The sequence below is a fragment of the Amycolatopsis sp. NPDC114478 genome (assembly GCF_055633805.1).
In genome coordinates, this window is sequence record NZ_JBVKDO010000003.1 from 388,907 (window position 1) to 445,013 (window position 56,107).

Below are 56,107 nucleotides of genomic sequence, written 5' to 3' on the forward strand. Positions count from 1 at the left end.
CTCTTCACACCCTGCTCACCGCCATGCGCAACGTCGGCTGCGGGGATCCGCACCCCATCCTCGCCGGGGGGCTCAGGTATGTCCCTCCGTCAGCGGCAAAGCGCGTCGGACGGGAAGCCTTCGAAGAACTCAGCGAATACGGCTTCACCCAAGGCAACGGCTTCACCCCCGAATTCGAAGACGTTCTGCACCTCATCGACAATCCCGCGCACTCATTCTACGCCTACGCGCGCGATCTCACCGGGCAGATCGGCATCCTCTCCACGCGGAACGTGACCGTTGTCTGCCGGGGTGATCGCGTGACGCTCGGAAGCCACGACACCCATCCCGCCGACGCCCTCGTGGCCCACCTGCCCGCGTACCCGGCGGCGAACATCAAGCCCTTCACCCTGTCCCAAGAGGACTTCAAAGGCCCCCAGGACGTCAGCGACGTCTTCGACGACGCCCCCGCGCGCAGCCGGGAAGCCGAGGAGCTCGACGCCCTCTTCCAACGACCTCACCAAGGCCTCGGGCAGCTCTACGCCAACGACAACGCCGACGGCAAAGCCGACGACAGCACCGTCAGCTACCTCGATCTCGACGAAGGTCGCGTCGGGATCGCGCTCGCCGGTGGCTACATCAGTGTCATGCCCGGGGAGCCGCGGCGGCTCAGCCACAAACTGAAGGCCGCCACCCCCTAGCAAAAGGGAGTGGCGGCCCGGGGTGAAACGAAATCAGGAAGCGAAACCGCCCGCTCCGGCCCAGCCCAGCGCGAACGCCGGGACCAAGCCGAGGATCAGCGTCACCGCCGTGCCGAGGAAGATCGCCGTTCCCGTGCCGAAGCCCGGGACCGACACCGACGGGCCGCCGGCCGCCGGCTCGGAGAAGTACATCAGGACGATCACGCGCAGGTAGAAGAACGCCGCCACCGCGCTGAACACCAGCGCCACGACCACCAAGGGCGCCATTCCGTCCGACAGCGCCGCCGAGAACACCACGAACTTCCCGACGAAACCGGACGTCAATGGGATGCCGGCCAAGGCCAACAGCAAGAACGTGAACACGCCCGCCACCAACGGCGACCGCTTCGCGAGGCCCGCCCACGCGGAGAGGTGCGTTGCCTCGCCTGAGGAATCGCGCACCAGGCTGATCACGCCGAACGCCGCCAACGTCGTGAAGCCGTACGCCAGCAGGTAGAACAGCGTGCTGGACAAGCCATCGCGAGTCATCGCGATCGCGCCCACCAGCAGGAAGCCCGCGTGCGCGATCGACGAGTACGCCACCATGCGCTTGACGTCCGTCTGGGTCAGGCCCAGCACCGCGCCGATCACCATCGAGATGATCGCGACGCCCCAGAGGACTCCGCGCCACTCCCACGAAGTCGAGGAGAACGCCACCGACAGCACCCGGAGGATCCCGCCGAACGCCGCGACCTTCGTGCACGCCGCCATGAACGCCGTCACCGGCGTCGGCGCGCCCTGGTAGACGTCCGGGGTCCACGTGTGGAACGGGCCGACCGAACCCTTGAACAGCAGGCCGACCACCAGCAGACCGAGACCGGCGAACAGCAGCGTGTCCGACCGGTCCGAACCCGCCGCCGCGGCCGCGATGTCGGCCAGCTTCACCGAGTTCGCGTAGCCGTACAGCAGCGCCAGCCCGTACAGGAAGAACGCCGAGGAGAACGCGCCGAGCAGGAAGTACTTGACCGCCGCTTCCTGCGACAGCAGGCGGCGACGCCGCGCGAGGCCGCACATCAGGTACAGCGGCAGCGACAGCACTTCCAGCGCGATGAACATCGTCAGCAGGTCGTTCGACGCGCAGAACGCCATCATGCCGCCGAGCGCGAACAGCGTCAGCGGGAAGACCTCGGTCTGCATCACAGTCGCCGTCTGGGCGCGGTCCTGAACGGTGCCCGGGCGGATGCCGGCCTGCGCGACCAGCGCGCCGCCCGGCTCGACCACGCGGTCGGAGATCAGCAGCACCGCGCCGACGCCCAGAGCGAGCAGCGTGCCCCAGAGGAACAGCGCCGGCTTGTCGATCGAGATCGCCCCGCTGAACGTCTTGACGCCGCCCGCGGGCGCGCTGCCCGTCGCGTACAGGACCAGGCTGACGCCGGCCGCGACGATCGCCGCCAGGCTCAGCCCCACCTGCAGGCTGAAGCGCGACCGCTTCGATGCGAACGCCTCGACCAGCACGCTCACGCACGCCGCGCCGAAGACGATCAGCATCGGCAGGACCGCCGGGTAGTCCACCGACGGCGTCGCGATCGGCGGCTGCGCCTGGGTCAGGAGGATGTCGAGCACGGTTACTTGCCTCCCTGGACCGCGGACAGCGTCTGCTGCACCGTCGGGGTGACTGTGTCGAGCACCGGCTTCGGGTAGAAGCCGAGGACGAGGACCAGCACGACCAGCGGCGCCAAGATCGCGATCTCGCGGCCGTTCAGGTCGGTGATGGCCTTCTTGGCGCCCAGCTCCGGCGCAATGGCCGTGCCCGGCCCGCCGCCGACGCCGATCAGGGCGTCACCGCGGACCGGCCCCTGCATGACGCGCTGGTAGAGCCACAGGACGTACGCCGCGGCGAGGACCATGCCCACCGTGGCGAGGATCGTGTACACCGGCTGGTTCACGAACGCCCCGATGAGCACCAGGAACTCGGAGACGAACGAGTTGGTACCGGGCAAGGACAATGTGGACAGACCCGCGAGCAGGAACAGCCCGGCCAGCAACGGGGTCACCTTGGCCATGCCGCCGTAGTCCGAGATGCGAGACGACCCGCCGCGCGCGATCACCAGGCCGATCACCACGATCAGCATGCCGGTCGCGATGCTGTGGTTCAGCATGTACGTCGCCGAGCCGACCATCGCCTGCTCGTTGAACGCGAAGATGCCGAGCGAGATGAACCCGAAGTGCGCGATGGACACGTAGGCGATGAACCGCTTCATGTCCCGCTGCCCCGCGGCGAGGATCGATCCATAAAGGACGCCGATCACCGAGAGCACCAGCACCAGCGGTGCCAGGGTCTTGCTCGCGTCCGGGAACATCGGCAGGCAGTAGCGCAGGAACCCGAACGTGCCGACCTTGTCCAGCACGCCGACGAGCAGGACGGCGACGCCGATCGGCGCCTCCCCCGCCGCGTCCGGCAGCCAGGTGTGGAACGGCACCAGCGGCGCCTTGATCGCGAAGGCCAGGAAGAACCCGAGGAACAGCCAGATCTGCGTGTGCAGCGGCGCGTCCCGGACGACCGTGACGAGCGTGGCCCAGTCGAACGTGCCGTGGCCGAGCTTGTCCTTCGCGAGCGAGTACGCCCCGATCGCCGACGCCAGCATGATCAGGCCGCCGAGGAACGAGTAGAGGAAGAACTTCACCGCCGCGTACTGCCGGTTCGCGCCGCCGTAGCCGCCGATGAGGAAGTACATCGGGATCAGCATGATCTCGAACAGCACGTAGAACAGGAAGACGTCGGTCGCGGCGAACACGCCGATCGTGAGCGCTTCCTGCAGCAGAATCAGCGAAAGGAACCCGCCCGCGCTGCGGCCCGGCGGCAGCTTGTCCAGCGTGCCGAGGCCGCCGACGACGATCGGCACCAGCAGCGCGATCACCGCGATCATGATCAGCGAGATGCCGTCGGTGCCGAACGCGATGTGGACGCCGAAGCTGGGGATCCAGTCGAAGCTCGACGTCTGCTGCAGCCGCGCACCGGAAGGCGAGTAGCTGAGCCAGAACGGGATCACGAGCAGGAACTCGAGGATCGAGAACCCCAGCGCGGCCAGCACCGCGGCGCGGTCGTTCCCCTTGAGGAACGCCAGCACCAGGGAGCCGGCCAGCGGCACCAGGATGAGGATGAGCAACCAGGTCATCAGGAGAACCTCACCAGCAGGAGAGCCGCCAGAAGCAGGAACGTGCCGCCCAGCATCGACAGCGCGTAGGACCGGACGAACCCGGTCTGCAGCCGCCTCAGCCGGCCGGAGCCGCCGCCGAGGCCGGCGGCCAGGCCGTTGACCGCGCCGTCGACGCCGCGGTTGTCGACGTACACCAGCGCCCGCGAGAGCCAGGTGCCCGGGCGGGCGACCAGCGTCTCGTTGAGGGCGTTGCCGTAGAGGTCCTTGCGCGCCGCGCGGGTGATGAACGAGACCCGCTGCGGCTGCTCGACCGGCACGTCACGCCGGAAGATCAGGTACGCGATCACCACGCCCAGCAGGGAGAACACGATCGCGGCGACGGAGATCACCCACGCGTCGAACGGCGCGTTGTGCGCTTCCTCCAGCGCGCCGACCGACGGGGTCAGCCAGTGGGCGAAGCGGTCGCCGAGGGCGAAGAACGCACCGGCGCCGACCGAGCCGACCGCCAGCACCGCCATCGGGACCCACATGATCGCCTTGGACTCGTGCGGGTGGAAGTCGCGGCCGTCGGTGCTCTTGATGTCCTTCCAGCGCTCCTTGCCGAAGAACGTCATCACCATCAGGCGCGTCATGTAGAACGCGGTGAGCCCGGCGCCCAGCAGCGCGGCGCCGCCCATCACCCAGCCGCGCCAGCCGCCCTGGCCGAACGCCGCTTCGATGATCGCGTCCTTGGTGAAGAAGCCCGACAGCGGCGGGATGCCGATCAGGGCCAGGTAGCCGAGGCCGAAGGTGATGAAGGTGATCGGCATGTGCTTGCGCAGGCCACCGAACTTCCGCATGTCGACCTCGTCGTTCATGCCGTGCATGACCGACCCGGCCCCGAGGAAGAGCCCGGCCTTGAAGAAGCCGTGCGCGACCAGGTGCATGATGCCGAGCGCGTACGCGATGGGCCCGAGGCCGACGGCCAGCATCATGTAGCCGATCTGGCTGACCGTCGAGTACGCGAGGACCTTCTTGATGTCGTCGTACGCGCAGCCGATGATGCACCCGAGCAGCAGCGTCACCGTGCCGACCAGCGTGACGATCAGGCGGCCGTCCGCGGTGGCGTTGAAGATGTCCTTCGAGCGGGCCACCAGGTAGACACCGGCCGTGACCATCGTTGCCGCGTGGATCAGGGCCGAGACCGGGGTCGGGCCCTCCATCGCGTCGGGAAGCCAGGCCTGCAGCGGGAACTGGCCGGACTTACCGCAGGCGCCGAGCAGGAGCAGGATCGCCATCGCGGTGATCGCGCCCGGCGAGAACTTGCCGTCGGCGACCGCCTGGAAGACCTGCGCGTAGCCGGTCGAGCCCGCGTACTTGAACATGATGAAGATCGCCAGCGCGAGCCCGACGTCGCCGACGCGGTTCATCAGGAACGCCTTCTTCGCCGCGGTCGCGGCGGACGGGCGCCCCTGGTACCAGCCGATGAGCAGGTAGGACGCGAGGCCCACGCCTTCCCAGCCGAGGTACAGCGTCACGAAGCTGTTGCCCAGCACCAGGATCAGCATCGACGCGACGAAGAGGTTGAGGTACGCGAAGAAGCGGTACCGGCCCTCGTCGTCGGCCATGTAGCCGATCGAGTAGTAGTGGATCAGCATGCCGACGCCGGTGATGAGCAGCACGAACGTCAGCGACAGCGCGTCGATCCGCAGCCCGAAGTCCACCTGCAGCTGGCCGACCGGGATCCACGAGTAGACCTTGACGTCGGTCGCCGTGCTCGTGTTCGCGCTGAAGAACAGGATCAGCCCGTAGATGAAAGCCAGGGTGACGGTGGCACAGCCGAGCAGATGCCCCCAGGCCTTCGCGCGCTTGCCCGCCAACAGGAGGATCAGGGCGCCGAGGGCAGGGAAGGCCACCAGCAGCCACGATGATGCGGTCACTCGGTGTCTCCTAGTACTTCAGCAGGTTGGTGTCGTCGACCGAAGCCGAGCGCCGGGTGCGGAAGATGGCCATGATGATCGCCAGGCCGACCACGACCTCGGCGGCCGCGACGACCATGACGAAGAACGCCATGATCTGGCCGTCGAGCCCGCCGTTGATCCGGGCGAAGGTGACCAGCGTCAGGTTCACGGCGTTGAGCATCAGCTCGATGCACATGAACACGACGATCGCGTTGCGCCGCACCAGCACGCCGACCGCGCCGAGCGCGAACAGCAGCGCCGACAGCAGCAGGTAGTACGTGGGGGTCATTCCTTCTCCCCTTCCGAAGCACCTTCCGAGCCGACCAGCGCGTGCGCGTCGGGGTGCGGGGTGTCGTCCGCCACGAGCTTGCGTTCCTTAGCCAGCTCGATCGCCGACGTGGACTCGATGATCGCCGAGAGCGATTCCGGGGCGACCGAGCCGTCCGGCAGCAGCGCCGGCGTCGCCACCGAGTTGGCGGTGGCGAAGACACCCGGGCCGGGCAGCGGCGAGGGCCGGTCGTGCTCGCCGCGGAAGCGGGCGACGACCAGTTCCTTCTGCGTCTGCTTGCCGCCCTTGCCGTGGCGGTCGGTGAAGGCCAGCACCATCGTGCCGACCGCGGCGGTGATGAGCAGCGCCGACGTCAGCTCGAACGGGAACAGGTAGTCGGTGAAGATCAGCCGGCCGAGGCCCTTCGGCCCGCCGCCCGCGGACGTCGTCGAGTCGAGCGGGGTGGCCGGGGTGACGTTGGCCAGCGCCCGGTAGATGCCGGTGGCCAGCAGCGCGGCGAGGCCGATGCCGAGCACCGTCGCGGCGAGCCGCTGGCCGCGCAGGACTTCGACGACCGAGTCGGAGCTCTCCCGGCCGACCAGCATCAGCACGAACAGGAACAGCATCATGATCGCGCCGGTGTAGACGATGATCTGCGTGAAGCCCAGGAACGGCGCCGACTGGATCATGTACAGCGCGCCCAGGCTCAGCATCGTGAGCACCAGCCACAGCGCCGAGTGCACGGCGTTGCGGGAGAAGATCATGCCGAGCGCGCCGAGCAGCGAGAGCGGGCCGAGGATCCAGAACGCGATGGCCTCGCCGGTCGTCACGCCCGCGGCGGCACCCGTGGGCGCCTGGCTCAGGAGAGCGGTGATCACTTGACGCCCTCCCCGCGAGCCAGCTCGGGGCCGTTCACGTAGTAGTCCTGCTCGTTCTCGCCCAGCCGCATCGGGTGCGGCGGCTGCTCCATGCCGGGCAGCAGCGGGGCGAGCAGGTCTTCCTTCGTGTAGATCAACCGCTGGCGGTCGTCGTCGGCCAGCTCGTAGAAGTTGATCATCGTCAGCGACCGCGTCGGGCACGCCTCGATGCAGAGGCCGCAGCCGATGCAGCGCAGATAGTTGATCTGGTAGTCCGCGCCGTACCGCTCGCCCGGCGAGAACCGGGCCTCCTCGGTGTTGTCACCGCCCTCGACGAAGATCGCGTCCGCCGGGCACGCCCACGCGCACAGCTCGCAGCCGACGCACTTCTCGAGGCCGTCCGGGTGGCGGTTCAGCTGGTGCCGGCCGTGGTACCGCGGTGCGGCCGGCGCGCCGGCCTCCGGGTACTCCTCGGTGGCGACCTTCTTGAACATCATCCCGAAGGTGACGCCGAAGCCCTTGACGGGATCAAGAAACCCCATCTTGCGCTCCTTCCTTTGCGGTACCGACGGCCGCCGGCTTGCGGCGGGCCGCCTTCGCCTCGGCCTTGGCCAGGGCCTTCTGACGCGGGGTGGTCTGCGGGACCTTGAGGTCCAGCGGCGGAACCGGGAAACCGCCACCGGTCACCGGCACGGTCTCGCTCTCCTCTTCGCGGCCCGCCGCGCGGACGTAGAAGAACAGGGCGACGACGATGAAGATGGCGACCGCGGCGATGATGATGGACGCGGTGTTCCAGACGATGACCTTCGCGAAGGTCACCATGACGATCCACACCAGGTTCAGCGGGACCAGGACCTTCCAGCCCAGGCGCATGAACTGGTCGTAGCGCAGGCGGGGCAGCGTGCCGCGCAGCCAGATGAACCCGAACAGCAGGATGAACATCTTCGCGAAGAACCACAGCACCGGCCACCAGCCGGTGTTGAGGACGTTGTTCCCGATCAGCGACAGCGGCCACGGGGCCATCCAGCCGCCGAGGAACAGCGTGGTCGCGAACGCCGAGACGATCACCATGTTGACGTACTCGGCGAGGAAGAACATCGCGAACTTCATCGAGCTGTACTCGGTGTGGAAGCCGCCGACCAGCTCCGACTCGGCCTCGGGGAGGTCGAACGGGGCACGGTTGGTCTCGCCGACCATCGAGATCAGGTAGATCACGAAGCTCGGGACCAGGTAGAGGAACCACGCCTTGTGCTGCGCGCCGACGATGTCGGCCAGGTTCAGCGACCCGGCCTGCAGGATCACCGCGACGATCGAGAGCCCCATCGCGATCTCGTAGGAGATCACCTGCGCCGCGCTGCGCATGCCGCCGAGCAGCGGGTACGGCGAGCCGGACGACCAGCCGGCGAGCACGATGCCGTAGACGCCGATCGAGGAGCAGGCCAGGATCACCAGCGCGCTGACCGGCAGGTCGAGCAGCTGCAGCACGGTCCGCTCGCCGAAGATCGACACGACCGGGCCGAACGGGATGGCCGAGAGCGCGATCAGCGACGGCACCACGCACATGACCGGCGCGAGGAAGTACACCTTGCGGTCGGCCGTGTCCGGGATGATCTGTTCCTTGAACGGCAGCTTGATCGCGTCCGCGAGGGACTGCAGGTAGCCGCCCGGGCCGACCCGGTTGGGGCCGGGCCGGTTCTGCATCCGGCCGACCGCCTTGCGCTCCCAGACGATCAGGAAGATCGTCATGATCGGCCCGATCAGCAGGATGACCACGCACTTGAGCAGGATCAGCCACAACGGGTCGTCCGCCAGCAGCGCCGCCCGCGTCGCCGCGTCGGGGACACTCCCGACGGCGGCATCGGTCAGCAGCGGGGTCATTGCCCACCTCCAGCGAGGTTCACGACGGCGCCGTGCCCGGCGCCGAGCGTCTTGAACACGGCGGAGCCGTCGGAGTTGCCCGGCAGCCACACGACGCCGTCGGGCAGGTCCGCGATCTCCACCGGCAGCGTGATCGCGCCGCGTTCGGTGCTCACCTTCACGGTGACGCCCAGCCCTTCCGCGGTCTTCGCGGACAGCCGCGCGACCGGCGTGCGCTGGGTGCCCTTCAGGTGCGGCTCGCCATCCTGCAGGGACCCGTTGTCGATGAGCTGGCGCCAAGTCGACAGGACCGCCTGGCCCGCGCCCGGGGCCGCCGTGGCGCCGCCGTTCGCCGCTTCGACCGGACCCCAGCGCAGCGCCGAGGCCGGGCCGAGCTTCTCGAAGTCGCCGCGGGCGGCGGCCGGCGTCTGCGTGAACAGGTCGGCGTCCATCTCGACGGCGAGGGTGTCGAGCACCCGGCAGTCCGGCAGGGTGCCGGTGCCTTCGATGGTCGTGTCGAACGGGCGGGTGCGGCCCTCCCAGTTGAGGTAGCTGCCGGACTTCTCGTCCGACGCCGCCACCGGGAGCACGACGTCCGCGCGCTCGGTCACCGCGCTGTGGCGGAGCTCGAGGCTGACGACGAAACCGGCGTTGTCCAGCGCGCGCAGCGCGAGGTCCGGGTCCGGCAGGTCGAACGGGTCGACGCCGCCGACGACCAGGCCGCCGAGGTCGCGGGCCGAAGCCGCCTGCAGGATGCCGGTGGTGTCGCGGCCCGGGGTGGCCGGGATCGGGACGCCCCAGGCGTTTTCGACGGCGACGCGGGCGGCGTTGTCGCCGACCCGGCGGCCGCCCGGCAGGAGCGTCGGCACGCAGCCGACCTGCATTGCGCCCCGATCGCCAGCGCGGCGCGGGATCCACGCGAGGCGGACACCGGTGCGCTCGACCAGGTCGTGTAGCGCGGAGAACAGGCCGGGCACCTGGGCGGCGCGCTCGCCGACCAGGACGACCGCGTTCTCGCCGCGCAGGGCCTCGTCGAGGTCCGGCGCGTGCTTGGCGATGCCTTCGACGGCCGCGGCCTCCTGGCCGGGGACGCAGGCGAGCAGCTCGCCGGACGTCTTGCGCACCGACGACGTCGTCCACTGTCCCAAGTGGACGACCCGGGTGCGGTTCTTGCGGGCCGCCTTGCGCAGCCGCAGGAACACGATCGGGGCTTCGTCCTCGGGCTCGAAGGCGACGCACAGGACCGTGCGGGCCCGCTCGATCTCGGCGAAGGTGACGCCGGACTCCGGCGTCACGCCCACGACGTGCGAGGTGAGGAACGCGAGCTCCTCGGCCGAGTGCGGGCGGGCGCGGAAGTCGACGTCGTTGGTCTGCAGGGCGACGCGGGCGAACTTCGAGTACGCGTAGGCGTCCTCGACGGTCAGCCGGCCACCGGGCAGGACGCCGACACCGCCGTTCGAACGGGCCGCGGTGAGGCCCTCGGCGGCGGCACGCAGCGCGTCGGTCCAGGACGCCTCTTCCAGCTCACCGGTCTCGGGGTTGCGGACCAGCGGACGCCGGATGCGGTCCTCGGCGCCGGTGTAGCGGAAGGCGAACCGGCCCTTGTCGCAGATCCACTCTTCGTTGACCTCGGGGTCGTCGCCGGCCAGCTTGCGCTGGACCTTGCCGCGCCGGAAGTCGGTGCGCTCGGCGCAGCCGGACGAGCAGTGCTCGCAGACGCTCGGCGAGGACACCAGGTCGAACGGGCGGGAGCGGAACCGGTAGGCCGCGCTCGTCAGGGCCCCGACCGGGCAGATCTGGATGACGTTGCCGGAGAAGTAGCTCTGGAACGGCTGGCCGGACGTCGTCCGCGACGCCATGTCCAGGACGTCCGCCGTCTCCGCGGTGCCGATCTGCTGGTGGGCGCCGCGTTCGAGGAGCTCGATGAACGGGTCGCCGGCGATCTCGCGGGAGAACCGGGTGCAGCGCTGGCAGAGCACGCAGCGTTCGCGGTCCAGCAGCACCTGCGTCGAGATCGGCAGGGGCTTCGGGAACGTCCGCTTGGTGTCGACGAACCGCGACTCCGCGCGGCCGTGGGCCAGCGCCTGGTTCTGCAGTGGGCACTCGCCGCCCTTGTCGCAGATCGGGCAGTCCAGCGGGTGGTTGATGAGCAGCAGCTCCATCACACCCTGCTGGGCCTTGTCCGCGACCGGCGACGTCAGCTGCGTCTTGACGACCATGCCGTCGGCGACGGTCATCGTGCAGGACGCCTGCGGCTTCGGCATCGGCCGGCCGCCCATCTCGACCTCGACCAGGCACTGGCGGCAGGCGCCGGCCGGGTCGAGGAGCGGGTGGTCGCAGAACCGCGGGATGACCGTGCCGAGGCGTTCGGCCGTGCGGATGAGGAGCTCGCCCTTGGGGGCGATGACCTCTTCGCCGTCGATGACCAGCTTGACGTGGCCCTCGGGGACCGGCGTCGCGGCCGTTTCGGGCTTGTCGGGGGCGATCGTCATGCCTGCGCTCCCACCAGTTCGGGCTTGGTCTGTTCGTGCCGGTTCTTCTCGCACAGCGCGAGGAACTCCTCGCGGAAGTACTTGATGCCGCTCTGGATCGGCGACACCGCGCCGTCGCCGAGGGCGCAGAACGACCGGCCGAGGATGTTGTCGCAGACGTCGAGGAGGGTGTCGATGTCCTCCTCGGTGCCGTGGCCCTCGACCATCCGCTCGAGGATCTGCGCCAGCCAGTACGTGCCTTCGCGGCACGGCGTGCACTTGCCGCAGGACTCGTGCTCGTAGAACTGCGTCCACTTCATCACGGCCCACGGCACCGACACGGTCTCGTTGAAGACCTGGACGGCGGTGGTGCCGAGCATGGAGCCCGCTTCCGCCGCGCCTTCGAAGTCCAGGGGAACGTCGAGGTGCTCGGCGGTGAACATCGGGGTGGACGAGCCGCCCGGGGTCCAGAACTTGAGCGGGATGCCGTCCTTCATGCCGCCCGCCAGCTCGAGGAGCTCGCGCAGCGTGGTGCCGAGCGGGCACTCGTACTGGCCGGGCTTCTCGACGTGGCCGGAGATCGAGTAGATCTTCGGGCCGGGCGACTTCTCGCGGCCCATCTCGCGGAACCAGCTCGAACCGCCGTTGACGATGAACGGCGCGCTCGCGATGGTCTCGACGTTGTTGACCGTGGTCGGCGCGGCGTACAGGCCCGCGGCGGCCGGGAACGGCGGCTTGAGCCGCGGCTGGCCGCGACGGCCTTCCAGCGAGTCGAGCAGCGCGGTCTCTTCACCGCAGATGTACGCGCCCGCGCCCGCGTGAACCGTGATCTTGAGGTCGAAGCCCGAGCCGAGGATGTTCTCGCCCAGGTAGCCCGCCGCTTCGGCTTCGCGCACGGCCGCGTTGAGGCGGCGGATGCAGTGCAGCGCCTCGCCGCGGACGTAGATGAAGCAGTGGTTGGACCGCATCGCGTACGAGGCGATGATGCAGCCCTCGATCAGCGAGTGCGGGTCCGCCATCATCAGCGGGATGTCCTTGCAGGTGCCCGGCTCGCCCTCGTCGGCGTTGATCACCAGGTAGTGCGGCTTGTCGAAGTTCGGCGGCATGAAGGACCACTTGATGCCGGCCGGGAAGCCCGCGCCGCCGCGGCCGCGCAGGCCCGAGTCCTTGACCAGCTGGACGAGCTGCTCCGGCGTCCCGGCCAGTGCCTTGCGGACGGCGGTGTAGCCCTCGAGTGCCTCGTACGTCCCGATCTGCCAGGAGTTCGGGGACAGCCAGCGCTTCGTGAGGACCGGGGTAATGGGATCGGCCATTACTTCTTCTCCACTTCAGGAAGCGGGACATCCTGGGCGACCGGGGCGACCCAGCCGCGGTCCTGGGCGAGCTTCGCGCCCCGCAGCGTCTCGACGGCCTGCGAGGGACCGTCGACGTCCCGGCGGTAGGCCGTCTCGTCCTCCGGGAAGAACCCGGCGAGCTGCAGCTCGGCGCCCTTGAAGCTCGACAGCGGCGCGCCGCGCGTCGGGGCCGGCTTCTTGCCCGCCTGCAGCGCGTCGACCAGCGCGACGGCCTTGTCCTCGGTCTGGTTGTCGAAGTACTCGTAGTTGACCTGGATGACCGGCGCGAGGTCGCAGGCCGCGAGGCACTCGGCGTGCTCGAGGGTGATCGAGCCCGGCTCGTTCGGCGTGCCGGCGGTTTCGTTGTGCCCCAGCGGTTCCGACTCGGATCCGAGGTGCGTCTGGAGCCGCTTGTAGATCGCGTCGCCGCCCATGGCCGCGCACAGCGTGTTGGTGCAGACGCTCACGAGGTGCTCGCCGCACGGCTTGCGCTTGTACATCGTGTAGAACGTCGCGACCGCGCTGACCTCGGCGTCGGACAGGTCGAGCTGCTTCGCGCAGAACGCGATGCCCTCCTGGCTCACGTACCCCTGCACCGACTGCACGAGGTGCAGCATCGGCAGCAGCGCCGAGCGGGACATCGGGTAGCGCGCGATCAGCTCCTGCGCCCTGGCCACGACACCTTCGTCGAAGATGTCTTCGAGCGGCGTGTCTTCGATGATCCCGGCGGCGACCGCGGGGTCGGGCGCGATGGCGATCACGTCGGTGTCCGGGCCGGCCGCCGCGTGCGTCGCGGCAGCGTCGTTGGGGCCCGGCTCGGGAACAGCTGTGCTCATCGGTCCACTCCCCCCATGACGGGGTCGATCGAGGCGATCGCGGCGATCACGTCCGCGACCAGGCCGCCTTCGGCCATTGCGGGCATCGACTGCAGGTTCACGAAGCTCGGTTCGCGCACGTGGACCCGCAGCGGCCGGGTGCCGCCGTCGGAGACCAGGTGCACGCCCAGCTCGCCGCGCGGCGACTCGACGGAGGTGTAGACCTGCCCGGCCGGCACCTTGAAGCCCTCGGTGACCAGCTTGAAGTGGTGGATCAGGGACTCCATCGACTGGCCCATGATCTTCTTGACGTGCTCGAGCGAGTTGCCCATGCCGTCGCTGCCGATGGACAGCTGCGCGGGCCAGGCGACCTTCTTGTCCTCGACCATGACCGGGCCCGGCTCGAGCTTCTCCAGGCACTGCTCGATGATCTTGAGGCTCTCGTGCATCTCGTGGACGCGGATCAGGTAGCGCGACCAGCAGTCGGCGCCGTTGTCGACCGGGACGTCGAAGTCGAACTCGTCGTAGCAGGAGTACGGCTCGGTCTTGCGCAGGTCCCACGGGAGACCGGCCGAGCGCAGCACCGGGCCGGTGACGCCGAGCGCGAGGCACGCGTCGACCGGCAGGTACCCGACACCCTTGAGCCGGTTGCGCCAGATCGGCTGCCCGGTGAAGAGCTTGTCGTACAGCGGAAGGCGTTCCTTCATCGTCTTGACGAACGCCTTGACGACCTCGACGTAGTCGGCCGGCATGTCCTGCGCGAGGCCGCCGGGGCGGATGAACGCGTGGTTCATCCGCAGGCCGGTCAGGTGCTCCAGCAGGTGCAGCACCTCTTCGCGCTCGCGGAAGCCGAGCGTCATCGCGGTGGTGGCGCCGAGCTCCATGCCGCCGGTGGCGATGTAGACCAGGTGCGAGCCGATGCGGTTGATCTCCAGCAGCATCACGCGCAGCAGCTGCGCGCGGCGCGGGGCCTCGATCTGCAGCAGCTTCTCGACGCCGAGGCAGTACGCCATCTCCGTCGACAGCGGGGCCAGGTAGTCCATGCGCGTCACGAACGTGACGCCCTGGGTCCAGGTCCGGTACTCGCAGTTCTTCTCGATGCCGGTGTGGAGGTAGCCGATGACCGACCGCAGCTGCGTGACGGTCTCGCCCTCCATCTCCAGCACGAGCCGGAGCACGCCGTGCGTCGACGGGTGCTGCGGGCCCATGTTGATGACCATGCGCTCGTCGTGCGCGGCGTCGGCGATGACGTCGTCCCAGTCGCCACCGGAGACCGAATAGACGCGGCCTTCGGTGGTGTCACGGGAATCCGCGTAGTTGACGTCGTCGGTGCTGTCGCTGCCGGTCTCGGTGGTCGAGGTTCCCGTGTTGACGTCGGAAAGGTTCTCGGTGCTCACGAGTACGACCTCCGCTGGTCCGGCGGCGGGATCTCCGCGCCCTTGTATTCGACCGGGATCCCGCCGAGCGGGTAGTCCTTGCGCTGGGGGTGGCCGTCCCAGTCGTCCGGCATGAGGATCCGGGTCAGGGCCGGGTGGCCGTCGAAGACGATGCCGAACATGTCCCAGGCCTCGCGCTCCTGCCAGTCGGCGGTCGGGTAGATCCCGACCAGCGACGGCACGTGCGCGTCCTCGACGTCGAGGGTGACCTCGAGGCGGATCCGGCGGCGGTAGGTCAGCGACGTGAAGTGGTAGACCGCGTGCAGCCGCTGCGGGATGTCGACGCCGTAGTCCACACCGGACACCGAGGACAGCAGCTCGAAGCGCAGGCCACCGTCGTCGCGCAGGACCTTCGCGATCTCCGCCAGCTTCTCGCGGTCGACGTAGAAGGTGATCTCGCCGCGGTCGACCGTCGTCTGCAGGATCGACTCGGCGGGGATCTTGTGGTCGGCCAGCGCCGCGTAGAACTCGTCGGCGAACTGGTCGAACCAGCCGCCGTACGGGCGCTCGGCCGGCGCGGGGCTGTAGGCCGGGAGCCGGACGCCGCCGTAGCCGGAGGTGTCGCCGGTGCCGTGGACGCCGAACATGCCCTGGCGTTCGCGGCCGGTGACGACCGGTTCGGCGGGCCGGGTGCCGGTCGGCTCGAGGCCGCCTTCGGCCCGCTCGGCGCTCGACTGCTCTTCGCCGGGTTGGGGGTTCTCAGTCATCGCTCTACTTCTTCGCGTACTTGATCGACGACGCGACGAGCTCGGTGCGCGCCCCGCTGGCGGCGCGGATGGCGGCGCGGCGGGCGTTGATCGGCTCGTCCTGGATCTTGGCGTGCAGCTTGAGGATCGCGTCCAGCAGCATCTCCGGCCGCGGCGGGCAGCCGGGCAGGTACATGTCGACCGGCACGATGTGGTCGACGCCCTGGACCACGGCGTAGTTGTTGAACATGCCGCCGGAGGAAGCGCAGACGCCCATCGCGAGCACCCAGCGCGGCTCGGCCATCTGGTCGTAGATCTGGCGCAGGACCGGGGCCATCTTCTGCGTGACGCGCCCGGCGACGATCATCAGGTCGGCCTGCCGCGGCGTCGCGCTGAAGCGTTCCATGCCGAAGCGGGCGATGTCGTAGCGGGAACCGCCGACCGTCATCATCTCGATCGCGCAGCAGGCGAGGCCGAAGGTCGCGGGCCACAGCGAGTTCTTGCGCGCCCAGTTGACGAGGCCTTCGAGGCTGGCCAGCAGGATGCCGTTGGGGAGTTTCTCTTCGAGGCCCATGGGTCTAGTTCCAATCCAGGCCGCCGCGCCGCCACACGTAGGCGTACGCGAAGCCGACCGTCGCGATGAACAGCAGGATCTCCACCAGGCCGAACGTGCCCAGCGCGTCCGCCTGCACGGCGAACGGGTAGAGGAAGACCATCTCGATGTCGAACAGGATGAACAGCATCGCGGTGATGTAGTACGCGACCGGCATCCGCCCGGCGCCGACGAGCGGCTGCGGGGACGGCTCGATGCCGCACTCGTAGGCGGAGAGCTTGGCCTTGTTGTAGCGGCTGGGTCCGACGAGCGGGCCCAGCAGGACCGACAGCACGGCGAAACCGAGCGCCAGGACGAACAAGATCACGATGGGCAGGTAGGGCTTCAGACTGGGAGCCTCTTGCGCCAGCTGCACCGTGTCCGTTCGGGTCAGCAACGTCAGCACGGGGTCTTCGCCATCCTTTCCGCGCCGATGCGGTTGTGCTTGTGGTGGGGAACCGCTTGGCCTCGTCGGCACCCTAAGGGACCTGGGTCACACCGCCGAGGGTCAGGGTCTCCTTACGGCCCGTGGCGGGGCCGGGCGGGGAGAAACACAGCGCTTGTGAAATAGTTCACAAGCCACTCGTCGCGGATGTGAAGCGATTCACAAAGCATGGGGGGAGTGTAGGACGCGACTCACATTCTTGTCCCTAGGCCCCCGTGTTATAAGGGTGACCTAACTTCCGGCGCCATCGTTGTCACGACGCGATGACGGCCCGCGCGCGACCTGCGCGAAGGCCGGTCAAGATCGCTGGGTGGCCGGACAATCCGGACTTCGCCGTGTGAGCTATCCCACTGGCCGTACGGCCAACTTGCTGGGCCACTCGTGTGTCCGCGCGCGAAAAAGCCCCGGCACGGAAGTCGTGCCGGGGCCTCGGAACCGGGTCAGCGCGGGGTCGGGGTGACCTTCGCCAGCGCCGAGATGAGGCGGTCGACGCCGTCGCCGCCCTTGGCGTCGTAGCAGCCCGACAAGCCCTTGTAGACCAGCGGCAGCAGCTTGTTGATGCGCAGCCCGTACTTCGTGCACGCGTGCATGATCTTCGGCTTGCCGATGATCCGCGCGAAGACGTTGCCCAGCTGGTAGTAGCCGCCCATCAGCTCGCCCACGGCCCGCGGGTACGCCTCCAGCGCCCGCTCCCGCGAAGGCCCTTCGCGCCGCGCAAGCGCCTGCACGACGACCTCCGCGGCGATCTGCGCGGACTCCATCGCCGCCGAGATGCCCTCGCCGTTGAACGGGCTGACCATGCCGCCCGCGTCGCCGAGCAGCAGCAGGCCGTCGCGGTAGTGCGGGGTGCGGTTGAAGCCCATCGGGAGGCCGGCCCCGCCGACCTTGCCGATCGCGTTCTCCTCGCGGTAGCCCCACTCCTCCGGCGTCCCGTCGAGCCACTGGCGCAGCAGCGCGCGGTAGTCGGTGTTCCGGAACGACGCCGACGTCGACAGCATGCCGAGGCCGACGTTGACCGTGCCGTCGCCGAGCGGGAACGCCCAGCCGTAGCCCGGCAGCAGCTTCGGGTCCCGCGGGTCGGAGCGGTCCCACAGCTCGAGGTGGCCCTCGATGAACGGGTCGTCGTGGCGCGGGCTCTTGTAGTACTGGCGCACCGCCACGCCCATCGGGCGCTTCTCGTTCTTCTGGATGCCGACGCTCAGCGCGAGCCGCGCGGACACGCCGTCGCAGGCCAGGACGAGCGGCGCGTAGTACTTCACCGGCGTCCGCTCCGGGCCGACCTTCGCCTCGACGCCGACCACGCGCCCGGTCGCGTTCGTGATCGCGCTGGTGACGGTGGTGCGCTCGTACAGCCGCGCGCCCGCCTTCACCGCGAGCTTCGCGAGCAGGTCGTCGAAGTCGTGGCGGGTGCGGGAAACGCCGTACGGCGGGTAGCTCGTCAAGTCCGGCCAGTCGAGCTCCAGCGTCAGGTCGCCGGTGAGGATCCGCAGGCCGCGGCTGTGCACCCAGCCGGCGTCCTCGCTGGTGTCGATGCCCAGGTCGATGAGCTGCTTGACGCCGCGCGGGGTCAAGCCGTCGCCGCAGACCTTCTCGCGCGGGAACTCGGTCTTCTCCAGCAGCAGCACGTCGACGCCCGCGCGGGCCAGGTAGGTGGCCACGGTGGACCCTGCGGGTCCGGCGCCGACGACGATGACTTCGGCGTCCTGGTCTGCGGTGCGTCGCGTCATGAACGCGAGTTTAGGCAGGCTTTCGCGCGCGGTGGATCGCCACGACGCCGAATGTGAGGTTCAACCACTCGACGTCGGTCCAGCCCGCGCTCGCGATGATCTCGCCGAGCGTGCGCTGGTCGGGCCAGGCCAGCATGGATTCGGCCAGGTAGGAGTAGGCCTCGGGGTTGGACGACGTCCGCTTGCCGACCCAGGTCAGCAGCTTGAGCATGAACCGCCGGTGGATGAACCGGATCGGGGCGAACGGCGGCGTCGAGACCTCGCAGATCACCAGCCGGCCCCCCGGCTTGACCACGCGGGCGATCTCGGTCAGCGCGGCCTTGGTGTCGACGAAGTTGCGCAGCGCGAGGGAGATCGTCACGGCGTCGAAGCTCTCGTCGGCGAACGGCAGGTTGAGCGCGTCGGCCGCAACCATCGGCACGTTCCGGTGCTTGCCGGCGCGGAGCATGCCGAACGAGAAGTCCGCGGCCAGGCACCAAGCGCCGCCGCGGGCGTACTCGACGGTGGACACGCCGGTGCCGGCGGCGAGGTCCAGGACCTTCTCGCCGCGGCGGGCGTCGAGCACGCGAGCGGTGGTGGTGCGCCAGCGCCGGTCGAAGCCGAAGGTCATGAACGAGTTCGCCCGGTCGTACCCGTCCGCGACGCCGTCGAACATCGCGGCGACTTCGTGCGGGTCCTTGTCCAGGCTTGCGCGTGACATGACACGAATCTAGACCGGTCCGCCGGGACGTTCAGCGGAAGGTGGCCAGCATCCCGGCCACCGCCGCGGGCCAGGTGAACTCCTCCGCCCGTGCCCTCGCGGCCGCCCTGCGCAGGTCTTCCGGGCTGTCCAGGAGGTCTGTGACGGCGGTGGCGAACGCGGGCGCGTGGTCGTCGACCGCCGCGCCACACCCCGGACGCACGATCTCCCGCAGCGCCGACGACGCCGACACCACCACCGGCGTCCCGGACGCCAGGGCCTCCAGGGCCGCGAGCCCGAAGGTCTCGTGCGGCCCCGGCGCCAGGGAGACGTCCGCGCTGGCCAGCAGCCGGGCGACGTCGCCGCGGCCGGACAGGAACCCCAGGAACGTCACCGGCAGCCCGCGCGCCCGGCGTTCGAGGGCGCGCCGGCGCGGCCCGTCGCCCGCCACCACCAGCCGGACCTTCGCGCCCGCCTCCGTCAGCTCCGCGACGGTGTCCACGCTGCGTTCCACGTGCTTCTCCGGCGAAAGACGTCCACAGTGGACGATCAGGGCGTCCGCTCCCCCGGCGAGGTCGGTGCGCCACCCGGCGTCGCGCATGGCGGGCCGGAACGTCGCGAGGTCGACGCCGAGCGGCACGCGGCGGACGTTCGGCGCGGCGATCCGGTCGAACTCCGCGCGGGCGAACGCCGTCGTGCAGACGACCGTGTCGTAGCTCGCCGCCATCCGCCGGTTCGCGGCGTCGGCGACGCGGCGCGCGACGGGCTCGGGCAGCAGGAACTGCTCCAGCAGCCGGTCGAGGCGCTCGTGGGAGATGACCGTGCTCGGTACGCCGTGGCGCCGCGCCCAGCCACCCATCCCCCGCAGCGTCAACCGGTCCGACACCTCCAGCCGGTCGGGTTCGAGTCTGCGCAGCACCGCGCGGACGCGGTGCGGGTCGACGGCGCGGTAGCCGCCGGTGCCAGGGATCTTTGGGGCCGGCAGCGAGAACCGGCGCACGCCGGTCGGCAGCACCTCGTCGGCGTAGCGGGTGCCTGGCACCACGAGCGTCACCTCGTGGCCGCTCGCGACGTACCCGGCGCCGAGGTGGTGCAGCGCCGTGCGGAGCCCGCCCGAGCGCGGGCCGTAGAAGTTGGCGAGCTGGACGATGTGCATGTCAGGCCGCGCGGGCGGCCCGGCCCTGCACGGCTTCGTAGTGCCCCAGCAGCTCGTGGCAGACCGCAGGCCAGGTGCGGCCCAGCACGACCTTGCGCGCCTTCTCACCGAGCCTCGCGCGCAACGCGGCGTCGCGGAGGGCGTCGACCTTCTCGACGAGCGCCGGGCCGAAACCCTCGCGGTCGGCCGGCAGCAGGTAGCCGGTGCGGCCGGGCAGCACGAGGTCCTTGGGGCCGCCCGCAGCCGGCGCGAGCACCGGCAAGCCGGACGCCATCGCCTCCTGCACCGCCTGGCAGAACGTCTCGTGCGGGCCGGTGTGGACGAAGACGTCGAAGCTCGCGTACGCCTTCGAGAGCTCGTCGCCGTACTTCGCGCCGAGGAACGCGGCGCCGGGCAGCTGCTCCTTGAGGTTGTCGAGCTCGGGCCCGTCGCCGACGATGACCACGCGGATCCCGGGCACGCCGGCGAGCGCGGCCAGCCGGTCGACCTCCTTTTCCGGCGCCAGCCGCCCGACGAACCCGACGAGCAGCTCGCCGTTCGGGGCCAGCTCGGCCCGCAGCGCCGCGTCGGCGTGGTCCGGGGAGAAGCGCTCGATGTCGACGCCCCGCGCCCAGCGGTGCACGCGCGGGACGCCGTGCAGCTCGAGTTGCTCGACGGAGTCGCTGGACGGGGCGAGGGTCCGGTCGGCCCGCGAGTGCAGCCGCCGCACCCAGCGCCACGCGGCGCGCGCGGCGATGCCGAAGCCGTACGCGGCGGCGAACCCGGCGATGTCGGTCTGGTAGACGGCGATGGACGGCACTCTCAGCCGCCGGGCGGCGGCCAGCCCGCGCGCGCCGACGACGAACGGCGAGGCCAGGTGCACGACGTCCGGGCCGAACGCGGTGAGCGCGTTGAGCACCGTCCGCGTCGGCACGCCGATCGGCAGGGAGTTGACGCCGGGGAAGTCCAGCGCGGGGATCCGCACGACGGGAGCGCCGCGGTAGGAGTCCGGGCCGGGGCCGGGGGCGATGATCAGCACGTCGTGGGCGCGTTCGCGCAGGTGCTCGACGACCCGCAGGACGGAGTTGGTCACGCCGTTCACCTGGGGCAGGAAACTTTCGGTGACTATGGCGACTCGCACGTCTTGGACGATCGCACCCGTTCCTGGCGCACGTGTGACACGGCGGCCAACGCTGCCGGAACAGATCGGCTACGACATGTCATCTCAAGGTCGTGTCCCGGAAACCAGCGGGGCCCAGACTAAGCAGGCATGACCCTCTTGTCCTCCCGGCCGCCGCGGCCCGTCGAGCCCGGCTTGCTGTCGAGGGCGCTCGAAGTGGCCGGACGGCTGGCCAACGACGCCACCGACGTGATCACCGCGACCGCCGGCCGCGGCGCCCACCCGTCCACGCTGGATTCGCCGTTCGACTGGGTCACCGACACCGACCGCATCCTGGAGCGGCACACGCGCCGCGTCCTGACGGCGGAGTTCCCGGGCATCCCGGTGGTCGGCCACGAGTTCGGCGCGGACCACGGCGCGGACGTCGCGGAGTACCGCTGGGTGGTCGACTCGGTCGACGGCACGGCGAACTACGTGGCGGGCGTCCCGTGGTGCGCGTACAGCCTGGCGCTGGTGGACGCGGCAGGACCGGTGGTGGGGGTGGTGGCGGACCCGTACCGGGCCCAGATCTACGCGGCCGCGCGCGGACGAGGGGCCCGCGCGAACGGCAAGCCGGTCCAGCTGGTCGACCGCTGCGTGACGGCGGGTGCGCTGGTCTGCACCGAGTTCGCCCGGCGCGGCCCGTGGCCGGGGATGGGCGGGTTCATCGAGCGAGCCGCGGCGGCGCACGCGGGGGTCCGCGTGCTGGGGTCGGCGGCGTTGTCGATCGCCCAGGTGGCACTGGGCCACGCGGCGGCGGCGGTTTTGCACAGCTACCACGAGTGGGACGTGGCCGGCTCGGTGGCAATGGCCATCGAGGCAGGGGCGGTGGTGCTGGACAAGCACGGGGAGGACACGGCGTTGCCCACGGACGGGTTGCTGGTGGCGGCACCGGGGGTGGCGGACGAGGTCCTGGGCTGGTGGCAGGAGACAGCCCACGCGGGCTGAGTGGGCCGCAGGCCCGCACCTAGCCCTCCCCCGAACCTCGTCCCAGCCGCAGTCAGCACCGGAGACCCGGGGTCAAGGGTGAGCGAAGCTCATCGCGAAGCGACGCCGAAGGCGCCCTTGAGGCCGGGTATCCGGTGTTGAACAATCGAAGACGAGGAGCGGAAACACTCAACCACCACGGCGCGGGGCTAAAAGGCTTGCACCCTCGACGACGATCACCCACCCTCCGCACCCACCGGCTCACCCTCGTCCCCCTCACCGACGACCACCTCGACCTGGAGTACGAACTCGACTCCGACCCCGAGGTCATGCGCTACCTCACCGGCCGGGCCGCCACTCGCGCCGAGGTCGAACGGGCCCACGAACGAAGGATGGACGTCGCCCCGGGGTTCGGCTTCTGGATGGGCTTCGCGGGCCAAGACTTCATCGGCTGGTGGATCCTCCGCCCACCGCACGGCCCCGACCAGCCCGACGTCGAAGGCGAAGCCGAACTCGGCTACCGCCTCCTGCGCCGGCACTGGCGGCGCGGCTACGCGAAGGAAGGCTCACGAGAGCTGATCCGCTACGGCTTCGAGGTACTCGAACTCGACCGCATCTTCGCCCAGACCATGGCGGTCAACACCCCGTCCCGGGCGACGATGACCTCCGCCGGACTCACCTTCGCGAGGGCGTTCACCTCGGCCGCCGACTACGACGACCCCGTGGCAGGCGCCGACCAGGGCGAAGTCGAGTACGAAATCACGCGGGCACAGTGGCTCGCTTGTTCGCCCGGCGGATCCACCACAGCAGCGGCCCCGCCACCAGCCAGGTGAAGAACACGAAGCTCCCCAGCGGCAGCAGCGTCAACGTCGCCGAGCGGCCCGCCACCCGGGCCAGCTCCGGGTCCGGCGCGTCGTACTCGATGCGGACCAGCTGACCCGCCGCCAGCCCATCCGGGTACAGGACGCCGTTCGCCGGGCTGTGGACGATGCCGTCCGGGGTCTCGAAGTGGATGATCGTGCGGTCGAACGCCACCGAGTCCACCGTCGCGTTCGCCGTCCCGAGCTGAGCCTCGATAGCCCCGTCGTTGCGGATCGCGGCGAACAGGAGGCAGACGCACATCACGGTGAGGAGCGAGGCGACGCCGAGGGTGGTCCACCACCCGACGCGCCTCACCCGCTCACCTCTCGTGCTCACGCGGCGAGCGTAGCGGTCTCGCTCAGTGCGTGTGTTCCGCGGCGAGGTTCCGGTGGTTCGCCTGGATCTGGTCGTACGACTGCGGCTTCACAGACGCCGTACGCGCGGTGAAGGCAGCAGCACCGTTCGGGCCCACGGACGGCTTGCCCGCCGTGTACAGCCACGTCTGGAACAGGTCGTGCAGCGGCTTGCCCGAGATCTTCTCCGCCAGCGCGATGAAGTCCAGGATCCGCCCGTTCGAACCGCCCCGCTGCGCCTGCCACGTCTTCAAGATGGTGAAGAACGCGTCGTCGCCGACGGCGGTCCGCAGCGCCTGCAGGGTCAGCGCGCCCCGGTCGTACACGGCGTTGTCGAACTGGTTGTCCGCGCCCGGGTCGGCCGGGACCACCTTCCACAGGGCGCCGTCGGCCGGGTTCGAGTCGTACGTGTACTGCGCCAGCTCGGCGACCGTGCCCTCGCCCTCGTGCTCCGACCAGAGCCACTCGGCGTAGGACGCGAAGCCTTCGTTCAGCCAGATGTCGCTCCAGCGGCCGAGCGAGACGTTGTCGCCGAACCACTGGTGGGCGTTCTCGTGCGCGATCAGCGTCGTGTTCGAGCCCGCGCGGAAGTTTCGGACGCCGTAGGTCGGCCGGGTCTGGTTCTCCAGGGAGAACGTGATGCCGCTGGTGACGACGCCGCCCTCGGCCTCGAACGGGTACGGGCCGAACTGGGTGGCCAGGAACTCGTCGATCTCCGGCGTGCGCTCGACGCTCGCCTTCGCCGCGTACAGCGAGTCGCCGAGGTCGGCGCCGTACGCCGTGATGAACGGCTTGCCGTCCGGCGTCGTCGCCTGGTTCAGCTCGTACTTGCCGACGATGAACGACGTCAGGTACGTGGCCTGCGGCTTCGTGCTGCGCCACTGCCAGCGGGTCCAGCCGGCGCGGCTCTTCGTCGTGCGCACGAGCGACCCGTTGGAGATGGCGACGTTGTCGTCCGGGGCTTCGATCGTGACGTCGTAGGTCGCCTTGTCGGTCGGGTGGTCGTTGGCCGGGAACCACCACGCCGAGCTCTGCGGTTCGTCGATGCCGAGAGCGCCGAAGGCGCCCTTCTTCCAGGCGTTGATGCCGTCCACCTTCTCGGTCGACGGCGTGTCCGAGTACGCGACGACGACGGTCGCGGTCTGGCCCTTGAGCAGCGGCTGCGCCGGGGTGACGACGAGCTCGCCGTTGCCGGTCTGGTTCGCGAACTGGGCGGGGCGGTTGTTCACGCGCACGCTCGACGCCTTCAGCGCGAAGTCGAGGTCGAACCGCGAGAGGTCCTGGGTTGCGGTGAGCAGCAGCGTCGTCGTGCCCGCCAGGACGTCGGTCGCCGGCTGGTAGGTCAGGCGGATGTCGTAGTGGAGCACGTCCGTGCCGCCGTTGCCGGCGTTCGGGTAGTAGGGGTCGCCGACACCGGGGGCGCCCGGCGCGGGGGCCGCGGCGGCGGTGCCGGCGAGCAGCACCGAGACGACGCCGGCCGCGAGCGCACCGAAACCGGTGCGCGTTCTTGCACGCATTCGAATCCCTCCAACGGGTGAGGTTCAGCGCGCTCGAACGTAGCCAGCCGGGGAGCACCCAGGTACCGGCGAAGGAAGGTTCTTACCCCCTGGGACCGGTCCCGGAAACCGCTTGACTCAACCCGCGGAGACGGCCGCCGAGACCGCCGCCCGCAACCGGCCGTGCAGGTCGCGGTGCCGCGAGCGGTCCACCCGCACCTCGACGACCCGCAGGCCCGGCGCCGGGCGCAGGGCCGCGTGGAACTCCGTCAGCGTCTCCGCGACGACGTGCGGGACGCGGTAGCCGGCGCACAACGCGCCCAGGTCGGCGCCGTGCGGGGTGCCGAAGACGCGCTCGAAGCTCGCCGCGTGCTCGGGGGCGCCCTGCTCCAGCAGCGAGAAGATCCCGCCGCCGTCGTCGTTGCACACCACGATCGTCAGGTCGGGACGCTGCTCGGCCGGGCCGGTCAGCAGGCCCGACGCGTCGTGCAGGAACGTCAGGTCGCCCAGCAGCGCGTACGACGGCCCGCGGTGGACGTACGCGGCGCCGATCGCCGTCGAGACCGTCCCGTCGATGCCCGCGACCCCGCGGTTGCGGTGCACCAGGACGTCCGGCCGCAGCCGGCCCGCCAGCGCGACGTCCCGCGTCGGGTTGGACGAGCCCACGACCAGCAGCGAGTCCGGCGGCAGCGCGTCCACCAGCTCCGCCGCCAGGCGCAGCCCGGACGGCCACGGTTCGGCGGCCAGCAGCGACGAAACGGCGTCGGACGCGGCCGCGTCGGCCCGGCGCCAGCTCGCCAGCCACTCCGGGTCGGCCGGCTTGGTCGGCTCGTCGAACCACTGCCCGACCTGGCGGACGTTGTGCGCGGGCGCCGGCCAGTCCGAGTCCGGGCGGACCAGCAGGACCTCGACGGACGGGTCCGAAATCACCTTCTGGATCTGCCGGAACACCGTCGGCCGGCCGAGGCAGAGCACCTGCTCCGGCTTGTGCTTCGCGATGAACTCCTCGACGCCCAGCAGCCACGCGCCGGACGAGATCGCCGTGCCGCCGGACAGGCCCAGGCCGCCGGTCTCCGAGACCACCGGCCAGCCGTGCTGCTCGGCCCACTCGCTGGCCGCCTGGACGCCGGTGTCGCACGCGATGACCAGGCCGTGGCGCGCCGAGGGCACGACGAACGACGGCAGCGCGCCGAAGTCCGGCAGCTCGGTCCAGCGGGAGCCGTCGGGACGGCCGTCGAGGGACTCGTACCACTCGCCGTCGTCGTCGAGGTCGGGCACGAGGGGCTCGCGGAACGGGATGTTCAGGTGCACCGGGCCGCAGCGCCACTCGCCGTAGGCGGCGTTCCACGCCCGGCAGATCTGGCTGCGCCAGTACGAGTTCTGGCCGGCCCGCCGCTCGGCGACGGCCAGCTCGTCGAAGTAGCGGGCGGCGTCGCCGTAGAGCTGGTGCTGGTCGATCACCTGCGAAGCGCCCGCGGCTCTCAGCTCGGGCGGCCGGTCGGCGGTCAGGACGATCAGCGGGACGCCCGCGCGGTCGGCCTCGAGCACCGCGGGGTGGAAGTTCGCGGCCGCCGTGCCGGACGTGCAGAGCACGGCCACCGGGCGGCCGGTGCGCGCGGCGATGCCGAGGGCGAGGAAGCCGGCGCCGCGCTCGTCGATGCGGACGTGGAGCTGCAGCTTCCCGGCCGCCGCGGCGTCATAGAGCGCGATCGACAGCGGCGCGTTGCGGGAGCCCGGGCAGAGGACGACGTGCGAAACGGTGTTGCGGACGAGTTCGTCGACGATGACCCTGGCCTGCGCGGTGGAAGGGTTCACCGGCAGGCCTCGCATCCATCGAGATCAGATGTGTCCACAGGTCCTATTCTCCCAAACGTGGATGACGCCCGAGTTTCCGAGCTGTTCGACCCCGCCGCGTGGACCGAGGTCGAAGGTTTCGCCTTCACCGACATCACCTACCACCGTTCCGCGGAGAGCCGCGGCGGCAAACGCGTGGTGCGCATCGCGTTCGACCGTCCGGAGGTCCGCAACGCCTTCCGCCCGCACACCGTCGACGAGCTCTACCGGGCGCTGGACCACGCCCGGATGAGCTCGGACGTCGGCTGCGTCCTGCTCACCGGCAACGGCCCCTCGCCCAAGGACGGCGGGTGGGCGTTCTGCTCCGGTGGTGACCAGCGTATTCGCGGACGCTCCGGCTATCAGTACGCGAGTGGCGAGACCTCCGACACGGTGGACCCCGCGCGGGCCGGCCGGCTGCACATCCTCGAGGTCCAGCGGCTGATCCGGTTCCTGCCGAAACCGGTGATCGCGGTCGTGCCGGGCTGGGCCGCGGGCGGCGGGCACTCCCTGCACGTCGTGTGCGATCTCACGCTCGCCTCGGCCGAGCACGCGAAGTTCAAGCAGACCGACGCCGACGTCGGCTCGTTCGACGGCGGCTACGGCTCGGCGTACCTGGCGAAGATGGTCGGCCAGAAGTTCGCCCGGGAGATCTTCTTCCTCGGCCGCGAGTACTCCGCCGGGCAGATGCACCACATGGGCGCGGTCAACGCGGTCGTCCCGCACGCCGACCTGGAAAAAGAGGCGCTGACCTGGGCGTGGGAGATCACCCGCAAGTCGCCGACGGCGCAGCGGATGCTCAAGTACGCGTTCAACCTCACCGACGACGGCATGGTCGGCCAGCAGCTGTTCGCAGGCGAGACCACCCGCTTGGCGTACATGCAGGACGAAGCCGTCGAAGGCCGTGACGCGTTCCTCCAGAAGCGCGACCCCGACTTCAAGGACGTCCCCTATTACTACTGAGCTGCGCCCGATCGCCCTCGACGGCTCGCCGTCGAGCCTGACCACGCTGAAGAACGCCGTCGCGGACGCGCTGGGCGGCGGCCCGGCGGTCCTGCCGTTCACCGACCCCGCGCTGCGCGACGCGATGGCCCCCGACGAGCCCGCCGAGCCGGACACCGCCGTGGTCATCGCCACGTCGGGCTCGACCGGCGCGCCCAAGGGCGTGCTGCTGTCGGCCCGCGCGCTGACCGCGTCCGCCGAAGCCACGCACGCCCGCCTCGGCGGCCCCGGACACTGGCTCCTGGCGACGCCGGCGCACTACATCGGCGGGCTGCAGGTGCTGGTCCGGTCGCTGCTGGCGGGCACCGAGCCCGTGTTCCTGACCGGCACCGGCTTCCGGCCGGACGACTTCGCGGCCGCGGCGACGAAGCTCACCGGCGGCCCGCGGTACACGGCGCTGGTGCCGACCCAGCTGGTCCGGCTCCTGGACGACGGCGGCGCCGGGCTGGCCGCGGCGAAGACGTTCGACGCGATCGTGGTGGGCGCGGCGGCGACGTCGGCGGCGCTGCGCGAGCGCGCGGCCGACGCCGGGGTCCGGATCGTGCCCGCGTACGGCATGAGCGAGACGGCCAGCGGCTGCGTCTACGACGGCTTCCCCCTCGACGGCGTCCGCGTCGACGTCGAGGGCGACCGGATCCGCATCGCCGGCGACGTCCTCGCCCACGGCTACCGGCGGCGGCCCGACCTGACGGCGGAGTCCTTCTCGGGCGGCTGGTTCACGACGTCCGACCGTGGGGTTCGTCACGACGACGGCCGGATCGAGGTCCTCGGCCGAGCCGACGACATGATCAACACCGGCGGCGTGAAGGTGTCCGCGAACGCGATCGAACGCGTGCTGGGCGCCCAGCCGGGCGTCCGGGACGCGTGCGTCGTCGGCCTGCCGGACCCGAAGTGGGGCGAGGCCGTCGTGGCCCTGGTGGTCCCGGAGGGTGAACCGCGCGAAGCGGACGAACTGCGTGCCGCGGTTCGAGCCGAACTGGGCGTGGCGGCGACGCCGAAACGCGTCGAATACGCCGCTGAGCTGCCACTTCGCGGTCCGGGCAAGATCGACCGGGCGGCGGTCAAGGCGCGACTTCAGTCGGGTTTGCGCAGCTGAATGGCGGCACTTCGTTGACATGTACGCGGTGCACCCGCTTGGCTACGCACCATGACGCGCTGGATTCGTACCGCTCTGATCGGCACCGCAGTCGCGCTGGGGGTCCTCCTGCCGGCGGGCTCGGCCCTGGCCGACGGCCCCGGAGCCGACCCGAACAGCGGCCAGCTGACCTGGCAGCTGCCGACCACGAACTGACTTCCCGGGGTCTCTCCGGGCACTGATCGACATGGCGTTGAATGACGCCATGGCGACAGTGAACGAGTGGATCGAGGGGGCCCGGCCCCGGACGCTGCCGAACGCGGTGGCGCCGGTGGTGGCGGGGGTCGGCGCGGCGGTCGCGCTGGACGCGTTCTCGTGGTGGCGTTCGGCCTTGGCGCTGCTCGTCTCCCTCTCGCTGATCGTCGGCGTCAACTACGCCAACGACTATTCCGACGGCATCCGCGGCACGGACGAGAACCGCGTCGGCCCGCTGCGGCTGGTCGGGTCCGGGGTCGCCGCGCCGAAGGCCGTGCTGACCGCCGCACTGGTCGCGCTGGGCCTGGCCGGGGTGCTGGGGCTCGTGCTCGTCGTCAGCAGCGGGCACTGGTGGCTGCTGGTGATGGGCGCGCTGTGCATCCTCGGCGCGTGGTTCTACACCGGCGGCAAGAAGCCCTACGGCTACTACGGTTTCGGCGAAATCGCCGTGTTCGTCTTCTTCGGGCTGGCCGGCGTCCTGGGCACGGTGTACGTCCAAGCCGGCCGGGTCAGCTGGGCAGCGCTCGCGTGCGCGGTCGCGGTCGGCAGCTTCTCGACGGCAGTCCTGACGGCCAACAACTTGCGTGACATCCCGACGGACATCGAGTCCGGCAAACGCACGCTGGCGACCCGGCTGGGCGACGGAGGCACGCGGCGGTTGTACCTGGTACTGCTCGCCGTGCCGTACGTGCTCAGCGTGGTCCTCGGCATCTTCCACCCGCTGCTGCTGATCACCCTGGTGACAGCGCCGATGCTGCTGAAGTCGGTCCGCGCGGTCGCCGGCGGGCAGCAGGGGCGAGCGCTGATCCCGGCGTTGCGGGACACCGGCCTGGCGATGCTCGCCTGGGCCGTGCTCGCCGCCGTGGCGCTGAGCTTCTAGTCCTCCGGGGCGAAGAACTTCCCGGTCGCCAGGAACTCCTCGAACAACGCCGTGTGCGGCGCCAGGTCCATGCCCTGGGCCTCGATCCACTCGTCGTTGTAGTAGGTGTGCGCGTACCGCTCGCCGCCGTCGCAGAGCAGCGTCACGACGCTGCCCGCCTGGCCGTCCTCGACCATCCGCGAGATGAGCCGGAACGCGCCGTAGAGGTTCGTTCCGGTCGAGCCGCCCGCCCAGTGCCCGGTGCGCTCGCGCAGCAGCCGGATGGCCGCCAGGGAGCCCGCGTCGGGGACCTGGAACATCTCGTCGATGACGCCGGGCACGAACGACGGCTCGCAGCGCGGCCGGCCGATGCCTTCGATCCGCGACGGCATGCCGGTCGCGTAGTCGAGCGCGCCGGTCTCCCAGGCGCCGTAGAACGACGAGTTCTCCGGGTCGGCGACGCAGATCTTCGTCGTGTGCCGCTTGTAGCGGACGTACCGGCCGAAGGTCGCACTCGTGCCGCCGGTGCCCGCGCCGACGACGATCCACGTCGGGATCGGGTGGCGCTCCGAGCGCATCTGCGCGAAGACCGACTCGGCGATGTTGTTGTTGCCGCGCCAGTCCGTCGCGCGCTCGGCGTAGGTGAACTGGTCGAGGTAGTGCCCGCCGCTTTCGGCCGCGAGCCGCTCCGCCTCGGGGTACATCGCCGGGGCTTCGTCGACGTAGTGGCACTCACCGCCGTAGAACTCGATGAGCGCGATCTTCTCCTTCGACGTCTTGCGCGGCACGACCGTGATGAAGCGCAGGCCGAGCATGCGGGCGAAGTAGGCCTCGGACACCGCCGTCGACCCGCTGGACGCCTCGACGAGCACGGTGTCCGGGCCGATCTGGCCGTTGACGAGCCCGTAGAGGAACAGCGAGCGGGCCAGCCGGTGCTTCAGCGAGCCGGTCGGGTGGACGGACTCGTCCTTGAGGTACAGGTCGATGCCCCACTCCGGGGGCAGCGGGAAGACGTGCAGGTGGGTGTCGGCGCTGCGGTTCGCGTCCGCCTCGATGATCCGGACGGCCTCGCGGACCCAGCTGCGGGCGTGCGGGCGGCTCATTCGGCTTGCCCGGGAGCGTCCCCGCGCAGCTGGGCGCGGAGCTCGGCACGGGCCCGGGCGCGCTTTTCGTTGCGCTTCGCGAGGCCGGCCGTGACGCGGGCGTTCAGCGGGCGGAACAGGAGCAGGCCCAGCGGCAGCCCGACGACCAGACCGACGAGCAGCGCGACCAGCAGGGGCACGCCGACCAGGGTCAGCACCCAGGCGATCACGCCGACCAGCACGAACCGCGCCAGTAGGTACAGCGTCAGGTCACGCGGCAGGGTGCCGGCCTTCTCGTCGCTCACACCAACGCAGGCTACGCCCCGCCCGCCCGGTCCTTCTGCAGGCCCGCGTTGTTCGGGCGGCCCTCGAAGCGCGTCGAGAGCACGACGGTCGTGTTCGTCCGCCCGACGCCCGGGATGCGCCGGAGCCGGCCGAGCGTCCGCTCCAGCTCGTCGACGGTCGACACCCGCACCTTGACGACGAAGGCCTCGTCGCCCGCCACCGCGTAGCAGCTCTCGACCTCGTCGAGTTCCGCGAGCGCGTCGGCGACGTCGTCCTCCGTCGCGGTGTCGGTCGGGTGGATGCTGACGAGGGCGGTGACGCCGAGGCCGACCGAGTTCGGGTCGACGACGGCGTGGTAGCCGGTGATCACGCCGGCGGTTTCCAGCTTTCCCACCCGCTCGTGCACCGACGACGCGGAGAGCCCGACGGCTCGCCCGAGGTCGGCGTAGGTGGCCCGTCCGTTGATGCGCAACGCTGCGATGATCTTCCGGTCCAACTGATCCACAGGATCACTCTATGCGGTTGGACAATCCCCCATTGAGACCACGCCTCGCGACCGATGCCCCAGGCGAACGACATCTCCGCACGTCATGTCACCACGACAATAGTTGCACAACGTAAGCAACCTGTCCGTTTTGACCTTTAAGGGCTCTTTACTCTTGGACAACCGTTCGAGTACCCGACGGGTGAAGTGCAACGATTGCCGTGTTGGCTACCCCGGCGCGACGGGCCAGAAGGGCCCGGATTGCCTCCGGTATAGCAGTGAGGTCGTTAAGGAGGCGGAAAATGACCGCGACGATGGGCGGACGCCTGCTCACCCCTGGTGAGGTGGCAGCACTGTTCCGGGTGGACCCCAAGACGGTCACCCGGTGGGCTACGGCGGGCCGGATCGGTTCGATCCGGACCCCGGGCGGGCATCGGCGGTTCCGGGAGTCCGAGGTGAACGAGCTCCTCGCGGAGCTGACCACGGACGCCAGCGAACCGGCCCGCAAGGCCTGAAGGAGTTCCGGCGCGGGCCGCGTCGGGCACGGGGACTTCCCCGGCCCGCGCGGCCCTTCGCTGTTTCCGGGGGTTTGAACGACTCCTCGCGAACCATCCGCACGCCGGAGCCGTGTTCAGGGAAAGGGGAACCGCCCCCGCCCCGCACGCGGCCGTTCGTGTTCCGGTCGTCACCCCGCTCGCCGGGGTTCGGGCCGAAACCCGGTCCGACGGGTTAACCTCGGGGGACCCACACGGAAGGATCCGGCATGCTCGCTCTGCTCGCGGCGGTCGGCGCGCTGGTCGTCGCCCTGCTCCTGTGGCGGTCTTTCGCCGGTCAGCGGATGGTCACTTCGCCGCCGCGCCGCGCTCCGATCGCCCCGGACGACGACCCCGACTTCCTGCGCCAGCTGGCCGAACAGCAGCGCAAGCGCCGGGACGAGGAGGGCTAGCCCGTCAGCGGTAGCCCTGCGAGAGCGGGGTCGCGAAGCCGTCGGCCACCGTGGCCGCCAAGTCCAGCAGCGCCAAGCGCGTGTCGCCGGACAGGCGGTCCAGCTCGATTTCCGCGCCCTCTTCCAGGTGCGGGTCGAACGGGATCTTGCAGACCGCGCGGACCTTCGCCCCGAAGTGGGCGGACAGCTTGTCCAGGTCGACCGAGCCACCCTTCGGGCGGACCGAGTTGATCACCGCCACCGAGCGCTTGACCAGCTCTCCGTAGCCGTGGGCCTCGAGCCAGTCGAGCGTCGCCGAGGCGCTGCGGGCGCCGTCGACCGAGCCGGACGACACGACCACCAGCGCGTCCGCGACGTCCAGGACGCCCTTCATCGCCGAGTGCATCAAGCCGGTGCCGCAGTCGGTGAGCACGATGTTGTAGAAGTGCTCGAGCAGGTTGACCGTGCGCCGGTAGTCCTCCTCGGAGAAGGCCTCGGACACGGCCGGGTCCTGCTCGCTCGCGAGGATTTCCAGCCGGCTGGCGCCCTGGGACGTGTACGACCGGACGTCGCTGTAGCGCGTGATGCGGGCCGCGTCGCGCAGGAGGTGGCGGACCGTCGCCGTCGTCTCCAGCGGGAGCTTCTGCGACAGCGTGCCGCGGTCCGGGTTGGCGTCCACGGCCACCACGCGGTCGCCGCGCAGGGAAGCGAACGTCGCGCCGAGCGTCGTCGTCACCGTCGTCTTGCCGACGCCGCCCTTGAGCGACAGCATCGCGATCTTGTAGCAGCCGCGCAGCGGCTGGTTGACGCGCGCGATGAGGTCGCGGCGCTGGGTGTCCGCCGGGCTCTCACCGGGGTTGATCAGCTTGCCCGAGCCGACGTAGACGGCCTTGCGCCAGCCGGACTGCGGGGGCCGCTTGACCTGCTTGACCAGGTGCGCGGTCGAGAGGTCGTGACCGTGGCCCGGCTGCTGCGGCGCCGCGTGCCGGCCGCCCTGGGGCTGCGGCAGGCCGGACGCCTGCTGCTGCGGCTGCTGCGGGTACTGGCCCTGCGCGTACTGCGGCTGCAGCGGCGGGAGGTTCTGGTCGTAGCCGTAGCCCTGGGGCACCTGGTGCGGCCCCGAGACGGCCGGGTTCGGCACCTGGTGCGGCCCGGACACGGCCGGGTTGACCTGGTGCGGCCCGGACACCGCCGGGTTAGGCGGCGGCGCGACGGCCTGCGTCGGCTGCGTGTCGAACGCGGCCGGCGGCTCCGGATGCGGGTGCGAATCCGTCCGGTCTTCGGCGAACAGGCTCGCCTCAGGCTGCTTCTCGGCCTGTTCGGGGTGGCCAGGAGCCGATTCTTCGCTGGGTCCGGTCACCGGTGTAAACCTCCGCGCACTCCGCCCGACATCACGCCCCCTGATGACGACGGTAGTCGGCGGACCCGCGGTCCGCTCAGCCCACCCCGGCGTACGAGTGCAAGCCCGCGGTGACGAGGTTGACGAAGAACAGGTTGAAGATCATCGCGGCGAACCCGACGATGTTGATCGCCGCGGCGCGCGCCCCGCGCCAGCCCGCCGTCGCCCGCGAGTGCAGGTAGGCCGCGTAAATCACCCAGGCGATGAACGCGACGGTCTCCTTGGGGTCCCAGCCCCAGAACCGGCCCCAGGCCGACTCGGCCCAGACCGCGCCGCAGAGCACGCCGAAGGTGAAGACCGGGAAGGCGAAGATCGTCGTCCGGTAAGCGATCCGGTCGAGGACGTCGGCCGCGGGCAGCTTCGAGGCGAACCGGGCGAACTTGGTCTCGTCCTTCTCGTAGGCCGCGCGGAACAGGTAAAGGACGCTCGCGACACCCGGCACCAGGAAGACGCCGGAGCCGATGATGGCCGCCGAGACGTGGATGACCAGCCAGTACGACTGCAGCGCGGGCTGCACCGGCGCCGCGGTCGTGTACAGCAGCGTCCCGTTGATGAACATCAGGATCACGACGGGCAGCAGCAGGAAGCCGGTGAGGTGCCGGACCGGGAACTTCGACATCACGACGATCCAGGTGACCACCGTGATGAAGGTGACCGCCATGCCGTACTCGTACATGTTGCCCCACGGCGCGCGGTGCACGGCGAGCCCGCGCAGCACGATCGCCGACAGCTGCAGCAACGCGCCGAGCACGAGCAGCGACGCGCCCATCTTGCCGATCCGCTCGGGGCGGCCGGTCGTGCGCTGCGCGGCCTCCGCCTCCTCGATCGGCGGCCCGCCGGCGCCGACGAGCTCGCGCGCCCGGAGCTTCGCCCGCTCGGTGGCGAGCCGGCCCTTGGCGCCGAAGCCCTGCTCGACCAGCGTCATCATCAGCGCGACGACGTAGATCGCCGCGGCGGTGGTGTACAGCCAGTCGCTGTACTGCGACAGCGTCTCGTTGATCGGCATGCCTCAGCCCTTCTGACCACTGATCAGGCGTTCACTGATCTTGTGGAACTCTTCGCCGTACCCCGCCTGGTCGGTGCGGGCCAGTCCGGCGACCTCGATCACGGTACCCGGGTCGTCCTCGGTCCCCGGCTTCACCCGCACCCACAGCCGGCGGCGCTTGACCAGCAGGGACGCGCCGAGGCCGAGGAACATCGCGATGGCGAAGCCGAGCACGAACCCCTGCGTCGGGTCGTGGGAGACCTGCAGGGAGACCCAGTGGTTGACGCCGTCGAAGCGGACCTTCGTGCCGTCGTCGAGCTTGATCTCCTGGCCGACCTTGAGGTTCTCGCGGGCGATCTTCTTCAGCCTGCCGTCGTCCACGAGCGACTGGTCGATCTCGAACACCGACTGGCCGCGCCCGGCGTCCAGGCCCAGGTCGCCGCGCATGACGTCAACGGCGACGGCGGGGTCCTTCAGCTCCGGCGCCGACGACGTCAGGACGTTGCCGTGCAGGAACGACGTCGGGGCGAACAGGCCGGTGATGGCCAGCTGGCGGGTCCGCCGCTGGACCTCGTCGGTGATGCCGGGCTGGTCGAACTTCGTCGCGCCCTCGGCGAGCATCGTGGTCGGGTCGACCGTGCGCCACTGGGTGTTCTGGGTGCGCTTGCTGCCGTCCGGGAAGGTGACCGTGAACTGCGGCGAGTAGCCCTGGCCGAGCAGGTAGACGCGGTCGCCGGCGGTGCGCAGCGGCGAGTTGACCTCGAGGCCGTACGGGCGCCAGGTGTTCGTGTCGAGATCCGGGCCGGACTGGTACTGGATGTTCGCGTGGTAGTACTCCGGCTCGCCGGCCGGGGTGTACCGCACGGTGAAGTCGTTGACCTTCACGCAGAACGGGTCGAGGTCGGTGCCGTCGACGCGCAGGCCCGCGTTGAAGGAGTCGTAGTTGTAGATGCCGGAGTTGCAGAACGAGCTGCCGTCGGCCTGGACGATGACCTGGCCTTCGTAGCCGTAGAGCTTGCCGAGCGCGAAGAACACGATCAGGCCGAGCATGCTGAAGTGGAAGAGCAGGTTGCCGGTCTCGCGCAGGAACCCGCGTTCGGCGGAAATCGTGCGGACGCCGTCGGCTTCTTCGCGCTCCACGCGGCGCCAGCCCGACAGTTGCTTGTGGACGGCCGCGATCTCGGCGGTGACGTCGGACTTGCCGCGGCCGAGCCGGTAGTGCGGCATCCGCGACAGGTTGCGCGGGGTCAGCACCGGCTTGGCGCGCATCGCCTTGACGTAGTCGAAGCTGCGCGGCGTCAGGCAGCCGACCAGTGAGATCATCAGCAGCAGGTAGATCGCCGAGAACCAGATGCTGGAGTAGACGTCGTAGAACTCGAGCTTGTCGAGCAGGGTGCCCCACCAGCCGTGGGCGGCGATGTACTCGTCGACCTTGGGGGCGTTGAGCTTCCGCTGCGGCAGGAGCGCGCCGGGCAGCGCGGCCAGGGCGAGCAGGAACAGCAGGACGAGCGCGGTGCGCATCGACGTCAGGCCACGCCAGGTGTTGCGGACGAAGGCGAAGGTGCGCTTGGCGGGCGTCGGTCCTTGCGGTGTTTTGGGAGGGGCTTCGGTCGTCGTCACAGCGGCAGCTCCAGGTTGCCCGCGAGCTCGTTGCGCAGCCAGCCCATCAGATCTCCCCAGACGCCGGTGACCAGCAGGATGCCGACGATCATCAGCAGCACGCCGCCGAAGATCTGCACCTGGCGCCCGTGCCGCCGCACCCAGTCGGTGGCGCGCACGGCCCAGCGGGCGCCGAGCGCGATGAGCAGGAACGGCAGCCCGAGGCCGAGGCAGTAGACGGCGATCAGCAGGTACCCACGGGCCTCGGCCCCGCCCGTGGCGCTGGCCAGGGTGGTGACGGCCGAGAGCGTCGGGCCGATGCAGGGCGTCCAGCCGAGGCCGAAGATGGCGCCGAGCACCGGGGCGCCCCAGACGCCGCCACCGGGGACGCGGTGCGAGCGCACCTCGCGCTGCAGGCCGGGGATCCAGCCGAGGAAGACCAGCGCCATGGCGATGGTGAGGACGCCGCCGATGCGCTGGAGGAGGTCCTGGTTGACGACGAGGGTGTCGGCCAGCCAGACGAGCGTGCCGAGCGTGGCGACGAAGACGACGGTGAACCCGAGCACGAAGAGCAGGGCAGCGCCGAGAACGGCCCACCGGCCCTTCTTGCGCTCCTCGTCCGCACTGACGGCGGGAGCGTCCGCGCCGACGAGCGCGGCGAGGTACGCGAGGTACCCCGGCACGAGCGGCACGACGCAGGGCGAGGCGAAGGAGATGGTCCCGGCCAGCAGCGCGACGCCCGCGGCGAGCAGCAGCGGTCCGGAGATCGCCAGCTCGGTCACGGAGTTCACCCCGTTGAGGGTAGGCAGTGAGGTCCTGGTGAGAACTCCGGGGCCGGTTCACAGGACCTCGGTCACAGCAGTTCAGGACCTTGGTCCCGGCCGTGCCGCCTCAAGCGGCCGTGCGGTGGCCCACCACCCCGAAGCCCGATTTTGACTACGGACGGGCGCACCGCGTCAAGGCGGGAAAGATGCCTTGACCCGGCACTCCCGTCCGTGTTCTGGCTTCGGATCGAGGTGGTGGGCGGGGTCTGGCTGGGGTGCGGGTTCTGTCTCCGGCTGCCCGTTGGGTGCCTCGGCGCGGTCAGGCTTCGGCCGTCAGGCGCTGGGTCACCGGGAGGAGGTCCTGGGCCAGCACCGGCCGCAGGAACACCGCCGCCACGCGGTGCTGCTTGTCCAGCACGATCGTCGACGGGATGATGTTGCGCGGGTAGCCGCTCAGCTTCAGCAGCACCCGGCCGTCCGGGTCGTAGATCGACGGGTACGTCAGCTTGCGGTCGCGGACGAAGTCCTGGGCCACCTCGCGCGCCGGGTCGCGGACGTCGATGCCGACCACCTGGACTCCCTGGCGGGCCACCGCCTCCATCTCGGGGACCTCCGTGCGGCACGGTCCGCACCACTGGCCCCACAGGTTGAGCACCACGACCTTGCCCGGGAAGTCGGCCAGCGACAGCTGCTTGCCCTCGTTCATCAGGTCTTCGCCGGCCAGCACCGGGGCCGTCTGGCGCTGGGCGACGTCGTACGTGATGTCGACCTTGCCGCCCGGGGAGACGAAGCTGAAGCTGCTCCCCTGCACCACCGCGTCCTTGCCCGCGCTGCAGCCGGCCAGCGCCAGCAGCGCGGCCAGCCCGGCGACCAGCCGTTTCATGCCCCGGTCACCTTCGGGTCCGTCGTCCCCGCGGGCTCGCTGTAGACGATCTCGCGCAGCTCGTCGCCGTCGAACACCAGCGACGTCAGGGACGCCAGCGAGCACTGGCGGCGGCGCGGGTCGTGCCACAGCTTCTTGCCCTCGAGGAACCGGCGCAACGTCCAGATCGGCAGCTGGTGCGACACGCACAGCGCCTCGTGCCCCTCCGCGGCGGAACGGGCCCGGTGCACCGCGCCGAGCATCCGGTGCGCGATCTCGAGGTACGGCTCGCCCCAGGATGGCTTGAACGGGTTGACCAGCTTCGGCCAGTGCTTCGGCTCCCGCAGCGCGCCGTCGCCGACCGCCACGTGGAGGCCCTCGAACTGGTTGCCGGCCTCGATCAGGCCCTCGTCGGTCGCGATGTCGAGGCGGTGCGCCGCGGCGATCGGGCGGGCCGTCTCCTGCGCCCGCTGCAGCGGCGACGCGACGACGTGCACGAGGTCGTGCCCGGCGACGGCCTCGGCGACCGTCAGCGCCTGCCGCTGCCCGCGCTCGGACAGCCGGTAGCCCGGCAGCCGGCCGTAGAGGATCTTCTCGGGGTTGTGCACTTCGCCGTGCCGCAGCATGTGGACGACGGTGGTCACTTGACCGCCTCCGCCGCCGCGCGCGCCGCCGCGGGCAGGGCCGCTTCGATCACCGAGAACGCTTCGTCGTCCATGGCGGCGTTGACAAACCAGGCCTCGTACGCACTCGGCGGCCCGTACACGCCCGCGTCGAGCAGCGCGTGGAAGAACGCCGGGTAGCGCCACGTCTCGGATGCCTGCGCGCCCGCGTAGTCGCGTACGGGCGCTTCACCGAAGAACACGCTTACCAAGTTGCCCGCGTACTGGACGTTGTTCGCGACGCCGGCGGCGCTCAGCTCGCGGCGGAACAGGTCGCCGAGCCGCTTCGCGTTGGCGTCGAGCGCCGCGTACACGGCGTGGTCGGCCGCGCGCAGCGTCGCGAGGCCCGTGGCCACCGCGACGGGGTTCCCGGACAGCGTCCCGGCCTGGTAGACCGGCCCGCCCGGGGCCAGCTTGGCCATCACGTCGGCGCGGCCGCCGAACGCCGCCGCCGGCAGCCCGCCGGACATCACCTTGCCGAACGTGTAGAGGTCGCCGGCCACGCCTTCGAGGCCGAACCAGCCCGCGGCCGAGACGCGGAACCCGGTCATCACCTCGTCCATGATCAGCAGCGCGCCGTGCTCGTGGGCCAGGTCGCGCAGGCCCGCGTTGAAGCCCTCGTCCGGCGCGATCGCGCCCATGTTCCCGGCCGCGGCCTCGGTGATCACCGCGGCGATCTCGCCCGGGTTGTCCACAAAGGACTGCCGGACGGCGTCGAGGTCGTTGTAGGGCAGCACCAGCGTGTCCGCGGCCTGGGCGCCGGTGACGCCCGGCGACGTCGGCAGCCCCAGCGTCGCGACGCCGGAGCCGGCCTGGGCGAGCAGCGCGTCGACGTGACCGTGGTAACACCCGGCGAACTTCACGATCTTCGACCGGCCGGTGAAGCCCCGGGCCAGCCGGATCGCGCTCATCGTCGCCTCGGTGCCCGAGTTGACCAGGCGGACCTGCTCGACCGGCTCGACGCGGTTGATGATCTCCTCCGCCAGCTCGACCTCGCCGATCGTCGGCGTGCCGAACGACAGCCCGGACGTCGCCGCCGCGCGCGCCGCCTCGACGACGTGCGGGTGCGCGTGGCCCAGGATCATCGGGCCCCAGGACGACACCAGGTCGACGTAGCGGTTGCCGTCGGCGTCCCACAGGTGCGGGCCTTCGCCGCGGACCATGAAGCGCGGGGTGCCGCCGACGGAGTTGAACGCCCGGACCGGCGAGTTCACCCCACCCGGGATGGCCGCCTTCGCGCGGTCGAACCACGCCTTGGACTGCTCGGTTCCAGTGCTCACGCCTCCAGTGTGGCAAACCGCCCCAGGATGGCCGGACGCCGCCCGGGAGGGGAACAGCCGGTGACCGATCGTGCGTCCCAGCGAAACCCGTGGCTGGTGCTGGCCTGCTTCCTCGCCGTGGTCGCCGTGGTCGCGGTGGTCGGCGCGCTGGCCGCGACCTCGGCCAAGGACGTCTACGCGCGGCTCGACCTGCCGCCGTGGGCGCCGCCCGCGTCGTGGTTCGGTCCGGTGTGGACGGTCTGGTACGTCCTGTTCGGCCGCCGTCGCCGCCGGCTAGCGCGCCGCCTGCTGGGTGATGGCCTGGGCGGCCACCGTGCCGTCGCCGCCGGCCTGGCCCTGCACGACGACCGTCGCGCCCGGCTTGAGGTCGGCCAGCTTGCCCGGCTGGGTGACCCCGACCGTGGTCGAGTCCGATGTGGACACCTTGACGTCGTCGCCCTGCGCGGTCTTCACGTAGACCGTGGTGCCGTCGACGCGGTCGACGGTTCCGGTGGTGCCGCGCCCGCCCGCGCCGCGGAAGCCGCCGCCCTGCTGGCCGGTGCCGCCCTGCTGACCGCCTTGGGTTCCGGTGGGGCGGTTCGGCGTCGAAGAGGAGGAGGACGACGACGAGCCGAACGCCGCGTGCGTCCAGGCACCGCCGCCGAACGCGATCGCGAGCACGACCAGTCCCGCCAGTACCAGCGTCGTGCGGGAGAACGGCTTCGCGGCCCGGCGCATTTCGGCGTTGAGGTCACCCTCGACCGCCGGGCTGGCGACGATCTCCTCCGCGGTCGGCGGGTTCGTCGTGGACGAAGACATGCGAAGACTCCTTATTCGTGACGCAGCGCGTCGATGGGCCTGAGCTTGGCGGCCCGGTTCGCCGGGAAGCTGCCGAAGAACAGCCCGATCAGGGCGGATACCGCGAAGGCGAGCAGGATCGACGAGGGCACCACGACGGGTTTGATCCCGGAGATGGTGAACCGGCTGCCGACCAGCCCGATCGCGACGCCGAGCAGGCCGCCGAACAGGCTGAGCATGGTCGCTTCGGCGAGGAACTGGCCGAGGATCGCCGCGCGCGGGGCGCCGATGGCCTTGCGGATGCCGATCTCGCGGATCCGCTCGGTGACGGTGACGAGCATGATGTTCGTGACGCCGATCCCGCCGACCAGCAGCGAGATCGCCGCGACCGCCGCCAGCAGCACGGTGAACGTCTGGGTCGCCGACGTCCGCGTCGCGAGCAGCTGCTCGGAGTTCTGGATCTGGTAGTCGGCGGTGCCGCCGAGCCGGATGCCGTGGCGGGCGTTGAGGATCGCGGTGATCTCCGACTGGGCCAGCGACACCGAGTCCGCGCTGGTGGCCTGGACCGCGATCTGGCTGAGGCTGCCGTAGCCGGCCAGGGAGTTCTGCACCGCGGAGATCGGCGCGATGGCGACGTCGTCGGCGTTCTGCAGCCCGGTGCTGCCCTTGGCCTGCAGCACCCCGATCACGGTGAACTGGATGCTGTTGAGCAGCACGTTCTTGCCCACCGGGTCCGCGCTGCCGAAGATCGACTCGGCGGTCGTCGGGCCGAGGATGACGACCTTGCGCGCGGCCGTGACGTCCTCGCTGGTGAACAGCTGCCCCTGGGCGAGGTCGCGGTTGGTGGTCGTGAAGTACGCCGGTTCGGTGCCGGCGACGCTGGAGATGTCGTACGACGTCTGCCCGTAGGTCGCGGTCGCCGTCGTGTTCACCACCGGGGACGCGGCCTTGACGTCCGGCGCGCCGATCGGGTCGACGAGCGCGTGCGCGTCCTGGACGGTCAGCGGCCGCGCCGAGGCGCCCTGGCCGCCGCCGCGCGCCGGGGAGACGTTGACGACGTTGGTGCCGAGGCCCTGGATGCTGGCCGCGATGGCCGCCGACGCGCCGTTGCCGACCGCGACGAGCAGGATCACCGCGGCGACGCCGATGGTGATGCCGAGCGTGGTGAGCGCCGAGCGCAGCTTGTTCGCGGTGAGCCCGCGGACGGCGAAGCGCAGGATTTCGATGAAGTTCACGTGAGCGCTCCGACCGCGCGGGTGATCTCGTCCGACACGATGAGGCCGTCGTCGACCCGCACCACGCGCCGCGCGTGCGCGGCGACCTCGTCCTCGTGCGTGATGACGACGATGGTGCGCCCGAGGGAGTTGAGCCGGTCGAACACGCCGAGGACGTCTTCGGTGCTGCGGCGGTCGAGGTTGCCGGTCGGCTCGTCGGCCAGCAGCATCGCCGGGCCGGTGACCAGCGCCCGCGCCACGGCGACGCGCTGGATCTGCCCGCCGGACAGCTCGCTCGGCAGGTGCTTGGCACGGTCGGACAGCCCGACCATGTCGAGCGCGGCGAGCGCGCGGCGCCGGCGTTCCGCCCGGCGGAGTCCACTGTAGACGAGCGGTAGCTCCACATTGGACAGCGCGGACGTCCGCGGCACCAGGTTGAAGGACTGGAAGATGAAACCGATCTTCCGGTTGCGCAGCAACGCCAGCTGCCGTTCGTTCAGCTTGCCGACGCCGAAGCCGTCCAGCAGGTACTGGCCGGACGTCGGGACGTCGAGGCAGCCGAGCATGTTCAGCAGCGTCGACTTGCCGGAGCCCGAAGCACCCATGATGGCCACGTACTCGCCGGGCCACACCGTGAGATCCACGCCGCGCAGCGCGTGCACGGCCGTCTCGCCGGCGCCGTAGGTCTTGCGCAGTCCGGAGACCGCGATCACCGGTTTCCCGTGCGCCGGGTTCACCCGCGGCCGCCGAAGCCACCCGTGCCGCCGGTGCCCCCGGTGCGGGTGCCGCCGCCGGGGAAGCCGCCGGTCCCACCGCCCGGGAACCCGCCGGTGCCGCCCGTGCCGTTGCGGCCGTTGCCGCCGGTGGTGCCGGTCGCGGCCGTCGCGGTGAGCACGACGTTCTCGCCCTCGGTCAGCCCGGAGGTGATCTGCACAGTGGCCTCACCGCGGATGCCGACCTGCACCTGGCGGGTGACGTTCTGGCCGTTCTGCTGGACGGTGACGATGTTCGTGTTGCCGGCCGTCGTCACGGCCGCGGCCGGCACGCTCAGCGCGTTCTGCGCCTCCGCCACGGTGATGACGACGCTCGCCGACTGGCCGGGCCGCAGCCCGTCCGGCGGGTCGGTCAGCGCGAGCTGCGCGCCGTAGGAGACGACGCTGCCGCTGGTCGTCGGGGTCAGGTTGATGCTCGAGACGGTGGCCTGGATCGGCTTGTCCGGCAGCGCGTTGAGCGTGACGGTCGCCTTCTGGCCGGTCTTGACCTTGCTGATGTCGATCTCGGCGACCGAGGTGTTGACGACCAGGCCGGTCATGTTCGTGATGGTGATGAAGCCGCTGCCGGAGCTGGAGCTGCTGCTCGCCGCGGAGCTGTTCGACGAGCCCTGTCCGCCCTGGCCGCTGCCGTTGCTGCTGCTGCTCGACGACTGGGAGCTGCTCGCCGAGCCGCTGGAGGACTGCTGGCCGACGGCGCCGTTGACCGCGGTGACCGTCCCGGCGCCCGGCGCGTAGAGCGTCGTGTTGTCGAGGGTCTGCTGGGCGGTCTGGACGTCCAGCTGGGCCTGATCCAGCTTCGCCTGCGCCGACGTGACGCTGTTCGCGGCGGCCTGCGCGCTGTTCTGGGAGTTTTGGGAGTTCTGGCCGGTCGCCGGGGTGTTCTGGGCGTCTTCGGCGGTGTTCAGGCTGTCCTGCGCGACCGCCAGGTTCGCCTTGGCGACCTGAAGCTGCTTCGCCGCCTGCGTGCTGTCGACGGTGGCGAGTTTCTGGCCGGCGCTGACGACGTCGCCGACCTTGACGTCGATCGAGGTGACCTTGCCGGCCGTCGCGAAGTTCGCCGCGCCGGTGTAGCTGCTGGCGAGGGTGCCGGCGGCGGAGATGGTCTGGGTGACCGTCGCGCGGCGCACCGGGGTGCTGCGCGTCTGCGCCTGCGCCGTGGTCGATGCCGGGCTGAATGCCTGGTATATCCCGAAACCCGCTCCGGCCAGGAGTACGACCAGAGCACCGTTGATCACCCATGCCTTCGAGGCACGCACGCGCGTCATGCGGCAACCCTGCTGCCGCTGTTTAGCAATTGACTGTTCGTTCCCTGTGTGGGAGCTGTGTATCAGGCCTTCGGTTCTCGGTGGCGCGCACGCACGGCGAGCAGCAGCTGACGCACCGCGTCGACCAGCAGGATCGCGGCCACGGTGCCGAGCCCGATGGCGGCCGCGAGCATGCCCCCGAAGTACCGGTGCGACTCGAGGACGGCGCCGTCGTCGGTCCGCGTGACGACGGTGGCGCGGCCCCCGTGCCAGAGGGCGTACGCGGCCCAGCCGGCGGCGACGGCGAGCACGATTTCCACGACGGCGACGAGCGTCCGCCACGGCTTGTGCAGCCGGGCGCGCGGGCCGGCTTCTTCCGGCGGCCAGAGCTCGGCCCCGGTGGGCTGCGGGAGGTCGATCACGGAAGCGATTTTCTCATGCTTCCTTCGGCGTCGCCCGGACGAGCCGGTCCAGCGCGTCCTTCAGCGCTTCGACGTCCTTCGCCCACGCCAGGACGACCGTGCCGTCCGCCAGCTCGACCGGGAGCGAGTCGTACTTGCGCGGCACCGTCCAGCCGCCGCCCAGGACCCGCGCCCCCACCGGCACGCCCACGTCCGTCACCGACGCCAGCTGGTCCGCCGGGACCTTCTCGCGGCCTTGGCGCAGCTGCTTCGTCGTCACTTCCAGCGACAGGAACCGGCGGCGCGCGTACACCCACGGCACCGTGATGACGCACAGCCCGAACCCGACCATCAGCCAGCCCACGACGTGCACCGGACCGCCCGTGACGAGCTCCGCGAGCGCGCCGAGCAGCGCGAACACCGGGCCCCACACGAGGGCGGCCCAGCTCACGCCCGACTCGGCGTAGAGCCGGTCGCTCACGGCTTCTTGCCGACCTTCGGGAAGTAATCCGGCTTCGTGTACATCAGGAAGATCGCGACGATGAAGATGAGCAGCGCGATGACCGTCAGGAAGTTGATGATCGGCGCGATCACGAAGATCAGCAGCACCATCACGATCGGCAGGATCGTGAGGACCGTCCGGGCCGACCGCGTGCCTTCGCGGGCCTTGTACGCGAACAGCAGGAACAGCAGCACGAAGATGATCGAGCCGAAGAGCATGTACCACAACCGCGACGTGATCCCGTCCGCGATCGTCTGCGCGGAGTACTTCGGGTCCTTCGTCGCCTCGATGACCTGCGCGACGATCGCCGACTTGCTGCTGAGCAGCTGGACGTAGCTCAGGATCAGCACCACGCCGCCGGCGATCCACAGCCAGAACGACCACTTCACCGTTCCGGGAGGGTCCACTTTCGGCGCCTGCTCGCCCGGCAGGACCGGATCCGGCGCCCCGCCCCGCTTGCGGCGTTCGTCGTCGGTCAGACCGGTGCGGTCCTCTTCGTCATCCACGCGTGGACTCTAGTACGTCAGTCCAGCCAGGCAGCGGCCTCGGCGGCCCAGTAGGTGAGGATCAGGTCGGCGCCGGCGCGGCGGATCGACGTCAGCACCTCGAGGACGGTCCGTTCGCGGTCCAGCCAGCCGTTCGCCGCGGCGGCCTCGACCATCGCGTACTCGCCCGAGATGTTGTACGCGGCCACCGGCACCGGGGAGATGTCGGCGGCCGCCTTGATGACGTCCAAATAGGACAGCGCGGGCTTGACCATGACCATGTCCGCGCCCTCGGCGAGGTCCAGCTCGATCTCGCGCAGCGCCTCACGGCCGTTGCCCGGGTCCTGCTGGTAGGTCTTGCGGTCGCCCTTGAGCTGCGAGTCGACAGCCTCGCGGAAGGGGCCGTAGAACGCGCTGGCGTACTTCGCGGAGTAGGCGAGGATCGCCTTGTCGCTGTGCCCGACCTCGTCGAGCGCGCGGCGGATGACGCCGATCTGGCCGTCCATCATCCCGGACGGCCCGAGCACGTGCGCCCCGGCTTCGGCCTGCGCGACGGCCATCTCGGCGTAGAGGCGCAGGGTGGCGTCGTTGTCGACCCCGCCGTCGGCGTCGAGGACGCCGCAGTGGCCGTGGTCGGTGAACTCGTCGAGGCAGGTGTCGGCCATCAGCACGGTGGCGTCGCCCAGCTCCTGGCGCAGGTCGCGCAGGGCGACGTTGAGGATGCCGTTCTCGTCGACCGCGCCGGAGCCCTCGGCGTCCCGGGTCTTCGGGATGCCGAACAGCATGAGCCCGCCGACACCGGCGTTGACCGCGTCGACCGCGGCCTTCCGCAGGGTGTCCCGGGTGTGCTGGACGACGCCCGGCATGCTCGCGATCGCCTTCGGCTGGTCGAGGCCTTCGGCGACGAACATCGGGAGGATCAGCTGGCGTGGCCGCAGCGTCGTCTCACCCACCAGCCTGCGCATGGCCGGGGTGGTGCGGAGCCTGCGGGGACGATGCTCGGGGAACACCCTTACCAAGTTACTCCGGCGCGCTTCGCCGGGGTTCCGCAAGGGTGCTTGACGCCGGTTCGCGCGGACGATTCGGTACGGGCGAACGCCTGCCCGTGCCGCGGCTGGCGCCCTTCGTGCGGACGGTCTGGTTCCAGCGCACCGGCGACGAGCCGTACGTCCAGCGGCACCTGCCGACCGGCGGCGTCGAGCTGCACTTCCCCCTCGGCGGCCGCCCCCAGCTTGCTCGGCCCGGCTCGAGGTTCTCCCGGCCCGCACGCCGCTCGTCGGCGTCCGGTTCCACCCGGGTGCCGCACCACCGCTGCCGGTGCCCCTCGACGAACTGGTCGACCAGCACGCCGACCTCGGAGAGGACCGCTTGGCCGAAGCGGTGGCCGCGGCCGGCTCCCCGGAGCGCGCCCTCGAAGTCATCCAGGCCTGGTTGCCCCGTCCTTGCCGCACTTGATCATCGCGTTCAAGAAAGGCGGTCGAGCTGAAACGAGCGAAGGCCGCCCCGGCGAACCGGGGCGGCCTTCGTCACGCAGTACCTCAGGAGCGGCGGGCCCGCTTCGCCTTGCGCGGCGGCGGCAGTGCGCCCTCCGCGCGAAGCCGGGCCGCGTGCTCGGCCAGCGCGTCCACCAGGTGCGGCACGTCCGCCTTCTCCGGCTGGACGTCGACCCGGAGCCCGAACTCCACCGCGGTCTCGGCGGTCTTCGGGCCGATGCACGCGACCAGCGTGCGGGTGTGCGGCTTGCCGGCGATGCCGACCAGGTTCCGCACGGTCGAGGACGAGGTGAAGCAGACCGCGTCGAAACCGCCGGTCTTGATCATCTCGCGGGTCTCGGCGGGCGGCGGGGCGGCCCGGACGGTCCGGTAGGCCGTCACGTCGTCGATCTCCCAGCCGCGGTCGCGCAGGCCGGCCGACAGCGTCTCGGTGGCGATGTCCGCCCGCGGCAGCAGCACGCGGTCGACCGGGTCGAGCACGTCGTCGTACGGCGGGAACTCGGCCAGCAGACCCTCGGACGACTGCTCGCCCGACGGCACCAGCTCGGGGATGATGCCGAACGAGCGCACCTTCGCCGCGGTCGATTCGCCGACGCAGGCGATCTTCACGCCGGAGAACGCCCGAGCATCGAGCCCGAACTCCTCGAACTTCTCCCACACCGCGCGGACCGCGTTGGTGGAGGTGAAGACGATCCACTGGTAGCGGCCGTCGACCAGGCCCTTGACCGAACGCTCCATCTGCGCCGGGCTGCGGGGCGGCTCGACCGAGATGGTCGGCACCTCGTGCGACGTCGCGCCGTGGCCGCGCAGGCGCTCGGCCATTTCGCCGGCCTGCTCCTTGGTGCGCGGCACCAGGACCTTCCAGCCGTAGAGCGCGCGCGACTCCCACCACGACAGCTTCGAGCGGTGCCCGGCGGCCTGGCCGATCGTGACGATCAGCGGCCCGACGAGCTCGCCCGCGTCGTTGGCGACCTTCTCGAGCGTGGTGTCGAGGGTGCGCTGGGTGTTGATGGTGCCGTTCGCGGTGACCGCGACCGGGGTCGACGCCGGGACGCCGTTGCCGGTCAGCGCCGACGCGGCCTCGGCCAGGTGCGCCGACGTCGCGTGCAGCACCAGCGGGCCCGGCGAGGCGGCCAGGGCCGCCCAGTCGACGTCGCCGCGGACGTCGACTTCGGTGTGCGTGCCGCCCAGCGCGACGCCCGCGTATGCCGGGACAGCCGCGCCCGGCGAGACGCCCGGGATGACGTCGAACACGGCGCTCGTGCGCGCGACCGCCTGTACCTCGGCCACGACGGCCGGGGTGGTCAGCGGGTCGCCCGCCACCAGGCGCAGCACCAGCCGGCCGGCCTTGGCTTCGGCGGTGAGGTCCTTGGCGACCTCGGCGGCCTCGCCGACGGCGGGCCGGACCTCGGCGCCCTCGGCGGCCATGGCCAGCACCGCCTGCGGCACGTCGGGGTCGGTCACCACGACCTCGGCCTTGGTCAGCAGCTCCTGGGCACGGACCGTGAGCAGGCCGGCGTCGCCGGGGCCGGAGCCCACGAACGCTACGCGCCCGGTGGTCTTTCGCGCGGGGGTCATCTGTGCGTTTCTCCTCTTGCGGCGGCCGTGCGGGATCGCACGGACGCAGGTCTCCTACACGTCTCTTCGAAGCGCTCGCGAGAGCGCTATTGAGCAGGGCCGGAGAAGACTCCGGCACCCAGGTCCAGCAGCTCGGCGGCCAGGTCCTTGCCCAGCTGGGCGGCCTGGTCCTTGTCGGCCAGCGCGGAGGCCCGGACCATGTCCACCGCGCCGTTCTCGCCTTCGGCCGCGGCGGTGCCGCGCAGCGAGATCCGTTCCACGACCTTGCCCTCGGCGTCGAGATCTTCGACGATCTCGGCGAGCGCGCCCACCGGCGCGCTGCACCCCGCCTCGAGCGCGGCCAGCAGGGCCCGCTCGGCCGTCACCGCGACCCGCGTGCCCTCGTCGTCCACTGTGGACGCGAGCAGCTGCTCGATGTCCACGTCGGCGGACCGGCACTCCACCGCCAGCGCGCCCTGGGCGGGCGCGGGCAGCATCTGGATCGGGTCGAGGGTCTCGGTGATCGCCTCGACCAGTCCGACCCTGGCCAGTCCGGCACGCGCGAGCACCACGGCATCGAGCTCGCCGTCGGTCACCTTGCGCATGCGGGTGTCGATATTGCCGCGAATCGGCACGATTTCCAAACCGAGACCCAGCGCGCGCAGCTGAGCGGTGCGCCGGGCGGCGCCGGTGCCCACCGTCGAGCCGGGCGGCAGCTCGCCCAAAGTCAGCCCGTCGCGCGCGATCAACGCGTCCCGCGGGTCTTCGCGCGGCGGCACGGCGGCGAGCGTGATGCCCGGCTCCGGCGCGGTCGGCAGGTCCTTGTAGGAGTGGACGATGACGTCGACCTCGTTGCGCAGCAAGGCTTCCCGCAGCGCGGAGGTGAAGACGCCGACGCCGATCGTCGCGATCGGCGCCATCGACTTGTCGCCGGGAGTGGTCACCGTGACGATCTCGACCTCGACGCCGGTGGCGCGCAGGGCGTCGGCGACGGTCCCGGTCTGGGTGAGCGCGAGCTTCGACCCACGTGTACCCATGCGAATGACTCTGGTCACTGCTACTTCTTCTCTGGTGGGGGCTTCGGGCTCGCCACCGCGGCGGGTGCCTGCGGGTCGAGGCAGAACAGTTCTCGCAACGCGTTCGCGTAGTCGGTCTCGGCCGTCTCGGCAGCCAGCTGCTTGACGCGCACGGTCGGCGCGTGCAGCAGCTTGTCGACCACCCGGCGGACCGTGCGGCCGACCTCTTCGCGGACCGCGCCGTCCAGTTCGGGCAGGCGGTTGTCCAGCCGGAGCAGCTCGGCGTCGACGACCTCCGCCGCGCGGCGGCGCAAGGCCGTCACCGTCGGGGTCACCTCGGCGCTGCGCTGCCCGGCGAGGTAGTCGCGGACCTCGTCGAGGACGATCCCGGTCGCCTTGGCCGTCTGGCGCTCGGTGGTCGGGGTGCCGGCTTCGCGCATCCGGCGCTGGATGGTGGCCAGGTCGACGACCCGCACTCCGGCGAGCTCGCCGACCGCCGGGTCGACGTCGCGGGGCAGGCCGAGGTCGCAGACGACCAGGGTGCGGCCGCCGCGCGGCAGCACGTGGTCCGGCCCGAAGACGGCGTCCTGCGCGCCGGTGCAGCAGATCACGACGTCGGCGTCGCGCACGGCGTCGGCGACCCCGGACAGCGGGATCGCGCGGGCCGGCACGCCCTGCTCGGTGACGTTCGCGGCGAGGCGGCGGGCGCGGGCGTCGGTCCGGTTGGCGACGGTGATCTCGCCGATCCCGGCCTTGCGCAGCTGCGACGCGCTCAGCGCGCCCATCGAGCCGGCGCCGACGATGACCGCGTGCTTGCCGGCGAGGTCCCCGGCCGCGGCGAGTGCCTCGGACACGACCGACGCGCCGAGCTGGTCGAGCCCGGTCTCGGTGTGCACGCGCTTGCCGACGCGCAGGGTGGTCTGGATCAGCTCGTGCAGCGTGCGGCCGACGGTGCCGGCCTCGCGCGCGGTGGCGTAGGCGGACCGGATCTGGCCGAGGATCTGCGTCTCGCCGACGACCATCGAGTCGAGGCCCGAGGTGACCGAGAAGAGGTGCTCGACGGCCGCGCCGGCGTAGTGCACGTACAGGCTGTCGTAGAGCTCCGCGGGTTCCATCCCGGCCTGGCGGGACAGCACTTCGGAGACGTCGTTGAGGCCGCCGTGGAAGGTCTCGACGACCGCGTAGACCTCGATCCGGTTGCACGTCGAGACGAGCATGACCTCACTGACGTGCTCGGCCTGCTGCAGCTCGTCGAGCACCTTGCCGATCTCGGGCGCGGGGATCGCGACGCGCTCCAGCGTGCTCAGCTCCGCACTCCGGTGCGAAAGACCGACCGCCAACACGCTCATGAGCGCACCACCACTTCCCGTCCGCCGTCCGGACCCGAACCGTTCCGGCCGCCCTTCCCATTCTCGGACGGAAGGCCTGTCCCGGGTAATCCGGAATTGCCCTGATTGCCGGCGGCGTCATCCGCGCGGCGGGCCACATGGAACGAGAGTATCTGCAGCTCGACGGCCAAATCCACTTTGCGGACCTCGATGTGAGCAGGAACCTGCAGCACGACCGGGGCGAAGTTGAGGATGCACTGGACACCGCCCGCGACCAGGCGGTCACACACCGATTGCGCGGCGGTCGGCGGCGTGGCGATCACGCCGATGGAGATGCCGCGCTCGGCGCAGATCCGCGGGATGTCGTCCATGTGCGACACCGGGAGGCCGCCGACGGGCACGCCGATCAGGTCCGCGTCCAGGTCGAACAGGGCCTCGACCGGGAAACCGCGCCCCGGGAAGCCGCCGTAGTTGGCCAGCGCGTGGCCCAGGTTGCCGATCCCGACCACGGCCACCTTGTGCTGCCGGGTCAGGCCCAGGATGCGTTCGATCTGGCTGACCAGGACGCTGACCTCGTAGCCGACGCCCCGGGTGCCGTAGGAACCCAGGTACGAGAGGTCTTTGCGCAATTTCGCGGAATTGACTCCAGCCGCCTGCGAGAGTTCTTCACTCGAAACGGTCGTCGCGCCCTGTTCCGACATTCCGGACAACACGCGGAGGTAGACGGCGAGGCGGGCGACCGCGGCTTCCGGAATCGACTTCGCCCGGACGGCCTCGGGGGCATCGCCGTTGCGCCCGGCGGGCACCGCCGGGATCTCGGCGGTGGGGGCGTTGTCGGCGTCCGGGGTGGCTTGCCGGCGGGGCCGTCGCGGCGCCCGGCCCGGGGAGTCCGCCGCGTCGCGCCTCCCCCGCTGTGTCACCACGCCGTCGTCTCCTGCCCGCTGTTCGAAATGAAGCTGTGCACCCGGCGGCCATCGCCACGGCCGTTCCGAACTGTGTCTTGACCCAGGGCACGGGGTCCGGTTCGATGCGGACCGCCCGGGGGCGATGGTCCTACGGTAGACCACTTGTGAACGCGCGCACAAAGTCACTGGTCGGAGGCGGTTCCCGGCGCCCGGGACGGGGCCCGCGATCATGACACCGCGTCAGAATCCTTGCCGGACAACGCACTTCGGGCGGCCACCTCGCGTCGAGGCGTCCGGCCGCGGATCTTCACCGCGCGGCGAACGGGCCGTCGGAGGCGGTGAACGGCTCCGCCGCGCCGGTCGCGGTCAGCTCGCGTCGAGGCTCACCGAGTGCCAGCCGGTCGCGCCGTCCGGGACGGGGTCGGCGCGGTTCTCCGTCTGCGTGTAGCCGTCCTGGTCGGTCGCCCGGACGGCCGCCTGGTGCGTCCCCTTCGGCACGTCCAGCTCGATCCACCACATGCGCCAGGTGTCCTTGCTCACCTCGGCCGACAGCACCGCCGGCTGCCACGGGCCCTGGTCCAGCCGGACCTCGACCTTCGCGATGCCGGTGTGCTGCGCCCACGCCGTGCCGGCCAGCCGGACCTTGCCCGCCGGAACGCGCGCGAAGCCGCTCGGGGTGTCGATCCGGGACTCCGTCTTGATCGGCCCCTGCTCGGCCCAGCCACGGCTGAGCCAGTACGCCTGCCGGTCATCCCACTTCGCGAACTCCAGCGACTGGACCCACTTCGTCGCGGACACGTACCCGTACAACCCGGGGATCACGATCCGCGCGGGGAAGCCGTGCTCGATGGGCAGTGGCTCGCCGTTCATCCCGATCGCCAGCATCGCGCCGCGCTGCGGGTCGAGCGCGACGTTCGCCGGCGTGCCGCACGTCCAGCCGTCGACGCTGGTGGCGAACATCTGCTCGGCGCCGGGGTGCACGCCCGCCTCGTCGAGCAGGTCGACGAGGTCGACGCCGAGCCAGGTGGCGTTCGAGATCAGCGGGCCGCCGACCTCGTTGGACACGCACGTCAGCGTGACGCGTCGCTCGACCAGCGGCCGGTTGCGGATGTCGGCGTAGGAGAAGGTCACCTCGCGGTCGACCATCCCGTGGATCTTCAGGCTCCAGTCCTCGGTCCGGATCTGCGGGACGACCAGCGCGGTGTCGATGCGGTAGAAGTCGCCGTTCGGCGTGATGAACGGCGGGGAGCCGAGCTTCGCGAAGTCGGCGTCCGCGGGCAGCGGCGGCGCGGTCCGGGCGGGGGCGAGCGGCCCGACGGCGGCCCGGGAGTCCTCGGCGTTCTTGCTGGTCCCGGCCACCTGCCCGACGACAGCGGCGACGCCCGAACCGGCCACGACCCCGACGCCGGCCCGGAGGAACTTGCGGCGGTCGAACCCGCGGTCGTGCACGACGTCCACGGGCAGCGCGAGCCGGTGCAGCCCGGTGAACACGGCGAGCCCGGCGACGAGCGCGGCCACCGGCGCGAGCAGCGAGACCTGCCCGAGGTCGCTGCGCGCGTACACGGCGGCGACGCCGGCGGCGCCGAGCAGGAAGACCAGGATCTGCCCGGCGCGGGGCGTCCGGCGCGAGAGCTGGCCGGCCAGCAGCGCGAGCAGCACGAGCACGACGGCCAGCCCGATCTTGAGGACCGGCTTGTCCCAGGTGCCCAGCGTCCGCTCGGCCCACTTCACGATCGCGGTCGGGCTGTGGTCGATGACGTAGTTGGCGACCGCGATGAACGGCGAAGCGGTGTACCCGACGAAGCCGGCGACGAGGTGCCCGACGCCGAGGGCGGCCGCCAGCGCGAGCAGCCCGATGAGGGTCGCGACGGGCAGCGAAAGCCGCCGGGGCGCTTCGGGCGGCGCTTCCTGCAGAGTGCTCACGCCTCCATCTTCGGAGCACTCGCTCCGGATGGCTGCCCGATGTGGCTTACGGACGTGTTACGGCTTCAGGCGAGGGCCTTCCGCAGCCGGTCCTCCTCGACGCGCCAGTACCCGTGCTCGGCGCCGTCGACCAGGATCACCGGGACGCGGTCGCCGTACTCCGCGCGCCACTCCGGGTCCGTGTCGACGTCCTCCGCGCGCCAGGGGACCCCCAGCTCGCCGCAGATGCGGGCGACCTCCGCCTCCGCGACCTCGCAGAGGTGGCAGCCGTCGCGGCCCATGACCGTCACTTCGTGCGCCATGCCGTCCTTACTACCGCAACCGCATCCGGCGCAGCTTGCCGGTCGCCGAATGCGGCAGCGACTCGGCGAACTCGACCGCGTGCGGCACCTTGTACCCCGCGAGGTGGGCCGCGCAGTGGTCGACGACCTGCTGCTCCGACAGCGACGCCCCGGCCACCGGCACCACGAACGCCTTGACCGCTTCGCCGCTTCGCTCGTCCACGACCCCGACGACCGCGGCCTCCGCCACCTCGGGCAGCTGCCCGATGACCTCCTCGACCTCGCGCGGGAAGACGTTGAAGCCGTTGACGATGATCAGGTCGTTGGCCCGGTCGACCAGGTGCAGGTCGCCGTCGACGTCGAGGTAGCCGACGTCGCCGGTGCGGAACCAGCCCTCGGCGTCCGGCCCGTGCCCGCCGTCGGGCCAGTAGCCGGAGAACAGGTTGGCGCCGCGGATCGACACCAGCCCGGTCTCGCCCTCGGCCTCGAAGACGTCGTCGACGTCGTCCGGGTCGAGCGGCACGGCCTGGTCGGTGCCGTCGCTGTCGACCAGCCGCAGCTCGACCCCGGGCAGCGGCCGCCCGACCGACCCGGGCTTCGGGTAGCCGGTGACCAGCGTCGACGTCACCACCGGCGCGCACTCGGTCAGCCCGTAGCCCTCGAAGACGTCGAGGCCGGTGGCCTCGCGGATCGCGCCGAGCACCTTCGGGTGCAGCGGCGCGGCACCCGACGTCATCCGCCGGACCGTGGTCAGCTTCCCGCGCAGCTCGTCGGTGCCGAGCGCGGCGAACTCGGTGTACATCGTCGGGACGCCGGTGATCGTCGTGACGCCGTGCTCGGCGCAGTCGTCCAGCGTGCGCTGGGCTTCGAAGCGCTCCGACAGCACCGCGGTCGCGCCGACGGCGACCGCGTGCAGCAGGCCGGGGCCCAGGCCGTAGACGTGGAAGAGCGGAATGGTGATCAGCACGCGGTCGTCGTGCTCCAGCGCGCCTTCGACCTGGCCGATCTGCGCCAGGTTCGCCAGCAGCGCGCGGTGCGACAGCATCACGCCGCGCGGCGGGCCGGTGGTGCCCGAGGTGTAGGAGACGACGGCGATGTCCTCCCCGGCCCGGCCCGCATCGACGGATTCGACTGCTCCATCCGGGTCGGATTCCGGAGTGAGACCGGTCACGACGTCCGGCAGCTCGGCGTCGGCGTCGCGGCTGATGACAACCTTGGCACCGCTGTGCGCGAGGAGCTTCTCGAGCTCGGGTCCCGGCGCCTGCGGCGACATCGGCACGACGATCGCCCCGGCGCGCAGCGCGCCGAAGAACGCGACCACGAAGTCCACCGAGGTCGGCAGCCGCAGCGCGACCCGGTCGCCGGGCTCGACGCCGGCGCCCGCGAGCCGCCCGGCCTGCGCCTGAACGGCCGCCTCGACCTGGCGGTACGTCAGGCCGTGCCCGGTGCCGGTTTCCTGGACGCCCGCGTGGTCCGGCCACGTCGCCGCGGCCCGCGTGAGCAGCCCGCCGACCCCCGACTGCGTCCCCTCTGGAGCACTCACCCGCGATCCACCTCTCCTCGCCCGGCCCAAACCGTTGCAAGTCTGTCATTCGGAGCGACGTCATGGGTGCTGACCGCGAGCGTCGCGTCTGCACAACCCCGGAGCCACTACCTACTTCGCGGTAACTACACGTATGCTGCACTGCGTCGTGGGGGTGGCGGTGATCACCACCACGACCGGAGAGAGGGAGTCGCCGTGACGAACTTGCTTGCCCACGAAGTCGTGGGGCACGCGAGCCGGCAGGCCCCTGCTCGCCGCAGTTCCGGGGGTACCGTGGCCCGCTGGGCCAGCTTCGCCGCCGGAGGTGCCGCCCGATGACCGTGCCGACCGCCGTGAGCCGCGGGCCTGTCTTCATGTTCGCCGAGCGCGTCTTCGGGCGCTCGGCGTCCGTGCCGCTGAGCAGGCAGGCGGCCGACGAAGAGCGCGCCGAGGCGGCCAAGGCCGAGGCCTGGGACCTGG

Annotated in this window: 57 protein-coding genes and 1 pseudogene (2 of these 58 cut by a window edge); 12 read left to right on the forward strand and 46 right to left on the reverse strand. The window is 70.9% G+C overall.

Annotated features, from left to right (window positions below):
• Positions 1-680, forward strand: the 3' portion of a protein-coding gene (locus ACZ7OH_RS10750) for an ESX secretion-associated protein EspG (protein ID WP_470280605.1). Its footprint begins 19 nt before the window's first position; the window shows 680 of its 699 coding nt (coding positions 20-699); its start codon lies beyond the left edge, outside the window; the stop codon is at positions 678-680.
• Between the two features lie 33 nt (positions 681-713).
• On the opposite strand, the gene nuoN is transcribed toward ACZ7OH_RS10750, so the two are convergent.
• The 18 genes from nuoN to ACZ7OH_RS10840 form a co-directional block, all read right to left on the reverse strand.
• Positions 714-2,282, reverse strand: a complete 1,569-nt coding sequence (nuoN, locus tag ACZ7OH_RS10755) for an NADH-quinone oxidoreductase subunit NuoN (RefSeq protein WP_470280606.1) — start codon at positions 2,280-2,282, stop codon at positions 714-716.
• A gap of 2 nt (positions 2,283-2,284) precedes the next feature.
• Positions 2,285-3,835, reverse strand: coding sequence for an NADH-quinone oxidoreductase subunit M (locus ACZ7OH_RS10760; protein WP_470280607.1), 1,551 nt, complete (start codon positions 3,833-3,835; stop codon positions 2,285-2,287).
• Positions 3,835-5,736, reverse strand: coding sequence for an NADH-quinone oxidoreductase subunit L (gene nuoL / locus ACZ7OH_RS10765; protein WP_470280608.1), 1,902 nt, complete (start codon positions 5,734-5,736; stop codon positions 3,835-3,837). The genes ACZ7OH_RS10760 and nuoL overlap by 1 nt, the downstream gene beginning before the upstream one ends.
• Before the next feature lie 10 nt (positions 5,737-5,746).
• A complete protein-coding gene (gene nuoK, locus ACZ7OH_RS10770) occupies positions 5,747-6,046 on the reverse strand; it encodes an NADH-quinone oxidoreductase subunit NuoK (protein ID WP_360680313.1) in 300 nt (99 codons plus the stop codon).
• A complete protein-coding gene (locus tag ACZ7OH_RS10775; protein WP_470280609.1) occupies positions 6,043-6,903 on the reverse strand; it encodes an NADH-quinone oxidoreductase subunit J in 861 nt (286 codons plus the stop codon). Before ACZ7OH_RS10775 ends, nuoK begins: the two co-directional genes overlap by 4 nt.
• Positions 6,900-7,424, reverse strand: coding sequence for an NADH-quinone oxidoreductase subunit NuoI (gene nuoI / locus ACZ7OH_RS10780; protein WP_086678351.1), 525 nt, complete (start codon positions 7,422-7,424; stop codon positions 6,900-6,902). Before nuoI ends, ACZ7OH_RS10775 begins: the two co-directional genes overlap by 4 nt.
• Complete coding sequence (nuoH, locus tag ACZ7OH_RS10785; protein WP_470280610.1) at positions 7,411-8,760, reverse strand: NADH-quinone oxidoreductase subunit NuoH; 1,350 nt, start codon at positions 8,758-8,760, stop codon at positions 7,411-7,413. The genes nuoI and nuoH overlap by 14 nt, the downstream gene beginning before the upstream one ends.
• A complete protein-coding gene (locus tag ACZ7OH_RS10790) occupies positions 8,757-11,231 on the reverse strand; it encodes an NADH-quinone oxidoreductase subunit G (RefSeq protein WP_470280611.1) in 2,475 nt (824 codons plus the stop codon). The genes nuoH and ACZ7OH_RS10790 overlap by 4 nt, the downstream gene beginning before the upstream one ends.
• A complete protein-coding gene (nuoF, locus tag ACZ7OH_RS10795) occupies positions 11,228-12,523 on the reverse strand; it encodes an NADH-quinone oxidoreductase subunit NuoF (protein WP_470280612.1) in 1,296 nt (431 codons plus the stop codon). Before nuoF ends, ACZ7OH_RS10790 begins: the two co-directional genes overlap by 4 nt.
• Complete coding sequence (nuoE, locus tag ACZ7OH_RS10800; RefSeq protein WP_470280613.1) at positions 12,523-13,380, reverse strand: NADH-quinone oxidoreductase subunit NuoE; 858 nt, start codon at positions 13,378-13,380, stop codon at positions 12,523-12,525. The genes nuoF and nuoE overlap by 1 nt, the downstream gene beginning before the upstream one ends.
• Positions 13,377-14,756, reverse strand: coding sequence for an NADH-quinone oxidoreductase subunit D (locus ACZ7OH_RS10805; RefSeq protein ID WP_470280614.1), 1,380 nt, complete (start codon positions 14,754-14,756; stop codon positions 13,377-13,379). The genes nuoE and ACZ7OH_RS10805 overlap by 4 nt, the downstream gene beginning before the upstream one ends.
• Positions 14,753-15,502 carry an NADH-quinone oxidoreductase subunit C gene (locus ACZ7OH_RS10810; RefSeq protein ID WP_470280615.1) on the reverse strand — a complete coding sequence of 250 codons (750 nt, stop codon included), beginning with the start codon at positions 15,500-15,502 and terminating at the stop codon, positions 14,753-14,755. The genes ACZ7OH_RS10805 and ACZ7OH_RS10810 overlap by 4 nt, the downstream gene beginning before the upstream one ends.
• A gap of 4 nt (positions 15,503-15,506) precedes the next feature.
• Positions 15,507-16,055: a NuoB/complex I 20 kDa subunit family protein gene (locus ACZ7OH_RS10815; RefSeq protein ID WP_086678877.1), complete on the reverse strand. Its 549-nt coding sequence runs from the start codon at positions 16,053-16,055 to the stop codon at positions 15,507-15,509.
• A gap of 4 nt (positions 16,056-16,059) precedes the next feature.
• Positions 16,060-16,479: an NADH-quinone oxidoreductase subunit A gene (locus ACZ7OH_RS10820; RefSeq protein ID WP_086838657.1), complete on the reverse strand. Its 420-nt coding sequence runs from the start codon at positions 16,477-16,479 to the stop codon at positions 16,060-16,062.
• Between the two features lie 479 nt (positions 16,480-16,958).
• Complete coding sequence (locus tag ACZ7OH_RS10825) at positions 16,959-18,245, reverse strand: geranylgeranyl reductase family protein (RefSeq protein ID WP_470280616.1); 1,287 nt, start codon at positions 18,243-18,245, stop codon at positions 16,959-16,961.
• 10 nt (positions 18,246-18,255) lie between these two features.
• Positions 18,256-18,945 carry a demethylmenaquinone methyltransferase gene (locus tag ACZ7OH_RS10830; RefSeq protein WP_086677876.1) on the reverse strand — a complete coding sequence of 230 codons (690 nt, stop codon included), beginning with the start codon at positions 18,943-18,945 and terminating at the stop codon, positions 18,256-18,258.
• A gap of 31 nt (positions 18,946-18,976) precedes the next feature.
• Positions 18,977-20,080, reverse strand: a complete 1,104-nt coding sequence (locus ACZ7OH_RS10835; RefSeq protein WP_470280617.1) for a glycosyltransferase family 4 protein — start codon at positions 20,078-20,080, stop codon at positions 18,977-18,979.
• Position 20,081: 1 nt separating this feature from the next.
• Entirely contained in the window at positions 20,082-21,152 is a 1,071-nt protein-coding gene (locus tag ACZ7OH_RS10840; protein WP_470280618.1) for a glycosyltransferase family 4 protein, read from the reverse strand.
• A gap of 177 nt (positions 21,153-21,329) precedes the next feature.
• Between ACZ7OH_RS10840 and ACZ7OH_RS10845 the strand changes: the two genes are divergently transcribed.
• Positions 21,330-22,166, forward strand: coding sequence for an inositol monophosphatase family protein (locus ACZ7OH_RS10845; RefSeq protein ID WP_400900950.1), 837 nt, complete (start codon positions 21,330-21,332; stop codon positions 22,164-22,166).
• Between the two features lie 197 nt (positions 22,167-22,363).
• Complete coding sequence (locus ACZ7OH_RS10850; RefSeq protein ID WP_470280619.1) at positions 22,364-22,978, forward strand: GNAT family N-acetyltransferase; 615 nt, start codon at positions 22,364-22,366, stop codon at positions 22,976-22,978.
• On the opposite strand, the gene ACZ7OH_RS10855 is transcribed toward ACZ7OH_RS10850, so the two are convergent.
• The 3 genes from ACZ7OH_RS10855 to menD all read right to left on the reverse strand — a co-directional run bounded on the left by ACZ7OH_RS10855 (position 22,905) and on the right by menD (position 26,670).
• Complete coding sequence (locus ACZ7OH_RS10855; protein WP_470280620.1) at positions 22,905-23,342, reverse strand: DUF3592 domain-containing protein; 438 nt, start codon at positions 23,340-23,342, stop codon at positions 22,905-22,907. The genes ACZ7OH_RS10850 and ACZ7OH_RS10855 overlap by 74 nt on opposite strands.
• 22 nt (positions 23,343-23,364) lie before the next feature.
• Positions 23,365-24,876, reverse strand: coding sequence for a M1 family metallopeptidase (locus ACZ7OH_RS10860; RefSeq protein ID WP_470280621.1), 1,512 nt, complete (start codon positions 24,874-24,876; stop codon positions 23,365-23,367).
• Positions 24,877-24,993: 117 nt separating this feature from the next.
• Complete coding sequence (gene menD / locus ACZ7OH_RS10865; RefSeq protein WP_470280622.1) at positions 24,994-26,670, reverse strand: 2-succinyl-5-enolpyruvyl-6-hydroxy-3-cyclohexene-1-carboxylic-acid synthase; 1,677 nt, start codon at positions 26,668-26,670, stop codon at positions 24,994-24,996.
• A 57-nt stretch (positions 26,671-26,727) separates the two neighbouring features.
• On the opposite strand from menD, the gene ACZ7OH_RS10870 reads away from it, so the two are divergent.
• The 4 genes from ACZ7OH_RS10870 to ACZ7OH_RS10885 are packed head-to-tail and all read left to right on the forward strand — an operon-like array spanning position 26,728 to position 29,900.
• Positions 26,728-27,651 carry a 1,4-dihydroxy-2-naphthoyl-CoA synthase gene (locus ACZ7OH_RS10870; RefSeq protein WP_470280623.1) on the forward strand — a complete coding sequence of 308 codons (924 nt, stop codon included), beginning with the start codon at positions 26,728-26,730 and terminating at the stop codon, positions 27,649-27,651.
• A 1-nt stretch (position 27,652) separates the two neighbouring features.
• Positions 27,653-28,786, forward strand: coding sequence for an o-succinylbenzoate--CoA ligase (menE, locus tag ACZ7OH_RS10875; protein ID WP_470280874.1), 1,134 nt, complete (start codon positions 27,653-27,655; stop codon positions 28,784-28,786).
• Positions 28,787-28,837: 51 nt separating this feature from the next.
• A complete protein-coding gene (locus tag ACZ7OH_RS10880; RefSeq protein ID WP_400900962.1) occupies positions 28,838-28,981 on the forward strand; it encodes a hypothetical protein in 144 nt (47 codons plus the stop codon).
• A gap of 49 nt (positions 28,982-29,030) precedes the next feature.
• On the forward strand, positions 29,031-29,900 hold the full coding sequence (locus ACZ7OH_RS10885; RefSeq protein ID WP_470280624.1) for a 1,4-dihydroxy-2-naphthoate polyprenyltransferase: 870 nt from the start codon (positions 29,031-29,033) through the stop codon (positions 29,898-29,900).
• Here the strand turns inward: ACZ7OH_RS10885 and cds1 are convergent.
• The 3 genes from cds1 to ACZ7OH_RS10900 are packed head-to-tail and all read right to left on the reverse strand — an operon-like array spanning position 29,897 to position 31,751.
• Positions 29,897-30,982: an L-cysteine desulfhydrase Cds1 gene (cds1, locus tag ACZ7OH_RS10890; RefSeq protein WP_470280625.1), complete on the reverse strand. Its 1,086-nt coding sequence runs from the start codon at positions 30,980-30,982 to the stop codon at positions 29,897-29,899. The genes ACZ7OH_RS10885 and cds1 overlap by 4 nt on opposite strands.
• Positions 30,979-31,266: a DUF4229 domain-containing protein gene (locus tag ACZ7OH_RS10895; RefSeq protein ID WP_400900968.1), complete on the reverse strand. Its 288-nt coding sequence runs from the start codon at positions 31,264-31,266 to the stop codon at positions 30,979-30,981. Before ACZ7OH_RS10895 ends, cds1 begins: the two co-directional genes overlap by 4 nt.
• Before the next feature lie 11 nt (positions 31,267-31,277).
• Positions 31,278-31,751, reverse strand: coding sequence for an Lrp/AsnC family transcriptional regulator (locus tag ACZ7OH_RS10900; protein WP_400900970.1), 474 nt, complete (start codon positions 31,749-31,751; stop codon positions 31,278-31,280).
• A gap of 281 nt (positions 31,752-32,032) precedes the next feature.
• Here ACZ7OH_RS10900 and ACZ7OH_RS10905 point away from each other — a divergent pair, with 281 nt between their 5' ends.
• Positions 32,033-32,245 carry a BldC family transcriptional regulator gene (locus ACZ7OH_RS10905; protein WP_072474890.1) on the forward strand — a complete coding sequence of 71 codons (213 nt, stop codon included), beginning with the start codon at positions 32,033-32,035 and terminating at the stop codon, positions 32,243-32,245.
• 248 nt (positions 32,246-32,493) lie between these two features.
• Positions 32,494-32,676 (forward strand): hypothetical protein, encoded by a 183-nt coding sequence (locus tag ACZ7OH_RS10910; RefSeq protein ID WP_086677865.1) that lies wholly within the window; start codon positions 32,494-32,496, stop codon positions 32,674-32,676.
• 4 nt (positions 32,677-32,680) lie between these two features.
• Here ACZ7OH_RS10910 and ACZ7OH_RS10915 read toward each other — a convergent pair whose 3' ends face one another.
• From ACZ7OH_RS10915 to hemL, 7 genes are all read right to left on the reverse strand, one after another.
• Entirely contained in the window at positions 32,681-34,015 is a 1,335-nt protein-coding gene (locus ACZ7OH_RS10915; RefSeq protein WP_470280626.1) for a MinD/ParA family ATP-binding protein, read from the reverse strand.
• A 76-nt stretch (positions 34,016-34,091) separates the two neighbouring features.
• The gene (gene ccsB / locus ACZ7OH_RS10920) at positions 34,092-35,060 is read right to left on the reverse strand and encodes a c-type cytochrome biogenesis protein CcsB (RefSeq protein ID WP_470280627.1); all 969 of its coding nucleotides are present in this window, start codon (positions 35,058-35,060) and stop codon (positions 34,092-34,094) included.
• Between the two features lie 3 nt (positions 35,061-35,063).
• A complete protein-coding gene (gene resB, locus ACZ7OH_RS10925; protein ID WP_470280628.1) occupies positions 35,064-36,659 on the reverse strand; it encodes a cytochrome c biogenesis protein ResB in 1,596 nt (531 codons plus the stop codon).
• Positions 36,656-37,429 (reverse strand): cytochrome c biogenesis CcdA family protein, encoded by a 774-nt coding sequence (locus ACZ7OH_RS10930; protein ID WP_400900978.1) that lies wholly within the window; start codon positions 37,427-37,429, stop codon positions 36,656-36,658. The genes resB and ACZ7OH_RS10930 overlap by 4 nt, the downstream gene beginning before the upstream one ends.
• A 292-nt stretch (positions 37,430-37,721) precedes the next feature.
• Complete coding sequence (locus ACZ7OH_RS10935) at positions 37,722-38,285, reverse strand: TlpA family protein disulfide reductase (protein ID WP_470280629.1); 564 nt, start codon at positions 38,283-38,285, stop codon at positions 37,722-37,724.
• A complete protein-coding gene (locus tag ACZ7OH_RS10940) occupies positions 38,282-38,908 on the reverse strand; it encodes a histidine phosphatase family protein (protein WP_470280630.1) in 627 nt (208 codons plus the stop codon). Before ACZ7OH_RS10940 ends, ACZ7OH_RS10935 begins: the two co-directional genes overlap by 4 nt.
• On the reverse strand, positions 38,905-40,206 hold the full coding sequence (gene hemL, locus ACZ7OH_RS10945; protein ID WP_470280631.1) for a glutamate-1-semialdehyde 2,1-aminomutase: 1,302 nt from the start codon (positions 40,204-40,206) through the stop codon (positions 38,905-38,907). Before hemL ends, ACZ7OH_RS10940 begins: the two co-directional genes overlap by 4 nt.
• A gap of 27 nt (positions 40,207-40,233) precedes the next feature.
• On the opposite strand from hemL, the pseudogene ACZ7OH_RS10950 reads away from it, so the two are divergent.
• A pseudogene (locus ACZ7OH_RS10950) lies at positions 40,234-40,452 on the forward strand (tryptophan-rich sensory protein); the annotation flags it as partial.
• 27 nt (positions 40,453-40,479) lie between these two features.
• Here ACZ7OH_RS10950 and ACZ7OH_RS10955 read toward each other — a convergent pair.
• The 8 genes from ACZ7OH_RS10955 to hemB all read right to left on the reverse strand — a co-directional run bounded on the left by ACZ7OH_RS10955 (position 40,480) and on the right by hemB (position 46,612).
• Entirely contained in the window at positions 40,480-41,004 is a 525-nt protein-coding gene (locus ACZ7OH_RS10955; RefSeq protein ID WP_470280632.1) for a hypothetical protein, read from the reverse strand.
• 11 nt (positions 41,005-41,015) lie between these two features.
• On the reverse strand, positions 41,016-42,218 hold the full coding sequence (locus ACZ7OH_RS10960; RefSeq protein ID WP_470280633.1) for an ABC transporter permease: 1,203 nt from the start codon (positions 42,216-42,218) through the stop codon (positions 41,016-41,018).
• The gene (locus tag ACZ7OH_RS10965; protein ID WP_400900992.1) at positions 42,215-42,910 is read right to left on the reverse strand and encodes an ABC transporter ATP-binding protein; all 696 of its coding nucleotides are present in this window, start codon (positions 42,908-42,910) and stop codon (positions 42,215-42,217) included. The genes ACZ7OH_RS10960 and ACZ7OH_RS10965 overlap by 4 nt, the downstream gene beginning before the upstream one ends.
• A 20-nt stretch (positions 42,911-42,930) precedes the next feature.
• Entirely contained in the window at positions 42,931-44,235 is a 1,305-nt protein-coding gene (locus ACZ7OH_RS10970; RefSeq protein WP_470280634.1) for an efflux RND transporter periplasmic adaptor subunit, read from the reverse strand.
• A 62-nt stretch (positions 44,236-44,297) separates the two neighbouring features.
• A complete protein-coding gene (locus ACZ7OH_RS10975; protein ID WP_400900996.1) occupies positions 44,298-44,636 on the reverse strand; it encodes a hypothetical protein in 339 nt (112 codons plus the stop codon).
• A gap of 13 nt (positions 44,637-44,649) precedes the next feature.
• On the reverse strand, positions 44,650-45,096 hold the full coding sequence (locus ACZ7OH_RS10980) for a hypothetical protein (RefSeq protein WP_470280635.1): 447 nt from the start codon (positions 45,094-45,096) through the stop codon (positions 44,650-44,652).
• On the reverse strand, positions 45,093-45,623 hold the full coding sequence (locus tag ACZ7OH_RS10985) for a hypothetical protein (RefSeq protein ID WP_470280636.1): 531 nt from the start codon (positions 45,621-45,623) through the stop codon (positions 45,093-45,095). Before ACZ7OH_RS10985 ends, ACZ7OH_RS10980 begins: the two co-directional genes overlap by 4 nt.
• A gap of 17 nt (positions 45,624-45,640) precedes the next feature.
• Positions 45,641-46,612, reverse strand: coding sequence for a porphobilinogen synthase (hemB, locus tag ACZ7OH_RS10990; protein ID WP_470280637.1), 972 nt, complete (start codon positions 46,610-46,612; stop codon positions 45,641-45,643).
• 307 nt (positions 46,613-46,919) lie between these two features.
• Here hemB and ACZ7OH_RS10995 point away from each other — a divergent pair, with 307 nt between their 5' ends.
• On the forward strand, positions 46,920-47,057 hold the full coding sequence (locus tag ACZ7OH_RS10995) for a hypothetical protein (RefSeq protein WP_470280638.1): 138 nt from the start codon (positions 46,920-46,922) through the stop codon (positions 47,055-47,057).
• An 83-nt stretch (positions 47,058-47,140) separates the two neighbouring features.
• On the opposite strand, the gene ACZ7OH_RS11000 is transcribed toward ACZ7OH_RS10995, so the two are convergent.
• The 7 genes from ACZ7OH_RS11000 to ACZ7OH_RS11030 all read right to left on the reverse strand — a co-directional run bounded on the left by ACZ7OH_RS11000 (position 47,141) and on the right by ACZ7OH_RS11030 (position 55,648).
• Positions 47,141-48,673: a bifunctional uroporphyrinogen-III C-methyltransferase/uroporphyrinogen-III synthase gene (locus ACZ7OH_RS11000; protein WP_400901008.1), complete on the reverse strand. Its 1,533-nt coding sequence runs from the start codon at positions 48,671-48,673 to the stop codon at positions 47,141-47,143.
• Positions 48,674-48,759: 86 nt separating this feature from the next.
• Complete coding sequence (hemC, locus tag ACZ7OH_RS11005; protein ID WP_400901010.1) at positions 48,760-49,689, reverse strand: hydroxymethylbilane synthase; 930 nt, start codon at positions 49,687-49,689, stop codon at positions 48,760-48,762.
• A 20-nt stretch (positions 49,690-49,709) separates the two neighbouring features.
• Positions 49,710-51,017, reverse strand: a complete 1,308-nt coding sequence (locus ACZ7OH_RS11010) for a glutamyl-tRNA reductase (RefSeq protein ID WP_470280639.1) — start codon at positions 51,015-51,017, stop codon at positions 49,710-49,712.
• On the reverse strand, positions 51,014-51,919 hold the full coding sequence (locus tag ACZ7OH_RS11015) for a redox-sensing transcriptional repressor Rex (protein WP_470280640.1): 906 nt from the start codon (positions 51,917-51,919) through the stop codon (positions 51,014-51,016). The genes ACZ7OH_RS11010 and ACZ7OH_RS11015 overlap by 4 nt, the downstream gene beginning before the upstream one ends.
• A gap of 348 nt (positions 51,920-52,267) precedes the next feature.
• The gene (locus ACZ7OH_RS11020) at positions 52,268-53,824 is read right to left on the reverse strand and encodes a molybdopterin-dependent oxidoreductase (RefSeq protein ID WP_470280641.1); all 1,557 of its coding nucleotides are present in this window, start codon (positions 53,822-53,824) and stop codon (positions 52,268-52,270) included.
• Positions 53,825-53,889: 65 nt separating this feature from the next.
• Entirely contained in the window at positions 53,890-54,126 is a 237-nt protein-coding gene (locus ACZ7OH_RS11025; RefSeq protein ID WP_372671403.1) for a glutaredoxin family protein, read from the reverse strand.
• Between the two features lie 10 nt (positions 54,127-54,136).
• A complete protein-coding gene (locus ACZ7OH_RS11030) occupies positions 54,137-55,648 on the reverse strand; it encodes an AMP-binding protein (protein WP_470280642.1) in 1,512 nt (503 codons plus the stop codon).
• A gap of 314 nt (positions 55,649-55,962) precedes the next feature.
• On the opposite strand from ACZ7OH_RS11030, the gene ACZ7OH_RS11035 reads away from it, so the two are divergent.
• Positions 55,963-56,107, forward strand: the start of a protein-coding gene (locus ACZ7OH_RS11035) for a sigma-70 family RNA polymerase sigma factor (RefSeq protein WP_470280643.1). The gene runs 548 nt beyond the window's last position; only the first 145 of its 693 coding nucleotides appear in the window; it begins with the start codon at positions 55,963-55,965; its stop codon lies beyond the right edge, outside the window.

Excerpts from the sequence above, each read along its gene's own strand:
- ACZ7OH_RS10760 (WP_470280607.1), bottom strand. The coding sequence starts at position 3,835 with ATGACCTGGTTGCTCATCCTCATCCTGGTGCCGCTGGCCGGCTCCCTG.
- nuoK (WP_360680313.1), bottom strand. The coding sequence starts at position 6,046 with ATGACCCCCACGTACTACCTGCTGCTGTCGGCGCTGCTGTTCGCGCTC.
- nuoI (WP_086678351.1), bottom strand. The coding sequence starts at position 7,424 with ATGGGGTTTCTTGATCCCGTCAAGGGCTTCGGCGTCACCTTCGGGATG.
- nuoH (WP_470280610.1), bottom strand. The coding sequence starts at position 8,760 with ATGACCCCGCTGCTGACCGATGCCGCCGTCGGGAGTGTCCCCGACGCG.
- ACZ7OH_RS10790 (WP_470280611.1), bottom strand. The coding sequence starts at position 11,231 with ATGACGATCGCCCCCGACAAGCCCGAAACGGCCGCGACGCCGGTCCCC.
- nuoF (WP_470280612.1), bottom strand. The coding sequence starts at position 12,523 with ATGGCCGATCCCATTACCCCGGTCCTCACGAAGCGCTGGCTGTCCCCG.
- nuoE (WP_470280613.1), bottom strand. The coding sequence starts at position 13,380 with ATGAGCACAGCTGTTCCCGAGCCGGGCCCCAACGACGCTGCCGCGACG.
- ACZ7OH_RS10810 (WP_470280615.1), bottom strand. The coding sequence starts at position 15,502 with ATGACTGAGAACCCCCAACCCGGCGAAGAGCAGTCGAGCGCCGAGCGG.
- ACZ7OH_RS10815 (WP_086678877.1), bottom strand. The coding sequence starts at position 16,055 with ATGGGCCTCGAAGAGAAACTCCCCAACGGCATCCTGCTGGCCAGCCTC.
- ACZ7OH_RS10825 (WP_470280616.1), bottom strand. The coding sequence starts at position 18,245 with ATGACGCGACGCACCGCAGACCAGGACGCCGAAGTCATCGTCGTCGGC.
- ACZ7OH_RS10830 (WP_086677876.1), bottom strand. The coding sequence starts at position 18,945 with ATGTCACGCGCAAGCCTGGACAAGGACCCGCACGAAGTCGCCGCGATG.
- ACZ7OH_RS10835 (WP_470280617.1), bottom strand. The coding sequence starts at position 20,080 with ATGCACATCGTCCAGCTCGCCAACTTCTACGGCCCGCGCTCGGGCGGG.
- ACZ7OH_RS10845 (WP_400900950.1), top strand. The coding sequence starts at position 21,330 with ATGACCCTCTTGTCCTCCCGGCCGCCGCGGCCCGTCGAGCCCGGCTTG.
- ACZ7OH_RS10860 (WP_470280621.1), bottom strand. The coding sequence starts at position 24,876 with ATGCGTGCAAGAACGCGCACCGGTTTCGGTGCGCTCGCGGCCGGCGTC.
- ACZ7OH_RS10880 (WP_400900962.1), top strand. The coding sequence starts at position 28,838 with ATGACGCGCTGGATTCGTACCGCTCTGATCGGCACCGCAGTCGCGCTG.
- ACZ7OH_RS10885 (WP_470280624.1), top strand. The coding sequence starts at position 29,031 with ATGGCGACAGTGAACGAGTGGATCGAGGGGGCCCGGCCCCGGACGCTG.
- cds1 (WP_470280625.1), bottom strand. The coding sequence starts at position 30,982 with ATGAGCCGCCCGCACGCCCGCAGCTGGGTCCGCGAGGCCGTCCGGATC.
- ACZ7OH_RS10905 (WP_072474890.1), top strand. The coding sequence starts at position 32,033 with ATGACCGCGACGATGGGCGGACGCCTGCTCACCCCTGGTGAGGTGGCA.
- ACZ7OH_RS10910 (WP_086677865.1), top strand. The coding sequence starts at position 32,494 with ATGCTCGCTCTGCTCGCGGCGGTCGGCGCGCTGGTCGTCGCCCTGCTC.
- ccsB (WP_470280627.1), bottom strand. The coding sequence starts at position 35,060 with ATGCCGATCAACGAGACGCTGTCGCAGTACAGCGACTGGCTGTACACC.
- ACZ7OH_RS10935 (WP_470280629.1), bottom strand. The coding sequence starts at position 38,285 with ATGAAACGGCTGGTCGCCGGGCTGGCCGCGCTGCTGGCGCTGGCCGGC.
- ACZ7OH_RS10955 (WP_470280632.1), bottom strand. The coding sequence starts at position 41,004 with ATGTCTTCGTCCACGACGAACCCGCCGACCGCGGAGGAGATCGTCGCC.
- ACZ7OH_RS10970 (WP_470280634.1), bottom strand. The coding sequence starts at position 44,235 with ATGACGCGCGTGCGTGCCTCGAAGGCATGGGTGATCAACGGTGCTCTG.
- ACZ7OH_RS11000 (WP_400901008.1), bottom strand. The coding sequence starts at position 48,673 with ATGACCCCCGCGCGAAAGACCACCGGGCGCGTAGCGTTCGTGGGCTCC.
- hemC (WP_400901010.1), bottom strand. The coding sequence starts at position 49,689 with ATGGGTACACGTGGGTCGAAGCTCGCGCTCACCCAGACCGGGACCGTC.
- ACZ7OH_RS11010 (WP_470280639.1), bottom strand. The coding sequence starts at position 51,017 with ATGAGCGTGTTGGCGGTCGGTCTTTCGCACCGGAGTGCGGAGCTGAGC.
- ACZ7OH_RS11025 (WP_372671403.1), bottom strand. The coding sequence starts at position 54,126 with ATGGCGCACGAAGTGACGGTCATGGGCCGCGACGGCTGCCACCTCTGC.